We start from the raw sequence: 57,671 nt of genomic DNA, 5'->3' as shown, positions 1-57,671 counted from the left end.
AAAATTTGCTGTCATGTAACCGCCAAAATAAGCCGGGTCATCAGAATTTATCGTCACTTTCAGACCTGCCTCCATCATTTCTTTGAGCGGATGTTCTTTCATATCCGTAACGCCACAGAGCTTAAGATTGGAAAGCGGACAAACAGTAAAAGCAATGCCTGACTGTGCCAACTTTTGAGTTAAGTCAGCATCTTCGATTGTTCTGTTACCGTGATCCAATCGATCAATCTTTAAAAGCTCAATAGCCTCCCGCACATATTCTGCTGGCCCCTCTTCCCCTGCATGTGCCACAAGTTTGAGGTCCAAATCACGAGCTGCCTCAAAAACCCGCTCAAATTTTGACGGAGGATGTCCCATCTCGCTTGAATCCAGTCCGACAGCAACAATACGTCCATCAAACCATGGTTTTGCTTCTTCAAGTGTTGCAAAGGCCTCTTCTTCACTCAAGTGGCGCAGGAATGACATGATAAGTTCTGAGCTTACGCCCAGCTTTTCCAACCCATCATCCAGAGCGCGTAGGATACCATTCGTAACAGTAGAGAATGCAACCCCCCTGCTTGTATGCCCTTGAGGGTCATAAAAAACTTCAACGTGAACCACACCCTCATCGGCGACTTTCTTAAGGTAAGCAAAAGTCAGATCGTAGAAATCCTGTTCCGCCTGAAGAACATTCATCCCCTGATAATAGATATCTAGAAAATCCTGTAAGTTTGAAAAATTATAAGCGTCTTTGATTTCATCAACGGACTGATAGGGCAGTTCAATGTTATTTCTGGTCGCCAAATGCATCATCATTTCTGGCTCCAAAGAACCTTCAAGATGAAGGTGTAATTCAGCTTTTGGCAATGTGTTGATAAAATTTCGGAGGTCACTCATATATTTTGCCCAATTAATTCTTTATATTATGCGCTAATTCTACCCCGTTATCCCTTTTATGAAAATAGACCGATAGGGATTTCTTTCTCTTATCCTTGAAGTCGCTTATCCCCCTTTTGAAAAGGTGAAGCCTTTTATGGAAACACAAACGACTATCTGTGAGTGGGCCGAAAAAACTTTTGGCCCCGTCAATAACCCAAATGACCTGCTTAAAAGAGCATTGTAAGAAACAATCGAATTATCTGAAGCTATTGCGAAAAATAATACCATCGAAATAGGAAAAGAGACTGCAGACATTGTTATTTTACTACACCGCTTATTAGATCAATACGGATTAGATTTGAACAAAGAAGTAAACGAAAAGATGACTATAAATCGCGCTCGGAAGTGGGAATTAAGAGGTGATGGCACCGGGAGCCACATTAAATAATTCTATGTCCCTGATAAGCCTCTTTTCTGTAAACTTATTTCAGGACGGGACAGACATACCATAAAAAAAGGGAGCCCAAAGGCTCCCTTTCTTGATAGCTAAACGGTTGTTTGGCTGGCTTAAAAGCCCATGCCGCCCATGCCGCCCATGCCACCCATGCCGCCCATGTCAGGCATTGCAGGAGCAGCAGACTTGTCTTCAGGCTGATCAGCAACCATTGCTTCAGTTGTGATCATCAGACCGGATACAGAACCTGCATCCTGAAGAGCTGTACGAACAACTTTAACTGGATCAATGATACCAGCAGCAAATAGATCTTTGTATTCGCCAGTCTGAGCATCGAAACCAAAGCCAGCTTCGTTTTTCTCAGTGATTTTACCAACAACGATGGAGCCTTCGTAACCAGCGTTTTCAGCGATCTGACGGATAGGAGCTTCCAGTGCACGACGAACAACGTTGATACCAACGTCTTGATCGTTGTTGTCACCAGTAAGATCCTTAAGAGCAGCAACAGCAGAAAGAAGTGCAGTACCACCACCGGATACGATGCCTTCTTCAACAGCAGCACGTGTTGCGTTCATAGCATCTTCAACACGGTCTTTACGCTCTTTAACTTCGATTTCTGTAGAACCGCCAACGCGAAGAACAGCTACACCGCCTGCAAGTTTAGCAAGACGCTCTTGTAGTTTTTCGCGATCGTAATCAGAAGAAGTTTCTTCAGCTTGTGCGCGGATCTGAGCGCAACGGCCTTCGATCTGTTCGCGTTCACCAGCACCGTCAACAACAACAGTCTCTTCTTTAGAGATGTTAACGCGTTTAGCAGTACCAAGCATATCAAGAGTAACGTTCTCAAGCTTGATGCCAAGATCTTCAGAAACAACTGTACCACCAGTCAGGATCGCGATGTCTTCAAGCATAGCTTTACGACGATCACCAAAACCAGGGGCTTTAACAGCTGCGATTTTCAGACCACCACGAAGTTTGTTCACAACGAGAGTTGCAAGCGCTTCGCCTTCAACGTCTTCAGCAATGATCAGAAGCGGACGACCGGACTGAACAGCAGCTTCAAGAAGAGGAAGCATTGGCTGAAGGTTTGTTAGTTTAGCTTCGTGAAGAAGAATGTATGGCGCTTCAAGATCAGCAACCATTTTCTCTGCGTTTGTTACGAAGTATGGAGACAGGTATCCACGGTCGAACTGCATGCCTTCAACAACGTCAAGTTCAGTTGCAAGAGACTTAGCTTCTTCAACAGTGATAACGCCTTCTTTACCAACGCGTTCCATTGCTTCAGCAATCATGTTGCCGATTTCAGCTTCGCCGTTCGCAGAAATTGTACCAACCTGAGCAACTTCTTCAGATGTTTTGATCTGTTTAGCAGAAGCTTTAAGAGCTTCAACAGCTGTAGAAACAGCAAGATCCATACCGCGTTTAACGTCCATTGGGTTCATGCCTGCAGCAACAGCTTTTGCGCCTTCACGAACAAGACCCTGTGTCAGAACAGTCGCAGTTGTTGTACCATCACCAGCAACATCGTTGGTTTTGGAAGCAACTTCGCGAACCATCTGTGCGCCCATGTTCTCAAACTTGTCAGAAAGTTCGATTTCTTTTGCAACAGAAACACCATCTTTGGTGATACGTGGAGCACCAAATGATTTGTCGAGAACAACGTTACGACCTTTAGGGCCGAGAGTAACTTTTACAGCGTTTGCAAGTACATCTACGCCACGCAGCATTTTATCGCGAGCGTCAGTACCAAATTTTACGTCTTTAGCAGCCATAATTCATAATTTCCTTTAATTTAGGGGCCAGTAATCCAGTAATATTGATGCTTATTTAAAGCCAATATTATTGAAGAATGCCCATAATGTCGGACTCGCGCATGATCAGCAGAGTTTTGCCGTCAAGCTTCACTTCAGTGCCGGACCACTTACCATAAAGAACAGTGTCGCCTTCTTTAACGTCGAGAGGAACAACTTTGCCATCATCGGAACGAGCGCCACTGCCTACAGCAGTAACTTTACCCTGCATTGGTTTTTCTTTAGCAGTGTCGGGAATGATGATACCACCGGCAGTTTTTTCTTCCTGGTCAAGCGGCTCAATAACAACACGATCGTGAAGAGGTTTGAAGCTCATAGATCAACTCCATCAGAGTATATTAATACAAAAAATATCGGGCACTAACGGTGAGAGAGTTTTCGATTATTAGCACTCCCACCAATTGAGTGCTAAAAGCCATATAGATTGCAGGTAGGAGGATGTCAACCAATGGAGAAAAAAATAATTGAAATGATTTCTTATTCTTCCAGTTCATCTTCTATCGGATTTATACCGAACTTACTGATAAACTTATCTGCATCAGCCTGAAGAATAGAAAGAGAAACCCAGACACCTTCTTCATGATGGTCTTGTTCCAGAACTTTGGCATTATCATGTAACCACGATAACGCGGCGCCATTCTCATAAGGAATTTCAAACTCATATACAAGGTTTTGCGCATCGAGCAGTCGCTCAACCGTATGCAGAAATTCAGAACACCCCTCGCCCGTTATCGCAGAACAAAGAAGGGTCGTTTCCTGATGACCAGATTGGATCTCCAAAGAGGCTTTTATATCTTCAGAAAGCAAGTCTGATTTATTCCAGACCTCTATCATGTTACTTTGTATATCCGGATCTAATTCCAGATCATTTAAAACAGCCTTTACATCGTCTTTTTGAGCTTCAGTATCTTCGTGTGAAACATCTCTAACATGAACCAGTACATTTGCTTCTCTGACCTCTTCCAAAGTGGCACGAAACGATGCAATCAGATCTGTTGGCAATTCAGAAATAAATCCAACAGTATCCGATAAAATAATCTCGCGCCCGGATGGCAAATTAACCCGACGCATGGTTGGGTCCAAGGTGGCAAACAAAAGATTTTCGGCAAAAACCTTTGATTCAGTCAGTCGATTAAAGAGTGTCGATTTTCCTGCATTTGTATAGCCGACCAACGAAACAATCGGAAAAGGTACTTTCCGACGCGCTGAACGATGTAGCTCGCGCGTTTTCTTTACCATTTCAAGATCACTTTTCAAACGGACGATTTTCTCGTCAATCAAACGTCTGTCAATCTCAATCTGTCGCTCGCCCGGACCGCCCATAAAGCCTGCACCACCACGCTGACGTTCAAGGTGTGTCCAAGACCGCACCAACCTTGAACGTTGATAGCTTAGCTGGGCCAAATCAACTTGCAGTTTTCCTTCTTTGGTACGCGCGCGTTCTCCAAAAATCTCAAGAATAAGACCGGTTCGATCAATGACTTTGGCTTCCCATCCCTTTTCAAGATTGCGCTGCTGCACGGGCGTCAAAGCTGTATCCACGATAACGACTTCAACCTCATTAGCGTGTATGTAGTCATGGTATTTTTCAATGATACCAGAACCAAACAGAGTTGAAGGCTTTGGTCGCGCAACAGTAATGACTTCATGACGGATAATCTCTAGATCAATTGCCAAGGCCAAGCCATAAGCTTCTTCCAACCGAGCTTCGGAAGAACGCGTTGACTGAGAAGATTTTTTTAATTCCGGATGAAGTACAATGGCGCGGACCTGCTTTTTACGATCCACGCCATCATCAATAAATTTTGAGCCCATATATATCAGAAAAACCTATTAAGGTTATGATTCTGCTCCGCCTTCGTCATCTTTGCCCGGATCAAATAATTGAACTGGTGACGCAGGCATAATTGTAGAAATTGCGTGTTTGTATACGAGTTGTGCATGTGCATCACGACGAAGCAATACAGAGAAATTATCAAACCAGGAGATAATACCTTGTAACTTTACGCCATTTACCAAAAAGACCGTTACCGGGACTTTATTTTTGCGAATCGTATTCAGGAATACATCCTGTACGTTCTGTGATTTTTCCGCGGCCATCGCGTTTAATCCCCTTATTAGTTTTTATTGCGTGTTTTTATTGGTTGGTATTGTTAGCTTTTGGGGTTGTGTCCAAAAATCAGACAAGTGAGATTCTTTATCATTATGCTGAGGAAATACAACCCCTCATCAACAAAGGACTTAAAAATCTTCATTTTTTTTAAGATAAAAAGGTCTTCATTTCTCCGCAGGATTTAAAATGAAGTGCGGGCTTACATTCAATAAACTCTTCCACTTTAGGCCGCTCTGGACGAATCAAGACCGGATAACAGGCACAGTTACACGCACACTGAAGATCAACATCGGTATCACCAACAAACCATACATGTTCATCCAAAGGAATATCACTGCCCCTTAGCGCAAGATCCATTACTACAGGGTCTGGCTTATCTTTTTCTGCATCATTAGCGCCGATAATGTTCTGAAAAAATTTATCCCAGCCTAATTTCGATACTTCTTTACGCAGAATATATCCCTTTTTATTACTCACAATAGAAAGATAAATACCTTTGGACACCAAAAACTCCAAGAGTTCCTTTGCATGAGGCAAAGGTGTTAAAACATCTAGGTGGCTAGCTTCGTAGGTATCATAAAAAATTTTGGTCGCTGCATCGACTTTATCACCAAAGATCAAAGGGAAACTCTCACGTGCAGAAGCGCGAACCCTATCTTTAGCCTCTTCAAGTGTCCAGGGAACCATACCCATCTCTTCGAAAGTGACAGAAAGAGCGTGATGGATCGAAACCCAGCTGTCAATTAATGTATTGTCCCAATCAAAAACGACAGCTTTGGGGGAAGAAAATGTCATAAGTATTCTATATCTCTAATTTCATAAAAATGAATATTGCAAAAAATGATTATTGGAGGTTTCCTAGAAAAACTCAAGCTTAACAGCAAACAGCTTTTCTATCTTTTTAACGGCTTCGGCAGCGGAGAAAATCACAACAAGATCATGTGATCTGACAATAGTGCTGCCTCGTGGGATGATAACCTCACCATCCCTGACAATGGCGCCAACGATTACACCCGGCGGCAGCTTTGCTTCTCGAATTGGCACCCCCACTAAGCTTGATGTTTCGAGAGCTTCAGCCTCAATAACTTCACCAAGCCCGTCAGCAATTGTATGCACTGAACGGATACGTCCCCTTCTAACATGTTGTAATATGTTAGACACCGTAATGCTACGGGGATTAACAACAGTATCAATACCCAGAGTACTGATAAGTGGCGCATAGGACGTTGTGTTGATCAGTGTCACCGCACGTTTACAGCCATGCCGTTTTGCCAATAGAGAGGTAAGGATATTCACCTCGTCATCATTTGTAACTGCGACGATGGTTTCAGTCGTGGAGATATTAGCTTCGTTCAGAATTTCTGCATCAAGAGAATCCCCATGAATAACAACAGTCCGCTTCAATGACTTGGCAACAAACTCAGCACGTTTTTTGTCCAACTCAATCAATTTAAGCTTCACTTGAGGGTGATTTTCCTCCACAGACTTCGCGAGATATAGCCCGATGTTACCGCCGCCAATAATCACAACTCTTCTTGCTTCTGATTCAGCATGACCAAAGGCATCCATTGCCCTGCTGAGGTGACCATGATCAAGCACAAGATACACATCATCATCAGGACGCAATTCGTCATCAGGTGTCGGAACAAAGCCCTTCCCTTGGCGAAAAATACCTACAACAACGACATTCAAAGTAGGGAAAAGCTCTGTTAATTGTCGAAGAGGTGTATGAATAATCGGTGTATTTTCTGTACAATGCACACCAATCAAGCTGACCTTGCCATCTGCTAACGGATAAACATCAAATGCGCCCGGTATTTGAAGTCGTTTTTCAATGGCTGCAGCAACCTCGATTTCCGGCGAAATGATTACATCAATAGGCATATGGTCGCGCGTAAAGAGATCTGACCACATCGGATCCAGATAATTTTGTTCGCGGATACGGGCTATCTTTGTTGGCACGTCGAACATCGAATGACAAATCTGACACGCGACCATGTTGACTTCGTCAGCATGAGTAACCGCGATAATCATATCCGCTTCAGAAGCACCAGCTTTTTCAAGGACATTTGGGTGCGAGGCAAAACCAACAACACCTTTTACATCCAGAGAGTCCGTAATCTTGTTTACCAGACCAGGATCACGATCAATCACAGTGATATCGGCATTCTCACTTGCAAGATAGCGGGCAATATTAAAACCCACCTGACCAGCACCACAAATAACTACTTTCATAACAGGATCCTAAATCCGTAATTTATTCAGCTTCGGTCTGTCGAAATACCAAGAGTTCTCAACTTACGATGCAAAGCAGATCGTTCCATACCAATAAATGTAGAAGTTTTCGAGATATTTCCACCAAAGCGCATAATTTGTGCCTCAAGATACCTTTTTTCAAAAAGCTCACGCGCATCTCTCAAGGATAATGACATAAGGTCTTCTTGCCCTGAAGCACCAGATGAAACAGACGGAGATATTGAACCAATGTCAGGTGGCATCATCTCTGCAGAAATAACTTCATCCCCCTCACCCGGCGCCATTATTAACAACCAATCAATAACGTTCCTGAGCTGCCGAACATTACCTGGCCATTCATAAGCCTGAAGGGATGCCAGTGCATCCTGAGCCAAGGGACGCGCGGGGATACCATTCGTTTTGGCAGACAGGTCCATAAAGTATTCTATCAAATCAGGTATATCATCCCGTCGGTCGACTAAGGCAGGCACGACCAATGGCACAACATTCAAGCGATAATAAAGATCTTCTCTAAACTCACCGGCAGCTATCAAAGCCTGTAAGTCTTTGTTTGTAGAAGCGATAACCCGAACATCAACGTCAACTTCGACATCTCCACCGACCCTAGTAAAGGACTGTTCTTGCAAAACACGGACAATTTTCCCCTGTGTTTCAAGGGGCATGTCCGCAACTTCATCAAGCAAGAGAGTTCCCCCATGAGCCTGCTCAAAAGTACCAAGCCTTATAGAGGTTTCCCCGTCTTCATCTTTGCTTTCTGTGCCGAATAATTCACTTTCCAACCTATCGGGATGCATTGTGGCACAATTCAAAGCCACAAAAGATCCGTTACTCCGCGCAGATTGCTGGTGTAATTGACGGGCAACAACCTCTTTACCTGCACCTGCAGGCCCGGTTATTAAAACACGGCTGCCCGTGGGCGCAACTTTATCCAACGCCTGCTGAAGCTGAACTACTGGGGCCGAAGAACCAATTAATGACGACTGTACAGCTGCACTAACCTTCAAACGCTCATTCTCACGCCGCAATTCAGAAAGTTCTATTGCCCTATTGATTATTAGAAGCAATCGATCCGATTTAAATGGTTTCTCAACAAAATCAAACGCACCAATTTTTATGGCACTTACCGCAGTCTCAATTGTGCCGTGACCTGACATCATAACAACAGGTAAATCACTATAATCGTGTTTGATTGCTTCTAGAATGCCAATACCATCCAGCTCAGAATTATTTAGCCATATATCCAGTACAACCAAGCTAGGGCGACGGGCATGAATTGTCGCAAGAGCTTCCTGACTATTGGCAGCCTCTCTGACAACATAGCCTTCATCTTCCAGAATACCACTTAGTGCCATCCTGATATCGGCTTCATCATCAACAATGAGAATTTCGCGGGTCATCTAATCAATCTACTTAAATTTGTTAAAGTATTTATTTGCTGGTAATTGGGAAAACCAAGTGCACTTGCGCACCAATTATTTCACCAGTTTGATCCAAATTATCTTCAAGGACAAGAGAGCCACCATGATCTTCCATAATTTTCTTAACAATAGCCAACCCTAAACCTGTCCCCTTCTCTCTATTCGTTACATATGGTTCAGTCAGCTTTTCACGATCTCCAGAAGGCAATCCCTTCCCTGTATCCTTAATAATGACAGAAATTTCAGTATCTGACTTTTCCAAAAATACTTTAATTGTTGCCTCTGTGCCCCTATTTCCTTCTTCCAGCTTCCCTTCGATAGACTCTCCTGCGTTCAACAATAAATTCGTTAAGACACGATTGATTTGCTCCGGATCACAGGAAAGAAGAATATTTTCGTCAGGAACAATCGTTTCAAAGTGAATTCCTTGTTGCGCGGTATCCTGTAGAAAAACAGATTCTTTAATAAGCTTAGTCAAATCGGTTTCTTTCATTTTGGGGACAGGCATCCTCGCAAATGAAGAAAACTCGTTTACCATTGTGCCGATGTCAGTAACATGACGAATAATGGTATCAATACAAAGTTCAAAAGTCTTTGCGTCACTCTCTATCTCTTTGAGATACTTCCGCTTTAGCCGCTCAGCAGAAAGCTGAATTGGTGTAAGTGGATTTTTTATTTCATGGGCAATACGTCTGGCAACATCAGACCAGGCCGCTTTGCGTTGAGCAGAAACCAGTTCAGTAATATCATCAAAAGTAATTACGAAACCGATAATTTCAAAATCATCTCCAAGCTCTGCAACGGTACGCAACAACAAGGTACGTTGCACACCATTTTCTTGGGTATAGGGGATGTGTTTTTCTACCGGACGCAGAGGTCTGGATTTGGCTTCCTCTACAAATTCAGCAACTTCCGGCATCACCACGGAAATGTGCTGCCCACGAAGTTCGGCAAATTGATCGACAAAAAATGCTGACGCAGATCTATTAGGTAGAGTGATTTCCGCTTTTGCATTCAAACCAATCACACCAGCAGTAACCCCGCCCAGGACAGCCTCAATAAACCTTGTACGTTCATCCAATTGAGCATTGGTACTCATCAATTCCTGTTGTTGGCGCTGCAATTCCCCCGTCATCAAATTAAAGGTACGAGATAAACGTCCGATTTCATCATCAGATTTATTCGAAATAACTCGTGTCTCGAGATCACCTTCGCGTACCTTTTCAGCCGCAGCAATCAGGTTTCCGATAGGTCCCGTCAGGTTATTGGAAAAGGTTAGACCAACCCACACAGAGGCCAAAAGGATCATCAATGCAACAATCGCAAAAATCATCGCAAAGGTAAGAACAAAGCCCGAGCGTTGTCCTTCAAGATCAGTATAGAGAGCAACAGCACTTTTTGCGCGATCAATATGTTTTAAAATGTTTGGATCAATCGGGCGACCAACGATCAGGAATGATCCATCAAATCCACCAAGATAAACAAGCGCACGAACGCGATCATTATTTTCGGTATTGAGAATAACAACCTCACCATTAATAGCATTATTTATCGCAAAATCAGGTATTTCTGGTGCAAAATTAAGTAAAAAACTAAACGCAGCTTTCCCCTGAACCTGACCCGATTGATCAAAAACAACCGCTTCGGTTAAATTAAGGCGATTAGCGCGATCGGTCAAAAAAGCATCAAATTGATCTTCATTCTGTATCAACAGATTCAAAGACTGGCCAAGGTCGAATGAAATGGACAAGGCATCCGCGACAATACCCTGCTGATGCTCGTTAAGATAAGATTCAGCAACTGCGTATGACTCCTTTACCGCAGTACTCACTTTTTCGTTGAACCAACCCTTTAATCCAAATTCAAAAAAACCAACAGAAACCACGGCAACAATGATGGTCGGCGTTACAGCAACCAGGCTAAATAATCCAACCAAACGAGAATGCAGTTTTGCACCAGCAAGTCCCCGCTTTCTCTCAAGCCACAAAAGGACAAGCCGCCTGACAACGATTGCCAGCAAAGCCATCAACAGGATAAAATCTGCCGTCAGCAAAAGAAGAATAAATTGCGGATCGTTTGCCTGAGAAAGATCACCAGAAAGCGCAGAAAAGGTTGTAATCCCACTAATACTGGTGGCGATAAACAAAATAATCGCAAGCTTCCTCTCCAGGCCAACACGTTTTGCCCAAAGAGATGCATTTAACCAAAAGCCGTTATTTTCCACACCTGAATCACTATCAGATACAGAACTCTCATCATCTTGTGTCTGATCAATCATTACTTAGCACCCTTGATCACTGACACTTCCAACTCTTTAATTTTTTTCCGCAAGGTATTTCTATTTAATCCCAAAAGCTTAGAGGCTTGTATTTGATTGCCGTTTGTCGAAGCCAATGTAAGCTCAATCAAGGGTTTTTCAATTTCTTTTAAAATTCTATCGTATAATCCAGTTGCCGGTAGGTCAGGAAAATGGGCCGCAAAATATTCACTGAGGTGTCGCTCCACAGCCTCACCAAGAGATTCATTTAATGCAGGCGCAACAGCCGGACTTGCCTGATTTTCTTCAGAACTTGCTCCTTTGGAAATAAGACTAAGCTCATGTTCGACGATATCGTGTGAAATAACATCCTGACTGTAGAGAACAGTTAAGCGTCGAACGACATTTTCCAGTTCACGAATATTACCGGACCAATAATTATTTCTTAAAGACGCCATAGCGCCTTGATCAATCACCTTACTAGGCAAACCTTCCTGCTCGCATAACCGTAAAAAATGCGATACCAGCTCGGGTATGTCTTCAGCGCGCTCCCTTAGTGGCGGCAACCTCAACGGCACCACACTCAGTCGATAGTACAAATCTTCCCTAAAGTTTCCCTGCTCGACCATTTGCGCAAGGTCTCTATGCGTAGCAGTGATAATACGGACATCTGCTTTTATGGGTACACGTCCGCCAACTGTCGTAAATTCATTTTCCTGTAAAACACGCAAAAGCCTTGTTTGAGCTTCCAGCGGCATATCACCGATTTCATCCAGAAACAAAGTCCCACCAGCGGCCTGCTCAAAACGCCCAGAGTATCGCGCTGTTGCACCTGTAAAAGCCCCTTTTTCATGCCCAAAAAGCTCACTTTCAATCAACTCTTTAGGAATGGCTGCCATATTTACAGCCACAAAAGGCCCCTCTTTTCTTTTCCCATAATCATGAAGAGCACGCGAAATCAACTCCTTACCGGTGCCAGATTCTCCTGTCACCATCACGGTCAGATCCGTCGCCATCAACCGGGCCATAACTCGATAGATTTCTTGCATAGCAACAGAGCGCCCGATCAAAGGCAGCTGTTCTTCCGGGTTGCTATCAACTTCTTCAACGATTTCGGCAGGCTCAGAAAGTGCCCGCTTAACAGTTAAAGATAACTCCTTGAGATCAAATGGTTTTGGCAAGTACTCAAACGCGCCACGCTCTGTTGCTTTTACGGCTGTTAACAATGTATTTTGCGCAGACATCACAATAATACGTAACTCAGGTCTAATCTTTTTTATTCGCGGAATAAGGTCCAACCCATTTTCATCCGGCATCACAACATCAGTGATTACCAGGTCGCCCTCACCTTTAGCTACCCATTGCCATAATGACGCCGCACTACTTGCTGCTTGCACACGATACCCCTCTCGTCCTAATGCGTGTGTCAGAACAGTTCTTATCGCCTGATCATCGTCAGCAATCAAGATAGTCGCATCACTCATGACGGGTCCCTTAATTCACTATCTGTGTAGTTTATTTTTTTATTTCTTAAATCTTTAGGCACCAGCGGCAGGCTAACTGAGAATTTAGTGGACCTTGGTACACTTTGCAGTTCAATAACCCCACCATGTTCTTCAACAACCTTGGAAACCAGCGCCAAACCAAGCCCTTTACCACCAGATTTTGTTGTAACGAAAGGATCAAAAAGATGCTCATGAAGGTCAGCCGAAATACCCGGCCCGTTATCTTCAACCGTCACCAACAAAGGAAGATCCATACGCTCATTCCCCCCCTGTAATCTCATCCTTACACCTTGCTGATAACTTGTTGTTAAGGTGACATCGCCCCCCTCTTTACCAAGTGCTTCGACAGCATTTTTAATTAGATTGAGAAAAGCCTGTATCAGAAGATCCCTGTTCCCATATACCTCTGGAAGCGAAGGGTCATATTTCTCGGTAAACTTGACGTTCTGCCCAAACCCGGTTTCAGCAAGAAGCCTCACATGAGCTAAAACCTCGTGAATGTTAACGGCCTCCCGCTGCATTGGGCGGGTATCTGAGAACATCTCAATACGGTCAACCAAGGTAACGATGCGGTCTGCCTCATCACATATCAGCTTGGTGAGTTGCCGATCATCCTCACCTGCGCTTAGCTCTAATAACTGGGCTGCGCCCCTAATACCAGATAGCGGGTTTTTTACTTCGTGGGCAAGCATAGCCCCCATAGCCGTAATTGACCTTGCTGCATTACGATGTACAAGTTGATGGTCAATTTTTCGCGCGATAGACTGCTGTTGAAGCGTGACAACACTAAACCCCGGCCTGTCATGCATCGGAGAGATAACAACGGCAACTAAATGCGTTCCAATTCTTGGTGTTTCAAGTCGCACGCCATATTCAGCAACAGAGCTCTCTTCTCTTTGGGTCTGTTCAATCAAATGAACTATCTGAGAATCTTCCGAAAAGTGAGCACTTAAAAGGCTACCAACCAAAACCACCTTACTCGATTGCAAGAACTGTTCAGCAGACTGATTAACAAATACAATCGCCTTATCCGGCCCAACAACAAACACTGGATCCGTTAAAGAATTCAATACGCTTAGAGATTCTGAATTTTCATCAAGAGACAAAGGTCCATATCTATCTGACGTTATCGCCAGCTTTTTCCTGGAATTACCGCTTACAGAGCTTTTGGTCATGCTGCTTTATCAATGTGCGGTTGGAAATATTCTCCCAACATTTTGATTACGACGTCTGGTTCATTAACTTTATTTATTTCAGCCCGAAAAGAAGCTGAGTCAGGAAGCCCTTTACAATACCAAGCCAAATGTTTTCGCGCGATAGCAACACCCTTGCGTTCACCGTAATGGGATAACATCGCATCATAATGCTCACAAATAAGCTCGTATATTTCTTTTAAGTCCGGCTCATCAACATGCGTTCCATCGCGCAGATACTGACTGACTTCTCGCAAAAGCCATGGCTTGCCATAACATCCCCGACCAATCATAACACCATCAGCACCCGAAACTTTCATTGCCTGTTTAGCATCTTCTGGGGTTAAAATATCACCGTTAATTACAACGGGGACTTTAACTGCATCTTTGACAGCACGCACAGCTTCCCAATCCGCTTCCCCTTTATACATCTGGTTTCTTGTACGGCCATGAACGGTAATCATTTGAATACCGACGCTCTCTGCACGCTTTGCCAGCTCAGGAGCGTTTCGATTGGTGTCATCCCAGCCCAAGCGCATCTTAACTGTAACAGGCACATCCACAGCCTTAACCGTTGCATCCATTATATCTTCGGCCAGCACCTCATCTTTCATAAGCGCGGAACCTGCATATTTGGAAACGATCTTTTTAACCGGGCAACCAAAGTTAATATCGATAATAGCTGCCCCACGATCGACGTTCATCTTTGCAGCTTCAGCCATTATGCTAGGGTCACACCCCGCCAATTGCACAGCCATAGGAAATTCCTCGGCACAATTCGTACTTAATTTGAGTGATTCTCGACTCTCTTGAAGCATCGCCTTGCTGGCTATCATTTCTGAAATCACGAGCCCTGCACCATAGCGTTTGACCAAACGGCGATAAGGCATGTCTGTTACGCCAGACATCGGAGCGAGTAAAACCGGGTCCTCGATCAATATCGGACCAATTGAAATGCTCATTCGTTGTGCACCATTCACAATCGCCTAAGATTTAGGCAAACAAGAAAAGCTGGTTATACAGCCTTTGCCCGCTCTTGCGAAGAGGAATGTGTAAAAAACGAGTGAAAATTTTGATTTATCAAGCCAGCAAAACGTCTGTTACTAACTTCACACCGGGATAAGCAAGGGTCAACAATAGATAAACCGCCAGAACAAAACGAACGGCACTCTGCCCGCGTATACCAATAAATTTGTGCAATATTAAAAGAATGGCAATAACCACAAAGGCGATCAGCGCAAGCAGTGATTTATGATCAAAACCCAAGAAATGACCCGATGCTGAATACTGACGGGCAAATCCTGTCAATATCCCCAAACCGAGAACCACCTCGGCCATCGTCAATAAACTTACCTGGAATCGATCAGCATCATACACCGAAGGTAACTTGATTAAAAACGGGCTTTCGACCTTCTTTAATTTCAAAGCACGCTCTCGTAACTGTACTGATACAGCAGAAATAGCAGCCAATGTACAAAGAGCGTATGTCAAGATAGATGCCAAAATGTGCAGCACCAGCCAGTTGTCCATACTTTCGATAGGATTTGCAGTTGCTGATTGCCCCTCCCAAACAACTGCGAATACACCAAGCACAAACAGATAGGGCGCAAGTAAGAGAGCGAGTTTTTCAAACTCTTTAACAAGAAGAGAGAAACACAAAAACAACAATAGGCTAAATGATATCGTAATCCAAAGGGATATACTCACACCACCATCCCAATGCCCCATAAGATGGATCATGGTGGTGAAGCTAGATCCAACCAGAGCGATAAACAATGCGCCCCTCATCAGAAAGGTTGAACTGTCCGTCTTTGATATCCAGGGTATTAATATCGCTGGCAACATCAAAATAAGTGCAAGCATTCCCCAAAAAACGGTCATAATCGTACCTTCTTACTAGACATCTGATTAGCCTTTGTTACATATCATTTTGTTACTACTGTAAATTAGCCTAAATTGGCAAGAATCGAAATCAGGAGAATACGCCTATGTCCGAAACCTGGGCAATCATTGTCGCCGCAGGCAGGGGCCGCCGTGTAGGAACTGACCTTCCAAAGCAGTATCTCAAGTTAGGTGATACCAGTATTCTTGCCCTGACACTCGATAATTTTTTTAAACACCCAGACATTGATGGGGTTCTTGTTGTCATTCATCCTGATGACGAAGAGCTTTTTAAGCACGAGTGCCCTGAGTTTATTAACAAGGCCCGTATTGCCTTTGGGGGTGCTACACGTCAGGAATCAGTATTAAACGGCTTACAAGCCCTAGCAAAAACAAATCCCAACGTTGTCCTTGTCCATGATGCTGCTCGTCCCTTTACCAACCATGATGTTATCACTAACCTCGTTCACGCAGGCATCTCTGGAAAAGCAGCCATTGCCGCCTCTCCGGTTGTGGATAGCCTTAAGCAGGTTATTAATAATAAAATCACAAAAAATATTTCCAGAGACGAACTTTGGCATGCACAAACCCCCCAGGCATTTCCCTTTGACTTAATACGTGATGCGCATATAGCCACCAACAATCTGGAAAATTACACAGATGATGCCGCTGTTGCAGAAGCATTCGGCCATCAGATATCAATTGTAAAATCTGGCAAAGATAATTTTAAAATCACGACACCGGAAGATTTGATTCAGGCAACCATGGTCCACAACAACAAGCAAACTAAAGAGCTAAATATGGAAAGCAGAACTGGCTTTGGATACGACGTACACTGCTTTGAAGAAGGTGACCACGTCACACTTTGCGGTGTTGATATCCCGCATTCAAAAAAACTCAAAGGTCATTCCGATGCCGATGTTGGTTTGCATGCACTAACCGATGCTATACTTGGTGCGTTGTGTGAAGGCGACATTGGGACCCATTTTCCACCTAGCGATCCACAATGGAAAGGTGCATTGTCGGACCAGTTTCTTATTTTTGCGCGTGACCGGGTTCTAGCCCGAGACGGCAAAATCATACATGTCGATGTAACGATTGTTTGTGAAAGACCTAAAATAGGTCCGAACAGAGACCTTATGGTTGCAAAGATGGCCGAAATACTGGACATCGCCCCCAGCCGTGTCAGTATTAAAGCCACCACATCTGAAAAACTCGGTTTTACAGGCCGGGAAGAAGGTATTGCTGCTCAGGCAGTTGCAACAATTCAACTTCCTTCAACCGATTAAACCAAATCAAACAAATTAACATTGTAAAGACGCACATATGTCTCAAAAACAACTCTCATTTTTTCACCCTGCCGCCTTGATTTCAACTTGGTTCGGCGCTGGTCTTATAAAATTCGCCCCCGGCACGTGGGGTTCGCTAGCAGCACTTCCTTTTGCTTGGGTGATATCTGATTGTATAGGCCCTATCGGCTTGATCATTGCCTCCCTCATCGTTTATGGCGTTGGGATTTGGGCAAGCGGCCAATATTCAACAGCACTTGGCAAAGAAGACCCCGGCGCCGTTGTTATTGACGAAGTTGCAGGCCAATGGCTTGCGCTAGCTTTTGTACCTCTGAACCCTATTCTTTTTCTTATCAGCTTTTTGATCTTCCGCTTTTTCGACATCGTGAAAGTTTTTCCGGCCAACTGGTTAGATCAAAATGTCAAAGGCGGCCTAGGCATTATGTCTGACGATATGGTCGCTGGATTATACGCCCTGATAACATTTTACCTTCTTTATGAATTTATCCCCTATACTAGTGAGCTTCTAGAACGCTTTTAGGAAGCCATCATGTCCCTAACGTCGGAGATTAATACCCTTGCTACGGAAATACTTGAACTCTGTCGCGCTAAGGGCTTTCAAATTGCCACCGCAGAATCATGCACCGGAGGATTAATTGCAGGCGCCTTAACCGAGATTGCAGGATCTTCAGATGTCGTGGATAGAGGTTTTGTTACCTACTCAAATGAAGCAAAACATGAAATGCTTGGCGTCAGGACAGAACAAATATCTATGCACGGTGCTGTCAGTTCACCAGTAGCATCGTCAATGGCCGAAGGGGCAATGAAACACTCTAATGCTCAGCTAACAGTATCTGTAACAGGCGTTGCAGGTCCCGGCGGCGGAACGTTACAAAAACCTGTTGGTACTGTATTTATCGGAACTGCATTAGAAAATGATCGTACCCTCTATCAAAGTTATCGATTTGAAGGTGATCGGACATCTGTTCGACAACAAACTGTTCATGCGGCCCTCTCTTTCTTAAAAAACAGACTTTTATGAACACACATATTGACGAACAACCATCTCCAAGGGATCGCATTGCATCTCTTGCAGATATTCCATTTAGCCAACTTGTCTTGGCATTTATAATATTTTTAGTATCAATAAAAGGCATCTCCTTTTTCTTATCTGCCTTTCTCTCACCAGCTGAAAATGGCGCATCTGTTACCTTTCCACTTATACTATTGGTTCTAGTTCAGAATTTACTCATCCTGATTATTGTTCGACACTTCTTGTTAAAAAAATATTTTTTGAATTGGTGGAATCTGGGGTTAATTCCAACGTCTGCGAACTGGTGTTTCCACGCTGTAATTTTAACGCTCCCCCTCGTTATTATTGTTGGCATTGTAAATTTAACTGTTACACAACTGATTAGTGATGACTTTGTTAATCCACAACTTGAAATGTTGGCACCTCAAGGATTTAAGTGGAATTCCTATATATTTACCATGATAGCAACAGGCATTATCGCCCCCTTCACAGAAGAAGTTGTATTCAGGGGCGTTATTCTGGGATGGCTTGACCAAAAATTTGGCAAATATCTCGCAATTTTGATCAGCTCGTTGCTTTTTGCATCAACCCACGGCATTCCTCATTTAATTCCGGCCCTTACCGTTGCTGGAATTGCCTTTTCCCTCATCGTTTACAAAAGTGAATCTCTTTGGCCTGCTATTATTTTGCATTCAGGATTTAACATGTTTATGACAACGTCGCTTTTTTACGCTCTGTCTCAAGGCGTAAATCTTCCCGGGACGCATTAAGGGTTCTTTTCTGACCTTTTTGATCCCTGTTTCTCAAAGATAAAATTCAAAACGATACTTTGTCGCTTTTAAGCTGATGCGCAGCCTTCGCCATCATACGGCTCATACAAAGTCTCAGCTCTGCTTTCAAATGCATGAACCATACGTCTGACTGCTTCATGGAAAAATGGCTCCATGATCAGTTGCAGCATTTTTGATTTAAATTCAAAATCCACATGAAAATCGACAAGGCATCCTTCCGGGTGTTCTTCAAAGATCCATGTATTGGTCAGGTACTTAAAGGGACCATCAACATAAGCAACATCTATACGTAACTGTTCACAATGAAGATCAACGCGACTGGTAAACTTCTCTCTGACCATCTTAAAACCGATGATTAGATCAGCAAATATCCTTGTATCCTGCCGGCTCTTTATCCTAGCCCCCACGCACCAGGGCAAGAAATCTGGATAGCGCTCAACGTCGGCAACCATTTCGAAAACTTGCTCTGGTTTGAATTTCAGTACTTTTTTTTCAGCGTGAATAGGCATTTGTAGTGTCCAAAATCAAGAACGAGACAGCTTTTCTTCTCTGGCTTTTCTCAATTCCTGAAAATCTTCGTCAGCATGATAGGATGAACGCGTCAAAGGTGTCGATGCAACATGCAAGAACCCTTTGTTATAGGCCATCTTTTCATAAAGCTTGAATTCTTCCGGATCTACAAACCTATCAACAGGATGATGCTTTGGCGTTGGCTGAAGATACTGACCGATTGTTAGAAAATCCACATCAGCTGAACGCATATCATCCATAACCTGTAGCACTTCATCTTTACTTTCACCCAGTCCAACCATCAGTCCAGATTTTGTAAAGAGTGTTGGGTCAAGTTCTTTGGCGCGATCTAGAATTTTTAGACTGTGATAATAACGAGCACCAGGGCGCACTGTGGTATACAGACGCGGAACCGTTTCCAGATTGTGGTTAAACACATCTGGTTTTGCCTTTACCACCACTTCCAACGCACCATCTTTATGTCTAAAATCAGGTGTCAGAATTTCGATTGTTGTATCTGGTGCATCTTTACGTGTCGCAGCAATCACCTTTGAGAAATGCTCAGCACCACCGTCATCCAGATCGTCACGATCCACCGATGTAATCACCACATGACGCAACTGTAACTTAGCAACAGCCGCTGCAACGCTATAAGGTTCAAGCGGACTTAACGGATTAGGTTTACCCGTCGCGATATTACAGAATGAACAAGCACGGGTACAAATCCCGCCCATGATCATCATTGTGGCGTGTTTCTTTGACCAGCACTCACCAATATTGGGACATGCAGCTTCTTCACACACAGTATGAAGATTGTTATCACGCATTAGCTTGCGTGTTTCCTGATATCCTTTGGATACCGGTGCTTTTACTCTTATCCAAGAAGGCTTTCGCTGGATAGGAGAGTCGGGGCGTTTGGCCTTTTCAGGGTGCCGCATCTTCGCACGGTCATCCTTTGTGGAAATAATACGCTCTGCGCGTTCTTTTCCCTCTAGCTGGGATGTTGTTTGTTCTGAAACCATGGTTTCTGTCATCAACTAACTCCGACCATTTCGCGAACCAAATACTACAATAGAAGAGGTTTACGCGCCGTTACTAACAGGAAGGCAGAAAACGCCTTCCTGTCACATGCTGCAATACATATGGAATTACAGCAAAATCTCAAGCTTTAAGATTGCCTGCGGCAAAATCACACCTAGAAGTGAATTGCCCGATCATAGGCATCCAGCACAGATTCATGCATCATCTCTGACAAGGTTGGATGCGGGAAGACAGTGTGCATAAGCTCTTCTTCCGTTGTCTCAAGCCCCATTGCAACGACAAACCCCTGAATAAGCTCAGTGACTTCCGCGCCAATCATATGTGCCCCGAGTAGTTCACCTGTCTTGGCGTCAAAGATCGTTTTGACCAGACCTTCTGCCTCACCAAGTGCAATGGCCTTTCCGTTACCAGCAAAAGGGAAGCGACCGATTTTAACATCTCGACCTTCTGCTTTGGCCGTCTGTTCGTTCAGACCAACAGATGCAATCTGTGGATGGCAATAGGTACAACCAGGGATCTTTGACTTATCAATCGGATGTGCAGACAAACCCGCAATTTTTTCAATACAAACAACACCTTCGTGTTCAGCCTTGTGCGCCAACATTGGCGGACCAGCCACATCACCGATCGCAAAAACACCCGGTACATTGGTGCGCGAAAACCCATCCGTAACAATACAGCCACGATCAGTTTTGATACCAAGAGCTTCCAAACCAAGGTTTTCTATATTCCCAACAACACCAACAGCGGAAATCACACGATCAACGGTGATCTGCTCAGTCTTGCCATTTTTCTCAAGTGTCGCAGTGACCTGATTGGATTTTTTATCCAGCTTGCTGACTTTGGTTCCTGTACGGAACTTCAAACCATGTTTGCCCAACTGCTTTTGGGCTAGCTTTGAAATCTCATCATCTTCCACGGGCAAGATTTTATCAAAAATTTCAACCACGGTAACGTCGGCACCGAGAGTGCTGTAGAAATCGGCAAATTCAATGCCAATAGCGCCAGATCCGACAACCAACAATGATTTAGGCATCGTATCAGGACGCAAAGCTTCACGATACGTCCAAACAAGGTTACCATCAGGCTCTAATCCCGGAAGAGTTCGGGCACGAGCCCCCGTTGCAATGATAATATTTTTGGCTGTTAAAGCCGTTTTTTTCTTATCTTTGCCCTCGACGGTCATTTTGCCCGCAGCCGTTAAGGTACCTGCACCATCAAAAACTGTTACCTTGTTCTTCTTTAGAAGGTGACCAACACCGCCATTTAGCTGCTTTGACACCCCCTTGGAACGCTCAACGATTTTTTGCAAATCAAAACTGATATTTGATGCGGACAAACCATAGTCTTCAGCATGTTTCATGTTACGGTAAATTTCGGCAGATCGCAGCAATGCCTTTGTCGGGATACATCCCCAGTTAAGGCAAATCCCGCCAAGGAGATCTTTTTCCACCACTGCCGTTTTCAGGCCCAGCTGGGCCGAACGGATCGCCGCCACATAACCACCAGGGCCACCACCAAGAACGATAACATCAAAGTTAGTATCACTCATAATTTCATCCCCCTAAAGAAGCATGGAGAGAGGTTCTTGGATCAAGGCTTTGAAGGCAGCCATGTACTCTGCACCAACGGCTCCATCAACCACACGGTGGTCAACAGATAGGGTACAGGTCATCACTGTCGCAATTGCCAAGGCACCATCTTTAACGACAGGACGCTGCTCACCAGCACCAACAGCAAGAATACACCCCTGTGGTGGATTGATAATGGCAGAGAAGTCTTTAATACCAAACATACCAAGGTTAGAGATCGAGAATGTTCCCCCCTGATATTCTTCGGGTTTCAGCTTCCCATCACGTGCACGCCCGGCCAGATCTTTCATCTCGCTAGAGATAACACCAAGACCTTTATTCTGAGCGGCTTTAATGATTGGCGTGATCAGACCTGATGGTGTTGCAACAGCCACAGATATATCAGCGTTTTTGTAGCTAAGAATGCCTTCATCACTAAATGAGGCGTTTGCAGCAGGTACTTTTTTCAACGCCAGAGCCGCCGCACGAATAACAAAGTCATTCACGGAAATCTTCACATCACCACTTGCATTCAATTCTTTACGGAATGCGAGTAGCTTATCCATTTCACAATCAACAGATAGATAGAAATGCGGAACCGTTTGTTTGGACTCACTCAAACGGTTGGCAATCACACGACGCATAGAGCTCAATGGCTCCAAATCGTATTCCATACCAAGCATATCTGCGAGTTCACGCGCATTTGGTCCCGATGCATCCGACGCTGCTTTGGCCGGTGCCGCAGCAGATGTTTCAGTCGAAGCACCCGCTTTGCCAATCCCCTGCTCCACAGCGGACAGGATATCAGCCTTCACAATACGCCCATGAGGTCCTGACCCTTTAAGGGCAGAAAGCTCAAGGTTTTCTTGCGAAGCCATCCGTCTGGCAAGAGGACTTGCAAAAATACGGTCACCACTTGCAGAAACGGGTGCTGGTGCAGCTGGCGTTGACGGGGGTGTTGATGCTGGCGTTTTCTCTGCTATTGGCGCAGCGGGAGCTTCTTCTTGCTTCGGCTCAGCCTTAGCGACAGATGCTTCAGCTTCAGATGAAAAATTCTCTAATGCACTGGCATCTTCGTCTTCTTCCAGCAAAACAGCAATCGTCTGATTAACCGCTACACCTTCTGTTCCCCCGGGAACAAGAATCTTGGCAATTTTACCTTCCTCAACCGCCTCTACTTCCATTGTCGCTTTATCAGTTTCAATTTCCGCAAGAACATCACCGGAATTGACAGTATCACCTTCATTCACCAGCCAACGGGATAATGTACCTTCTGTCATTGTAGGCGACAGGGCGGGCATAAGAATATTTATAGGCATCGTATTTCTCCCCTGCTCTACTTATGAGCGATAGCAGACTTCTTTGGCCGAAGTAACAATATGAGAACTCTGTGGTAGCGCAAGCTGCTCAAGGTTCGCGGCGTAAGGCAACGGAACATCAACACCCGCAACACGTTGAACAGGAGCATCAAGGTAATCAAACGCCTGTTCCATAACCATTGCTGAAATCTCGGATCCAACGCCAGAGAAAGCCCAGCCCTCTTCAACCGTCACAAGACGATTAGTCTTACGCACGGAATTAAGAATGGTCTCGGTATCCAGTGGGCGGATTGTTCTCAAATCGATAACTTCTGCAGAAATGCCTTCTTTTGCCAGCTCTTCTGCCGCTTCCAACGCTTTTCCAACCATAATAGAGAACGTCACGATAGTAACGTCAGTACCCGGGCGAACAATCTTGGCTTTACCAATTGGCACGGTCCAATCATCCGTATCCGGCACGTCAAAACTCTGTCCGTAGAGAAGTTCATTTTCGAGGAAGATCACCGGGTTCGGATCACGAATGGCAGACTTAAGCAGTCCCTTGGCATCTGCAGCAGAATAAGGGGACACAACTTTAAGCCCCGGACAATGCGCATACCAACTTGCATAACATTGAGAATGCTGAGCACCAACACGGGATGCCGCACCGTTTGGTCCACGGAAAACAATCGGACTGCTAACTTGACCACCAGACATGTAACGTGTTTTTGCTGCTGAGTTAATAATGTGGTCAATCGCCTGCATCGCAAAGTTGAACGTCATAAATTCAACAATCGGGTTTAGACCATAAAACGCGGCACCAACACCCAACCCGGCAAAACCATGCTCTGTAATGGGTGTATCAATAACGCGCTTGGCACCAAACTCATCAAGCAGCCCCTGACTGATTTTGTAAGCCCCTTGGTATTGAGCGACTTCTTCACCCATGAGGAATACTTTTTCATTACGGCGCATTTCTTCTGCCATTGCATCACGCAACGCTTCGCGAACTGTCGTGCTGATAACAGGTCCGTCCCATTCACTCTCTGGCGCCACAGATTCTGCTTTTGGTGCAGCCACATTGGCAGCCTCGGATGATACAGCGGCTGGCTGGGATTCAGCTTGAGCTACAGGTGCCGCAGCTGAATAATTACTCAGGTCCGCATCACTTTCGTCTTCTTCAAGAAGAAGGGCGATTGGGGTATTTACAGCAACATTATCCGTATCACCATCAACAAGGATCTTACCAAGAACCCCGTCGTCAACAGCTTCTACTTCCATCGTCGCTTTATCTGTTTCAATTTCGGCCAGAATATCACCTGATGATACACTGTCGCCTTCGTTTTTCATCCAACGCGCAAGTTTCCCCTCTGTCATAGTGGGGGAAAGCGCAGGCATAAGAATTTCTATTGGCATATTTTCTTCTCCGGAATGACGGACAGCTTACGCGTCAGCGTACACATCGGTGTAAAGTTCAGAAGGATCTGGCTCGGGGCTAGACTGTGCAAATTCAGCAGATTTGGAAACAATCGCTTTAACATCCTTATCGATTTGCTTCATACCTGCTTCGTCTATCACATTCTTTTTATCCATGACCGCGCGGAGACGTTCAATTGGATCGCGTTCTTCACGCACTTTTTGAACTTCTTCTTTTGAACGGTATTTAGCTGGATCAGACATGGAATGCCCACGATAACGATAGGTCATCATCTCCATGATGTACGGGCCCTTGCCACTTCTGGCATGTTCCACAGCAATCTTAGCCGCTTCACGCACAGCAACAACGTCCATACCATCAACTTGCATACCGGGAATTCCATAGGCACTGCCACGATGATAAAGTTCAGTGCTATTCGCAGAAGAACGTTCAGTTGACGTCCCCATGCCATAACGGTTGTTTTCAATGACATAAACAACAGGCAGATCCCATAAGGAAGCCATGTTGAATGATTCATAAACCTGCCCCTGATTCAATGCGCCATCACCCAAATAGGCAACATTGACTGCATTTTCGTCCAGATACTTATGAGCAAAGGCAATGCCTGTTCCAATAGGAACCTGAGCACCAACAATACCATGCCCACCATAGAAGCCTTTTTCTTCGCTAAACATGTGCATAGAACCGCCCTTACCTTTGGAGTATCCACCGATACGCCCGGTAAGTTCAGCCATCACACCATCAGGATCCATACCACAAGCAAGCATGTGTCCGTGGTCACGATAAGATGTCAGAATCGTATCACGATCTTCTAACACAGACTGGATGCCAACAACGACAGCTTCCTGCCCGATGTAAAGGTGACAAAATCCACCGATCAAGCCCATGCCATACAATTGTCCCGCTTTTTCTTCAAAGCGGCGGATCAAAAGCATTTCACGATAAAAATCAAGGATCATTTCATTGTTAACGTCGGATGGAAGCGCAGAAGAGGCTGTCCGTTTCTTAGGGGCCCGTTTGGTGGGCGTTTTTTTAGTCGCCATGCGAGGTTTCCCGTTCAAGTTAGTGTTACGCACTAAGGGGTTTATGTCTCGCACCTAAAATAAGGGAAAAGTAATTTTATTACAATAGATTTTATACCCTTGATTTATAAAGATTTTTTCTACATTAACTGAAAATAAGTTAACTCAAGAAAAAATGCTGCATTGCACAATATTTAGTTAATTATTTTAGCGCTGTTTTATAACCAGATATTCGTTTTCGCGACCGTAATTAAGAACATCCCGCGCCCGTTCTTCCAAAAGGTCAGGATCCAGGTTATCAGGACGCAAAAGGGCAACCCTTGATTCCAGTTCTTGGCGATCACTTTGAACACCAACCATTTCAATTTGTTTGGTTTGCAGATTTTGGGTGAGATGGATCCACGCCCAAACCCCGCGATCACCTTCAATTGTGTGATACGCGAAATAAGCAACCAGTGACGCGCCCAAGACCTGCGGGATCACGACACGGGATCGTTTATGAATCTCTCTAAATAAAGACATTTACTCTAAATCAATTTTATTTGCATGCAGCCTAACTAATCTAACAGATAAAATAGTTATTGGGAATAAACAAAGCATTAATGCTCAATACAGAACACAAAAACACAATTGACATACCTTATGTTATAACATAACAATCGTTCAAACGTCTGATTTGAGGTGATAATTATGAACAAACTAAGTGTAACAGTCCTTTCTGGTTTTCTTGGGGCAGGCAAAACAACCCTTTTAAACCAAATTCTCAACAATACGGAACTCGAAAGAGTTGCTGTTATCGTAAACGACATGAGCGAAGTGAATATCGACGCTGATGTTCTTCAATACAAAAATTCATCTCTTTCTCAAACGGATGAAAACCTTGTTGAAATGACGAACGGTTGCATTTGTTGCACATTAAGAGAAGATTTACTTCAAGAAGTCAGTAACTTGGCAGGTTCTAATAAATTCGACCACTTAATTATCGAATCATCTGGAATTTCAGAACCCCTTCCTGTTGCAAGTACTTTTGAATTCAGAGACGAAAATGGCTTTAGCCTCTCAGATGTGACCACCCTAGACAACATGGTCACGGTTATTGATGCAGGAAATTTATTAAATGACTTCTCCTCTTCTGACCTGCTATGTGACACCGAAGAATCACTCGGTCCAGAAGACAAACGCTCCCTCGTTAACTTGCATGTCGATCAGATTGAATTCTCAAGTACTATTATTCTGAACAAAACTGACCTGGCATCGGAAGAAACATTAAAAGAAGTCAGAAAAGTAATTAAGGCTCTAAACCCTGATGCAACTGTTTTTGAAACAGAACAAGCAAAAGTACCCCTAACAGAACTTCTTGATACCCATCGTTTTAGCTTTGAAAAAGCCCATGAACATCCTCTTTGGGCAAAAGAACTTTATGGATATGAAAATCATGTTCCTGAAACAGAAGAATATGACATCCACAGCTTTGTTTATAGATCAAAAAAACCGTTCGTTCCCGAAAAAATTGCACACTTCTTTAATCAAAAACAAAACGGTGTCCTCAGATCAAAGGGTCATTTCTGGCTATCAAATCGACCAGATCAAGTTGGCGAAATGTCCCAAGCAGGAAAATACACTACGACGGAATTGATTGGTAAATGGTGGTCTTCTGTCCCCAAAAACAGGTGGCCAGACGATCAAGAATTCATCACACAAATTAAAAAAAATTGGGATCCCGCATTTGGCGACCGTCGGAACGAAATCGTTTTCATTGGTTCTCAAATGAATACGGAAGAAATAATTAACCGACTTAATGACTGCTTAGTCAAAGAAGACGAATTTCTTCCTGAAACTTGGCAATCGCAACATAAAGATTGCTTCAATCACTGGGCTCAGCAGGCCTGACGACAATAACATTCAAAAAACAAAGATATTTTTACAATGAGAAAACTTCTCCCTGCCCTATTACTTACCCTCCTCCCCACAGCCAGCTTTGCGCACGGCATATGGATTACTGATCGTTTTGGCGAGCCATCTATCGTCTATGGTCATGGTGCGTCAGATGACTCCTATCAGGATAAAAAGCTGAAATCAGTCCAAATACACATGCCAGATGGCACAGTGAACATGGGGAAAACGCGTAAGACTGAAAGTTATATCAACATTAAAATTCCAAAGAAAACACAAGCTGTAACAGCCGTTTTCGATAATGGATATTGGACAAAAGACACAAAAGGGAAATGGCATAATCTAAAAAAATCACAGGTAGAAAATCCAGTATCTGCAGGACATTATTTTAAATACACCACACACATTCCTCTTGGTGCAGGTGCCTTAGAAAAACCTCTGGGCCTACCATTAGAAATTTTCCCCCTGCAAAACCCGCATGATCTAGAGCAAGGAGACAAGTTGTCTCTTCGGGTTCTTTTGAATAAAAAACCTGTGGAAGGATTGAAGGTAATCGCTGATTACATCAATGACGAAGCAGCTAAGAAATTGATCACTGACGAAAACGGTGAAGTAACAATTACAATAAGGAATCAGGAATTAAACGTGATTGCAGTCTCGACAACCAAAGAACTCGAAGACAAAACTGATGCAGATAAAGAGGGTTATTTCTCTACCCTTTCATTTGCCTTGGAGCATAAACACCATTAAATCCGTTGCTCTGATAGTATTCATCGGATCAAATATTATACCATAATAAAACAGGGGCCTCGGTTCATTCCGAGGCCCCTGTCGATCTTTTATATGAAACGGTTCCGAATAAATCCAGTACCGCTTTTAATATACCTAACTACTTACGCAGAACGCTACGTCCAGCGTAATGGGCCATTGACCCTAACTCTTCTTCGATACGGATAAGCTGGTTATATTTCGCGATCCGGTCAGAACGGGAAAGAGATCCCGTTTTAATCTGCCCACAGTTCGTGGCCACAGCCAAATCAGCGATTGTGCTATCTTCTGTCTCGCCGGAACGATGCGACATAACGGCTGTATAGCCAGCTTTATGTGCCATATCGACAGCTTCAAGAGTTTCAGAAAGCGTACCAATCTGATTGACCTTAATCAGGATAGAGTTCGCAGTATCCGTTTCCAGACCACGCAGGAGACGTTTTGGGTTGGTCACGAAGAGATCATCACCGACCAGCTGTACTTTATTACCAATTGCTTGTGTCAAAGACTTCCAGCCATCCCAGTCATCTTCGGCCATGCCGTCTTCGATAGAAAGGATTGGATAGCGGTTAACAAGATCTTCGAGGTAACGAACCATTTCGTCCGCGCCCAGAGATTTTCCTTCACCAGACAGTTCGTATTTGCCGTCTTTGAAGTACTCGGAAGAAGCACAATCAAGCGCCAACATCACGTCATCACCCAAGTTGTAACCTGCGTTACCAACAGCTTTTGTAATAAAGTTCAATGCTTCATCTGTAGAGGCAAGACTTGGCGCAAAACCACCCTCGTCCCCAACATTGGTGTTATGACCTGCATCGCTAAGTGATTTTTTCAGTGAGTGAAAAATCTCTGCGCCCATCCGGATAGCATCAGAACCAGAAGCTGCACCAACAGGCATCACCATAAATTCCTGAATATCAATAGGATTGTCAGCATGCGCACCGCCATTGATGATATTCATCATCGGTACAGGAAGCGTTCTGGCAAAAGCACCACCAACATAACGATACAAAGGCAGACCAGCATCTTCTGCAGATGCTTTCGCAACAGCCAAACTTGCGCCCAGAATAGCATTTGCACCTAAACGAGATTTGTTCTCAGTACCATCAAGATCAATCATAACCTGATCGATCAAAAGCTGGTCTTCAGCATCCAAACCAATAAGGGCTTCAAGAATTTCTTCGTTTACAGATTCAACAGCCTTAAGAACCCCTTTACCAAGATAGCGTCCTTTATCCTGATCGCGAAGCTCAACAGCCTCATAAATCCCTGTTGAAGCGCCAGAAGGCACTGCTGCACGCCCAAAGGCGCCACTTTCCAAAAGAACGTCAACTTCTACGGTAGGGTTGCCACGAGAATCGAGGATCTCACGACCTTGTATGTCGATGATCGCCGTCATTTTATTCTATCTCCGTTAAGAAAGTTGAGGCGCAGAGAGGGGCAGGCCTCGGTATCATAATTAAGCAATAGACACAGGATGTGCTTTTGCCAGTTTGTCGAGCTCAACCAGAAGCGAAAGAAGCTCTGGAAGCTCTTGTACCCGGATCATGTTTGGCCCATCACAAGGGGCATTATCAGGATCCTGATGAGTTTCCATAAAGAGGCCAGCAACGCCGACAGACACGGCAGCGCGAGCCAATACAGAAATGAATTCTCTCTGACCGCCAGAGGTCGCACCCTGGCCACCAGGCTGAGCCACAGAATGCGTTGCATCAAACACAACAGGACATCCTGTTCCCATCGCCATTATTGGTAGAGAACGCATATCAGATACAAGCGTATTATATCCAAACGATGCGCCGCGCTCACACACCATTACCTTGTCATTACCTGAATCGATAATTTTCTGTGAGACGTTTGCCATATCCCAAGGGGCTAGAAATTGCCCTTTTTTGACATTGATTGCCCGACCTGTTTTAGCAGCAGCAACCAATAGATCAGTCTGACGGCACAGAAAGGCTGGAATTTGCAAGACATCAACGACCTGCGCAACAGGTTCACACTGATGTGCCGCATGTACATCAGTAATAACCGGACATCCAAACTTAGATTTGATTTCTTCAAAAATAGATAAAGCTTCATCCATCCCAATGCCCCGAGAAGAACTAAGGCTAGTACGGTTGGCTTTATCAAAAGAAGATTTGTAAATAAGGGGAACAGAAAGCTTTTCACAGGCTTTGGTTAAAACCTCTGCCATTTCCAGTGCATGCGCCCTGCCTTCCATTTGGCAAGGACCTGCAATCAATACGAATGGTAAGTCATTACCAAAAGTAACATTACCAACTTTAACGTGTCGCGATTGAAGGTCTGCATGCACTGCCATAAAAATTACTTCCTATTCTTCCCTATAAATTACACCACCTAGTTCATTGAACCCAAGTTTTATCAACCCGAGACTTAAACGAGGCGAGACTGTTCTATCGCGGCTTTCACAAAAGAAGTGAAAAGCGGATGTGGCTCAAAAGGCCGAGATTTCAGCTCTGGATGGAACTGAACGCCAATAAACCAGGGATGATCTTCCAACTCAACAATTTCAGGAAGTTTACCATCTGGTGACAATCCAGAGAATTTAAGCCCAGAAGCTTCGAGTTTTTCACGATAGTTAATGTTCACCTCATAACGGTGACGGTGACGCTCTTCAACAAGTTCTGTGCCATAGGCTTCACGGACCCTTGATCCTTCGGCAAGTGCGCAAGGGTAACTACCCAGGCGCATTGTTCCACCGAGATCGCTACCATACGAACGTTGTTCCATCTCGTTGCCGCGCGCCCACTCTGTCATGATACCTACAAGAGGTTCTTCACAAGGTCCAAACTCGGAAGAGCTTGCGTCTGTTAGACCAGCAAGGTTACGTGCCGCATCAAGAACGGCCATCTGCATACCAAAACAAATACCAAAGTACGGTACATTGGTTTTGCGTGCAAAGCCAGCAGCCGCAATTTTACCTTCAGAGCCGCGCTCGCCAAAACCGCCAGGAACAAGAATGCCATGAACGTTTTCCAGGGCTTCGATGGCCCCTTCACTTTCAAAGATCTGTGAATCCAGCCAGTTGATTTTAACTTTGACGTTATTGGCGATACCACCGTGAACCAAAGCTTCAGCAAGTGATTTATACGCATCTAATAAAGATGTATATTTACCCACAACCCCAATCGTCACTTCACCATCAGGTTCACGAATAGTATTCGTCACCTGATCCCAACGCGATAGGTCGAGATCTTTCTTCGGCTCAATACCGAAATGACGGCAAACTTCTTCGTCCAGACCTTGCTCATGGTATGCCCGAGGCACAGCATAAATCGTATCAACATCAAGAGCCGGAATAACAGCTGTTTCGCGAACATTACAGAACTGAGCAATCTTACGAAGAGAACTTTCCGGGATTTCCTGTTCACAACGACACAAAAGCATGTCTGGCTGAATACCTACGGATTGCAATTCTTTTACAGAGTGCTGTGTAGGCTTTGTTTTCAGCTCACCCGCTGCTTTCAAATAAGGAATAAGAGTCAGATGAATAAACAGGCTGCGTTCACGCCCAAGCTCATTCCCAAGTTGACGAATTGCTTCCAAGAACGGAAGTCCCTCAATATCCCCAACGGTTCCCCCGATCTCACAAAGGATGAAATCTTCATCCCCCAGATCAGACATTACAAACTCTTTAATCGCATTTGTAATGTGCGGGATAACCTGAATAGTTGCGCCCAGATAATCGCCACGACGTTCTTTCGCCAAAACCTCGGAATAGATTTTCCCGGTTGTTACGTTGTCACTTTTACGGGCTGATACCCCCGTATAGCGCTCGTAGTGCCCAAGATCCAAATCTGTTTCTGCACCGTCGTCGGTCACAAAAACTTCACCATGTTGATAAGGGCTCATCGTGCCGGGATCAACATTGAGATAGGGGTCAAGTTTACGGAGGCGGACCTTGTAGCCACGCGCTTGAAGCAGCGCACCAACAGCCGCGGAGGTCAACCCCTTCCCTAAAGAAGAAGTCACACCACCGGTAATAAATATAAAGCGCGTCATGAAACTCGTTGTCACTTAATTCAGTTTCAACAAAACCGGGACCTTACTGGTCCCGGTCAATGATAGTACGTAACGGAAATAATCCGAAACTTATTCTGAAACCGGAGGAGCAACTGGTTGCTCTGTCTCGGTTTGAATTGCAGGAACAGTAATATCATCCGTAATAGAACTTGTTGTACGTCCTGTATCTGCAAGGATTGTCAGCAACAAGCTAGAAGCAATAAAAGCTGCCGCCAAGATTGCTGTTGTACGGGTTAGCAGGTTTGCAGTGCCTTGCCCGGTGAGAAAACCACCAAAGCCGCCTGAACCACCACCGGAACCGCTTCCTCCCATTCCAAGGGCACCGCCTTCGCTTTTCTGCACAAGGACGACGCCAATAAGGGACAAAGTAATCAACAAATGAATGACCAAAAGGACGTTGTTCATCGTTAGTAGTCTCTCAAACTTTCCGGGATATAACTATCCCTATTCAACACTAAACCACACACTCTAAATCTACCCAGAGTGTGTAGTTATCATGCACCTATTCAAAACTTAACAGGCTATTTAGCCTTTTCAGATCGATATGACCAGTGTCATCTAACACCAATCGCCCAAAAATCTTCTACTTTCAAACTCGCGCCACCAACCAAAGCACCGTCAACATTAGACACAGCAAGCAGTTCAGCCGCATTTTCTGGCTTTACGGATCCACCATAAAGTATCCGAATCTTTTTTGCCGCATCTTCACCAAAACGATCGTTTAGCAGACTGCGAATAAAATTATGTACGTCAGCAACATCTTCCGGCGTTGCCGTTTTGCCTGTTCCAATGGCCCATACAGGCTCGTATGCAAGCACAATGTTATCCGGATCACAATCATCAGGCAGTGATTCTGTTACCTGCAACTTGATCACATTTAAAGTACCACCTGATACACGTTCTTCTTCTGTTTCGCCAATGCAGATTATTGGGGTCAGACCTGCTTTGATGGCAGCAGCGCTCTTAGCGTTTACATCTACATTGGTCTCGCCGTGATCCGTGCGCCTTTCAGAGTGTCCTGTTATGACATATCCGCAGCCAATATCTTTGAGTAATTCGGCAGATGTATCACCCGTATGGGCCCCAGATACATTGGCATGACAATCCTGTCCACCTACAGCAAGATCTGTGTCTTTTGTCAACGAGAGAACAGTACCAAGCAAAGCCGCTGGTGGACACACAACAAAATCAGACGATACGGAACCTTCGTTTAGCTTCCCCAAAAGCCCTTCGACTAACTCGGTAGCAAAGGTTACAGATCCGTTCATCTTCCAGTTACCAGCAATAAGTTTGCCTGCCATATTCGATTCTCTCTGATTAGTAATGTGTAAATTATGGGCACATCTATACAGTGTCATTCACAACAATCCAAGACTACAGGCCAAGACTGCAGGATTTTTTAATGCGAACAGGTCGCTTGATCACGACAAAGAGGTCAAAAACTTCGCAACATTGTAATATGGTGCATATTCTTGAAAAACCCTGTTGCCCAGCCTTTGCTCCATCCCTAAGATGCCCGGCACGATTATGTATACGAAATTAACTTTATAAAAATTTCACGGGTAAGTTATGGCTCATAAAAAACCAGGCCTTTTTAAACGTATTGTTGTTTTGGCTTTATTCTGTTTGTTGATCCTTAGTTTTGCGGCTTGGGGTATCCAGGATATTTTCCTAAACCTCGGCAACAATCAAACAGTTGCAAAAGTTGGTGACATTGAAATCGCCCAAGAAGAGTTCGTAAGCGATTTTTCCCGTGAGACCAATGCTCTTTCGCAACAGTTGGGGCGCGCCCTTGATGCACAGGAAGCTCAGCAGCTCGGCCTCGACAATCGCGTGATTTCACGATTGGTTGCCAGAGCGCTTTCACAAGTGCAATCGGACGAGATGGGACTAACCGTTTCGCGTGAGCAACAGCAAAAAGAGATCCAGAAGATTGATGCCTTTAAAAATGAGGCCGGACTTTTTGATGCCGCACGCTTTCAATCCACGCTCTATCAGGCTGGTCTTTCAGAAACCGCTTTTCTTGCTGATCTCAGCAAAGATATACAAAGACAGCAAATCAACAATGCCATCACAGGGGCAATTCCTGTACCGCAGAAAATGGCCGAACGTCTTTACAGCTATCAAACTGAAAAACGTATCGTTGACTATATCGAAATTCTCTACAGCAGATTCTCTCAGCTAGCGGACCCGACAGATGCAGAACTTGCATCGTACTATGAAGAAGAAAAGCAAAACTACCTGGCACCTGAATATAAATCAGTCAGCTACATCTTTCTTGATCCATCAAAATCCGCCCAGAATGTTGTTCTAACAGATGATCAAATTCAAGAAGAATTCTTAGCACAAAAAGACAGCCTTTCTCTTCCCGATCGTCGTAAACTTGTTCAAATGCTGCTCAGTGACGAGACTAAAGCAAAAGAAGCTTATGAAAAAATCCTCAATGGTGCTGACTTTAATGAAATCGCCACAGAAGTAACAGGTTCTGCAGGTATTGATCTTGGGGTGATGGAACAAGCAGATCTATTACCAGAACTACAAGACTCTGTTTTTGGTATGGAAAACGCAGGTGTTGTTGCCCCGGTTAAATCCCCCTTGGGCTGGCATATTGTTTCGGTTCTTGAAGTTTCTCCAGCACGGGAAGCTCTGTTCGAAGAAGTAGAAGAGCAAATCAAAAAAGATGCCGCATTACGCATCGCAACTGATGAAATCATTTCTATCGCCAACCAGCTTGATGATGAAATTGCATCAGGTGCAACACTAGAAGAGTCTGCGAACAAGCTTGGACAAGAGATACTAAGTTACGACGCAATTGACGCAGAAGGACTTGATCGTAGCGGCTTGCCACAGCTTGGCTTAGCAGAAAATATCCGATTCCGTGACGTTATTGCGCAGACTGAATCTGGTTCAGATAGCTTGCTCACTGAACTCGAAAATGGTGGCTATTTCCTTCTAAAAGTAAATTCAATTACACCTCCAGCACCTCGCCCGTTAGCAGAGGTAAAATCTCAACTGGTGACTTCTTGGCTTGAAAACAAACGAAACGAAGAAGCTAAGGCTGTCGCAGAAAATCTTGCTGAAGAAGCTAAAAATGGCTCACCTTTGCAAGCAGTGACAGATGAAGCAGCTGAGTTAATCAAATTTGGTGTTGAGATGAACCGCTTTTCAGCAAGTATCGGCGAAGCACTAGCCCCTGCATTGGTAGGGGATATCTACAAGGCAGAAAAAGGTGATGTTATTACTGGCCAAGCCGACAACGGGTATCTGGTTGTAAGGCTAACAGAAATTGAACAACCAGATTTATCAGCTGTTGCCGAGGAAATTGAGAGCACAAAGGGGGCAATCGAAAACTCCTACAAAAACGATATTTACGCACAGTATATATCTGCTCTTGAAAAAGACTTTGTTGTTGAGATCAATCAAAACTCAATCAATCAAGTTATCAACCCTTATAGCAATTAAAACTAACAATGAAGAATCCAGTTACATTCGAGGCGTTTTTAGAAACCTACAATCAACAGAAACCACAAGTCGTGTGGACAACCTTGATTGCGGATCTGGAAACGCCCGTTTCTGCCTTTTTGAAACTGGCAGAACGACGCGCCAATAGTTTCCTTTTCGAGTCAGTCGAAGGTGGCAACACAATTGGACGCTACTCCTTTATCGGGTTTGATCCTGATTTGGTGTGGCGATGCAACGGATCAAAAGCTGAAATTAATCGTCAATACCAAACATCGCCAGATGCTTTTGTTGATGAGAATGACAAAGCTTTGGAAAGTCTGCGCAAACTGGTTGCAGAATGCAGGTTTGACTTACCCGAAGATTTCCCACCTATGGCAGCCGGTATTGTTGGCTACATGGGGTATGAAACGGTTCGTCAAATGGAACACTTACCAACGGATAACCCCGATAACTTGGGGCTGCCCGAAGGAATGTACCTACGCCCGACCGTAACAGCCATCTTTGATCGCGTAGAAGATCAGATTTTGGTCACAACTACTGTCTGGCCAAACGATACCATCAGTGCCCGCGATGCTTTTGAGGCGGCGCATAATCGATTGTCCGCCGTAACAGCAGATTTCAACGCGCCTTTGCAGCACAAACCAGAGGCATTTGAAGGCGATTTGGAGTTACCTGAAACCGCATCCAATCTTACCCGCGAAGAATTTCACGGTATTGTTGAACGCGCAAAAGAATACATTCTTGCCGGAGATATTTTCCAGGTTGTTCTATCACAGCGTTTCTCTGTACCCTTTACCCTCCCTCCCTTTGCGCTCTATCGGGCCTTACGGAGATTGAACCCCTCGCCTTTCCTGTTCTTTCTGAACTTTGGTGATTTTTCTGTTGTTGGGTCCAGTCCTGAAATCCTTGTTCGTGTCAGGGATGGTAAAGTCACGATCCGCCCAATTGCCGGTACACGTAAACGCGGCGCCAACTCAGCCGAAGACAAAGAGCTTGCTGCGGACCTGCTTTCTGATCCAAAAGAACTTGCTGAACATTTAATGTTACTTGATTTGGGCCGTAACGATGTCGGGCGCGTTGCAGAGGTCGGTAGTATCGAAGTGACCGAGCGCATGATTATTGAGCTCTACAGTCACGTTATGCATATCGTCTCTAACGTAGAGGGTACGCTCGATACCAAACGCGCTGATATGATTGATGCTCTCGCCGCAGGTTTCCCTGCTGGTACTGTATCCGGTGCGCCCAAGGTACGTGCGATGGAAATAATCGACGAGCTGGAACCGGAACGTCGTGGTATCTATGGCGGTGCTGTTGGGTATTTCGGTGCTGGTGGTGGTATGGATACCTGTATTGCTTTGCGTACGGCGATCGTCAAAGACCAAACAATGTATATTCAAGCTGGTGCCGGAGTGGTTGCGGACTCTGTACCTGAATCAGAATATCAGGAATGTCATAACAAAGCCCGCGCCCTTATCCGTTCTGCTGAAGAGGCCGTTCGTTTCGCAGCTCAAAAAAACAATATCTAAAAAGTTAAAAACACACATTATAAAGCCATTTGAGACCTTTACTCTTTTGGCTTTTTTAATGCCATAATCCGAGAGATCGGTACAATATCAAACCCGCGATCTTCGGCTTCCTCGATCCATTTATGTAAAACTTCAACCGTTGATTTATGCGGGTGACCGATTGCAATTGCATGACCATTCTTTATTGCGATGCGTTCGGCTTGTTTTAGCTGTTTCAAAATTTCCAGTGTATTTTTATAGTCATTATCAATGAAAACATCCCGTCTAAGAACAGGAACCCCCATAGAGACAGCAACAGAAGCAGCAACACTGCTTGGAGAAGTCCTTGAATCCATAAAGAAATAATTTGTCCGCTCTATTCTGGACAACACAACTTCCATGCCACGTCTCCACCCTGTGAATTTGCTGCCCATATGATTATTGATGCCGATATAGCCATCAAACTGAGACATACCCCATTCCAGACGAGCGAGGATTTCCTCATCACTTAATCCGGTCAACAGTGCTTTCGGACCAGGATCTGCAGAACCAAGTGGTTCCATAGGAACATGTAACATTAACTCGTGCCCTCGCCGACTTGCCTCCGCAGCCATCGCTTTGACATCAGGCGCATAGGTCATAAAAGCTAGGGTGATTGCTCCGGGTAACTCTATGGCGAGTTCAGCCCCTCTTTTATTTACCCCCACATCATCCAGCACAATAGCAATCATGGGGCGCTCTGGTTTTATCCATTCGGTTTGCACACCAGGATCAACCAAAGGCTTTTTCTGTGGAGGCAAGGCAGCGACTTGATCATTCCCCACCTCAGATTGATCTCCCGATGCCGTTACAGATACATTATTTGTTTTCTTTGACGATTTTACAGGCTCTTTAGTCTCTTTGATTGCATAATTTTGAGTTATTGATTTTTGGACTAAAGCTTTTTCTGTCGACGCGGGATCCTTATCTTCAGAAACCGTAACGTTTGGGGGAAGATTAGACTGTTCGTTGGTGTGCCCATCTTCCAAAACAGTATCACCAATAGAAATATCGCCAAGATTAATAGGATGCGGCTTGTTTGAAGGTGCCGCGGCCAGAGCTTCCTGCTTGGCCTGTTCTTCTGTTAACTGAGGTCGAGGTTCAGGTGATACAGAGCTAACTTTGTCCTTTTGGAGAATAAGGACGGAAGAAACAGCCAAAGCAATAAAAAAAAGAAACCCAGCGACAATAAACAGACTTCCACGACGGGAACGTCTGCTTTTATTCAACTTCTTTGGCAAAGGGCCTGTTTTTTTTGTCTTACGTTTTAAAGCCATGAATCCACTCTGTTTCGAGGGATTATATGTATATCAGCCTTACAGGAGTGAACAGTATAAACTCATAAAACTTGTCATCGGCCCTGATCGTGGCGTATCGGCATAATTAACGATCAGTTTGGGCGAAATCGTTCAAAATAGGACAATCAGGCCGATGATCCCCCTGACATTTTTCGATCAAGTTGCTCAAGGTATCTTTCATACTTTGCAGTTCTGCGATTTTACGATCCATGTCCGCAACATGCTGCTTCGCCAGTTCTTTCACCTGTGCACTTGCTCTGTTGCGGTCATTCCAAAGCATAAGAAGGGCAGAAACCTCATTGATGGAAAAACCTAAACTTCTGGCGCGCTGGATAAACTTGAGGGTTTCAATATCCTTTTCCTGATAGGCACGATAGCCAGAAGATGTTCTTCCCGCAGGTTCGATCAAACCAATGGATTCATAATATCTGATCGTTTTTGCTGGTAATCCAGAAACTTCAGCAACTTGACCAATTTTCATCATCAATCAATCCGTTTTAAAGAAGAATAAAGCGATAAAGAGCTAACCATGACAGTAACTGAACTCAATGCCATCGCCAATCCCGCCAGCAAAGGACTTAATAAACCGGAAGCAGCAAGTGGCAACCCAATAACATTATACATAAAAGCCCCAATAAGATTATGCGCTATTTTGCTGTGTATAACCTGCCCTGCCCTAATCGTTTTATACACCAGATAGGGATTGCTCTGAATAAGCGATGCATCTGCAGTATTAATCGCAACATCACTGCCATCGCCCATAGCTAGGCCAACATCCGCCCCCGCCAACGCAGGGGCATCGTTAATACCATCCCCAACCATAACGACGACTTCATTCTGTTGATGTAATTTTTTCAAGTATGCCAGCTTATCTTCTGGAAGAAGATTTCCCTCTACCTTTTCAATAGACAATTTCTCGGCAACCTTTTGAGCTGCCAGTTGCTGATCCCCACTGAGCATAACAACAGAAATTCCCTTACCTTTCAGGGCTTGAACAGTTTTAAGGGATTCAGATTTTATTTTATCCTGTAATGCAAAACCGCCAATAACCGTCATAGCATCATCGACTTCTTTTCTCGCAACCCAAACCATTGATGCTCCACGTGCATTATTGTCTTCGATAAAATCATAACAACGATCAAGCGCCACTCCAACTTGTTGCATATAGCGCTCACTTCCCAGTAAATAGGTGGCACCAGAAAGCACCGCGGAAAGGCCAAGCCCTGGAACGGCTGTTATTTCCTCAAATTCCTTCGGTTTAATTTCATCATCAATGTACTCAACAATTGCCTTCGATAGTGGATGCGCACTATCTTTCGTAAGTCCAAGAACCACAGCTAAGGTTTCTGCATTATCTTTATCAGCGGGATAGGTAGTTGCAATAACTTCCGGGCGCCCTTCGGTCAGAGTTCCCGTTTTATCAAAAACCACTGTGGTTGCTTTTGATAATTTCTCAATCACATCGGCATTTTTAACCAAGATCCCCATTCGTGCGGCCTGACCACTCCCGACCATGATTGCCGTAGGTGTTGCAAGCCCCAACGCACAAGGGCAGGCTATAACAAGAACAGTTACTGCGTTGATAATCGCAATCTCTATACCAATACCACCAAAGGTCCACCACCCCAGAAAAGTCAGCAATGAGAGTAACAATACCCCGGGAACAAAGACGGCGCTTACCTTGTCGACCAGCTTCTGTATTCTGGGTTTGGTACTACGCGCTGTTTTAACCTGCTCAATAATCTGAGACAGACGAGAGCTTGTCCCAAGAGTTGTCGGAACTAGATGCAACACGCCTTCGCCATTCACCGTACCCCCGATAACCGAGTCACCGATATTTTTGGAAACGGGCATTGCTTCACCCGTGATCATAGCCTCGTCAACCTGACTCGTTCCCTTGCGTATTTCGCCATCGACAGGAACAACATCACCCGGCCTGACAATAACAATATCATTGGCCAAAACCTTTACAGCGGGAACGGTCAGTTGTTTTTCATCACGAAGAACTGTTGCATTCAACGGCTGAAGTCGAATGAGAGCGTCCAAGGCTTTATTGGTTTTACCTTTGGCTTTTTCTTCAAGTACCTTACCCAGAAGAACAAGCGTAATGACGGCGGCCGATGCTTCGAAATAAAGCGCGTGTGCCAAATGTGATGACCAGGACATCCATTCAGAATAATCGCCCAGCATAATAAAAACAGATAATCCAAAAGCAGCAGAAGTACCAATAGCGACAAGAGTATCCATATTGCTCTGTCCATACCTTACGGCCTGCCAGATTCCTTTATAAAAACGCCCACCTGCAAAAATTTGTACTGGTAGAGCCAAGAGAAACTGTATCAAAGGCGGAATGGAAAAGTTAATGCCAAATGGCAAGAAAGCCATTTGCCCCACCAATGGAAATGTTAAAAGCAACGCCAAGAGGAATAAGCGCATATCTGAAGTTTCAGGATCAATCGCTTCGCCACCAACTTCATCATATGAGTTTACTTCTGGCACAAGAGAAGCTTGATAGCCTTTATCTGCTAAGCTTTTTAACAATAAATTTTGATCAACATTGCCCGCCAAGGTCACGGTTGCTGTGTTACTCATCAAATCCGGGGACGCACTAATTACCCCCTCAACAGCGGTTAGTGCCTTTTCGACAGAGCGAACGCACCCAGCACAGGACATTCCCTTAACAGTTAACTCAATGGATTTTGACATAAAAATACACGCTTCTGGTTTGCTAATAAGGCAAATATGAGGCTTACAGTTACAGGAAGGTCAAGCCATGAGTTATAAAAGAGTTATAAAAAAATCAAATCTTAAAATAAATCAGGCTTTTCCTTATTTCTTCGGCATAATCTTGCTGCTATAACTTTTGCAATCTAACTTTAGAAATCAGCGAAAGCCCGTGTACCGAAATGTTATTACTGATCGATAATTACGACAGCTTCACTTATAATCTCTACCATTTCCTTGGGGAGTTGGGCGCGACGATCTCTGTCGAACGCAACGATCAGATTTCTGTTGATCAGGTATTGGAGCTTAACCCGGAACGTATTGTTATCTCTCCCGGCCCCTGTGATCCCTCTTCAGCTGGTATATGCCTTGAGCTTATTGAAAGGGTCGCGGGCAAAATTCCTGTATTGGGGGTATGTCTAGGACATCAATCAATTGGTCAAGCCTTCGGGGCAAATGTTGTTCGTGCCCCAAGCCCAATGCACGGTAAAACCAGCCCAGTTAAGCACAACGGGAAAAGTGTTTTCAAAGGCTTACCAGATCCGCTAACGGTCACGCGCTATCACTCATTGACAATTGAACCAGCCAGCATGCCTGATTGCCTGGAAGTTACGGCTTGGACCGAAGATGGCGTCATTATGGGGCTTCAACACAAAGAACTCCCGCTACATGGTGTTCAATTTCACCCCGAAAGCATTGCCTCTGAAAAAGGCCATGATCTCTTGAAAAATTTTCTGACGGTTTAACAAAGCCAAGCTTTGATTAAGTCTCATCGACTTGAGCCATTAGAATAAACAATAAGGAGGCTTGTTCCATGTCAGGGGAACTAAGCGACATAAAATCATTTATCGCCTACGTGGCTGACGGCAACAATCTAACTGCCCAGCAATCGGAAACTGCCTTTGATCTGCTAATGACAGGTGAAGCCACTTCTGCACAGGTTGCCGGGTTATTGATGAGCTTGCGAGTCAAAGGTGAGACTGTTGATGAAATAACGGGCGCAGCGCGCTCTATGCGCAGTAAGATGCTTACCATCAAAACACCAAAAGGTGCCATTGATGTCTGTGGTACAGGCGGTGATGCAAAAGGCACGCTTAACGTTTCAACAGCAACAGCTTTTGTTGTTGCGGGCGCGGGTGCCATCGTCGCAAAACATGGTAACAGAGCCGCTTCATCAAAAAGTGGCGCTTCCGATGTTTTGGGGGCGCTGGGTATTGGTCTTGAAGCAAGTGTTGATGCCGTTGAAAAAGCTTTAGCAGAAAATGGCACCTCTTTTCTCGCCGCCCCTTTATATCACTCTGCCATGCGCAACGTTGGTCCAACACGGGCAGAACTTGGCACCCGGACAATCTTCAACCTTCTGGGTCCCCTCTCTAATCCCGGAAAAGTAACTCGCCAAATCACAGGTGTTTTCGCCCGGGAATGGGTTGAACCGCTCGCACAGGTACTACAGGCTATCGGTCATGAAAAAGCCTGGGTTGTCCATGGTGCCGAAGGGCTTGATGAACTATCAATTTCCGGCCTCAGTTATATTTCTGAGCTGGATCAAGGACAAATCAAAAACTTTGAGATAATCCCTGAAATGGCCGGGTTGGAAAGATCCCCCATAGAAGAGATTATTGGTGGCGATGCAGCCTTTAATGCCGCTGCAATGCGGGAAATGCTCAGCGGAACCAAGAATGCTTATCGTGATGCTGTAGTCTTGAACTCAGCCGGGGCATTAATCGTTGCAGGGATGACTAATGATCTCAAAGAAGGCGCTGCAATGGCAGCAAAATCAATTGATAGCGGTGCCGCCCTCGCAAAGCTTGACGGTTTGGCTTCATATACGAACAAGGAAACAACTAAGTGAGTGATGTTCTAAAACGCATTTGTGATGATAAGCTCGAATTTGTGCGGGCTAGAAAAGAAAAAACCTCTCTTTCTCAGTTAGAAGCTAAAGCCGCATCCCAAGATACTCCGCGTGGATTTTACCAAGCTCTAAAAACCAAATACGAGCAAGGCAAGTATGGCCTGATCTGTGAAATCAAAAAAGCATCGCCAAGCAAAGGCCTCATTCGAGCAGACTTCGACCCCTCATCATTGGCTAAAGCATACAAAGCTGGTGGTGCAACATGCCTTTCAGTCCTAACGGATGAACCTTACTTTCAAGGTGCCGATCAATATTTGCTCGACGCACGTGCCGCTGTCGACCTTCCGGCTCTGCGCAAGGATTTCATGCTTGAACCCTACCAGATTGTTGAATCCCGAGCTCTTGGGGCAGATTGTATTCTCTTGATTATGGCAGCATTAGAGGATCAACAGGCAAGCGAACTTGAAAACCTAGCCTTTGACCTTGGAATGGACGTGCTGGTAGAGGTTCATAATGCAGAAGAACTGACCAGAGCGTTAAATACACTAAAGTCACCTCTTCTTGGGGTGAACAACAGAAACCTGAAAACACTTGAGGTTGATATTGCGACAACAGAAGAACTGTCTACAATGGTTCCGCAGGACAAACTTCTTGTTGCTGAAAGCGGTTTATATAACCCAACAGATTTAAAACGGATGCAAGCAATTGGCGCGACAACCTTTTTAATTGGGGAATCATTAATGCGTCAGGAAGATGTTACGGCAGCCACCACTAACCTTCTAAAGCAATAGGCTCCGCTAATTCCCCGGAAACTGTTATGCGATCAATAAATTAGCAAAACTATAAAATGACTGAAATCGCAGACTAAAGTTGGATAAAGAGATGTCATCAGGAAACGAACTCACTCACTTCGATCAAGAGGGTAAAGCTGTCATGGTTGATGTTTCGGATAAAACCGAGACCACTAGAACAGCAACAGCCAAAGGGCGGGTATTGGTTCAACCTGAAACAATGCAACTTATCCAACAAGGCGGCTTCAAAAAGGGTGACGTTCTCGCCATCGCACGTCTTGCCGGTATCATGGGGGCAAAAAAAACCCCTGACCTCATCCCCCTATGTCACCCTCTGATGCTAACCTCAGTGAAGGTAAATTTCACTCTGGACCCAGACAATAACGCGATTGAAGTTATTGGAACGTGTAAGTTAACGGGACAGACTGGCGTCGAGATGGAAGCACTGACCGCTGTATCAATTGCCTCTTTGACTATCTACGATATGTGCAAAGCAGTTGATAAAGGTATTCAGATCACTGACATACGACTTATAAAAAAAACTGGTGGTAAATCAGGAGCTTACGAGGCTAGTTAATGATACAGGTTGAAGAAGCTTTAAAACGGGTTCTCGCGGGCTTTACCGAACTGTCCCCCGAAACGGTTTCCCTCCACGATGGCTTAGGACGGGTTCTCGCAAAAGATATCAAAGCCAGATTAACACAACCTCCGACAGATGTTTCTGCCATGGATGGTTTTGCCGTTAAATCCTCTGACATTCAATCTGTTCCTGTAACACTTAAAATTAGGGGCGAAGCCCCGGCTGGTGGAAGCTACGAGGCTCAACTCCAAGACGGCGAGGCCGTTCGTATCTTTACTGGTGGGCCCGTCCCACTTGGGGCTGATTGTATTGTTATTCAGGAAAACACCGATCATGACGATAAAAAGGTAACCGTTAAACAAAGCGAAGAACCTGGTCGCTTCATTCGCCCCGCCGGACTGGACTTTAGCGAGGGGCAAATCGGCCTTGAAAAAGGTACGCTACTTTCGGCACGAGACCTCGCACTTGCAGCAGCAATGAACCACCCCTGGCTAGAGGTATATCGGAAGCCTAAAGTTGCAATACTGGCAACTGGCAATGAAGTTGTCTTACCCGGCGTAACGCCCGGGCCAAATCAAATTATCAGCTCGAACACAACTGCTCTTATGTCATTTGTCAGAGAGTGTGGGGGCGATCCAATATCGCTTGGCATCGCACCTGACGATAAAGGGGCCCTTTCAGCTATGGCCAAAGGAGCTGAAGGTGCAGATCTTTTGTTAACAACAGGTGGGGCCTCTGTTGGCGATCACGATCTTGTTCGTTCCGTACTTGGTGAGCAAGGTTTGGAAATTGATTTTTGGCGTATTGCCATGCGCCCGGGAAAGCCTCTTATCTTTGGTAAGCTCGGGAAAACACCGATGATAGGTCTTCCCGGAAACCCGGTTTCAACGCTTGTATGCGCCTACATTTTTGCCCGCCCGGCCCTGTGGAAAATGACTGGTAGAGATCCTGATAACTTACAGGTAGAAAAAGCTATACTCACCCAAGATCTAGGTGAAAATGATAAGCGCCAGGATTATTTAAGAGCAAAGTTATCAACAAACTCATCAGGACAACTAGAAGCCACGCCTTTTGAACGGCAGGACAGCGCGATGTTAAACCTACTTCGCAAGGCTGACTGCCTTGTGATTCGCGCCCCCTTCGCTTCGTCTGTAGCCAAAGGTACAGAAGTAGAGATAATTCGGCTTTAACGGTAAGAAAAGACGCAAAACAGCTTGACCTGAAACGAGAACCAAAGTAGAACAAATGTTATGTTTTTGTTTTGTTCTACAGAAATCCAGTTCTGTATTTCGGGGGAATTTTAATGCTGACCAAGAAACAACGTGAGCTATTGCTTTACATTCGGGATCACTTATCTCGAACAGGTGTTTCGCCTTCATTCGATGAAATGAAGGACGCACTTGCATTAAAATCAAAATCAGGTATTCACCGCCTAATAACAGCCCTGGAAGAACGAGGCTTTATTCGACGGCTTGCACATAGAGCGCGAGCAGTTGAAATTCTGAGACTACCAGAAGATTTAGGGCCTGTACCGCAAGCTCAGGAATTTAATGCCCTAAAACAGCAAAACAATCGCCTGCTTAATGAAAACATCGAAGCGGCCAATCAATCATCCGAAGACACTGTACAGCTCCCTCTTTATGGGAAAATTGCAGCAGGTACACCGATTGAAGCACTAAATGATCCCGATAATTACGTTGACGTTCCTTTGAACCTTCTAAGCGGCGGTGATCACTATGCCCTGACTGTTGAGGGGGATTCAATGATCGAAGCAGGCATTCTTGATGGTGATACCGTTTTGATCAAAAGATGCGATACGATAGAAAATGGTCAGATCGGTGTGGCTTTTGTTGATAATGCAGAAGCAACTCTTAAGCATGTCAGACGCCAAAGTGGCAAAATAGAGCTAGAACCAGCTAATGCTGCCTATGAAACTAAAACCTATGAATCTGACAGAGTTCAAGTACAAGGCAAGCTTGTTGGCCTACTAAGAACATATCATTAACAATACCTTATTAGACGTTCTCAATACTTTAAATTAAAAAATTATTCACTTCTACTCCAAGGGCGATCACCGGTAATTTTATTAACCTTTTGTATGTTCGGGGTGCCCTGCATAATTGATATGCTATGCACTCCACCATTCCTCAAGGTCCATTTATCCAAAGAAAAGGAACTATGGTCTGCGCCATTTTCCCGACACCATCGTGGAATTTTCAGCCCAGGCACCACAAGTAGTTGCCCTTGATTACACTCCTCCAGAAAAGCTGTACCGTTCTTTACAAAAGAGATTTTCACACCTTTTAACCTTATGCGGCAAGCTTCTTCGTCACATTTCAAATAGGTACGAGGTAACTCTTCCCAAGGCTTAACGCTTTTTAGGGCAAGGTCCTGTTTCCAGATCCGAGCGACAAACCTCGACCGTCTCGTGTTGTTGAGATAAAGCGTATCATTGATAGCAATACCTATTAATTGTCCTTTGGGGTCAACTAAGATATCAGGATCAGAAGAAAACATATTGATAAAAATAACAAAAAATACGACAGGAATAATCCCGAACCACCTAAGTCTAGTTTTAAAAAGACAAAGCCAAATGCCACCTAATGTTACAATAACCAATGCAAAGACTGGAAAAGCACTTAACCTCCATTCTCCATAAGGAATTTGAGAAATGGCACGGGAAATCCATAACAAAAATTCGAAAGCCTGCCCTAATAATTGAATTACCCATCCTTCCAATCCAAAAGGAAACGACACATAACATATCAAAACCAATGGCATGAGGATGAAAGCCGTGAAGGGGACGGCCACCAAATTAGCAAGGATCCCGTATAAAGGCAGGCTATGAAAGTGATAGAGAACAAAAGGTGCCGTCGCGATCGAGGCTACAAGGGAACAATAACAAGTTAGCTTTATCCCGTTTAACATTTTCCCGACAAAATGCTGTTCAACATTTTTATAAGAATACCATTCAAAAAAAGCGACAAGCGCCAGAACCGCAGAAAACGACATCTGAAAACTGGCTGAGATCAAAACTTCAGGGTAAATCAGAAGCAAGAATAACGCCGCGACGGAAACCGTTCTGATGGAAAGGGCTTTACGATCGAACACCACAGCACCCAAACTTACTGCTATCATAATAAAAGCACGTTGGGCTGACAGAGGATGATTAATGAGTAACAAATAAAAGAAACAGAAAACGATTGCAGCGACCGCCGCGATCTTTTTGATGGGATAATTTAATGCAAGACTTGGAAATAAAGCTAAGACAAAGCGAATGACAAAGAAAACAATGCCGGCCATCAACCCCATATGTAATCCAGAAATTGCCAATAAGTGAGCTAGCCCCGCATTACGGATTTCTTCTTTTGTTTCCTTAGAGAGTCCACCTTTTTGCCCCGTTAAAAAAGTTACAACAAGATCTCTTTGATCACCTTCTATATATTTCCCCACATCTCGGACGATTGAATTACGAGTTTCTGCTATCACCATACTCAGGTATTCAAGCAAATGCGGACTTTCCTTCACACTTCGATCTTCGAGTATCTCTGCCTTGCCAAGAACATAACCAACGGCACCGATCTGTTGATAATAAGCATGTCTTGCATAATTAAATCCACCCGGGATACTGGGTCGTGCCGGAGGCTGGATAACGGCCAGAACCCTCACACGCATTCCGATATGGATGTCTTCCTGAAGAAGATTTGACTTTAATCGCATGGTATGAGGCGTACTAAGCCATTTGAAAGCTTTTCCCGATAGATTATCCAACAGGTACCTCTGCCCTGGGGAGCTTGGCTCTATCTGAACAACCCGCCCTTCGAAGTAACTGGGACCGAATTGCCGCTCAACTATCGGCGCAGCTATTCGATCAGTTCGATAGGTTGCAGCAACAACCCCCAATGAAACGAGAGAGGCAGCAATTAAAATATATCTGGTCAGTAAATAAGTTGCCCCTTTGGCATTATTCCTATCAGGAGTAGGAATAATATAAAACAGGGCAGCTATCGCGCTCAACAAAATCAGAAAAATAATGAGAGATAACAGTAAACTTGGCTCAAAAGGAAGCGAGAAATAAAGACCAATTCCTGTCCCAATAAAAACAGGTAACCAATTGGCAAACGCCCCCTGCTCTTTGGCAAACAACTCTGACAGCACGAAAATTATCCCCCTCTCCCCAGTGTATTACAATAAAAGGGAAAAACATCATATTTCTTCAACTCAAACTAATTATGATATGTCTTTATTTTTGTGCATGAATAACTCATCAGTGGTATACTAAAGTTATACAAATTAAACCTGCCTATTTGCGAGATAGGCAACAATGTGTTAAACCTCGGCGAAACCCAGTCTTTGTTATCCAGGTCGAGAGTTTAACAGAACTTCGCAAACACCGGATAACCCTCACTAAGACTAGCACCCAAAACCTCTGGATTATCGGAAGATCTTCATGAGCCATCCCACGAAACAGGTCGTGACCCGTTTTGCACCTTCACCTACTGGATTTCTTCATATTGGTGGCGCACGCACAGCGCTCTTTAACTGGCTCTTCGCCAAACATCATGGCGGAAAATATTTGTTGCGTATCGAAGATACTGATCGCAAACGTTCAACTCCAGAAGCTATAGAGGCCATAATAGACGGTCTGAACTGGCTGGGGCTTAACCATGACGATGAGATTACATACCAGTTTTCTCGCGCTGAACGACACCAGCAGGTCGCTCAACAGCTTTTGTCAGAAGGCAAAGCCTATCATTGTTATTGCAGCCCTGAAGAGCTGACTGAAATGCGTGAAACCGCACGTGCCGAAGGTCGTCCAATGAAGTATGATGGCCGCTGGCGTGATCGCCCTGCATCTGAAGCACCTGAAGGCGTTAAACCAGTCGTACGCCTGAAAATGCCACAAGAAGGCGAAACCCTTATCAAGGATCTAGTCCAAGGTGACGTTACAGTCGCCAACAGCCAACTTGATGATATGGTATTGCTAAGAGCAGATGGTACACCAACTTACATGCTATCTGTCGTCGTTGATGATTACGACATGGGGATCACGCACATTATCCGTGGCGATGATCACCTGACAAATGCTTTCAGACAGACACAGCTGTTTAAGGCAATGGGGTGGGAACTCCCATATTTTGCTCACATACCTCTTATCCACGGCGCAGATGGGGCTAAACTATCAAAGCGTCATGGAGCTTTGGGTGTTGAGGCCTATCGCGATGAAATGGGGTATCTGCCAGAAGCCCTACGCAACTACTTATTACGTTTAGGTTGGGGGCACGGCGACGAAGAAGTCATTTCTACCGAACAAGCAATTAAATGGTTTGATATTGATGGCGTAGGTAAATCACCTTCTCGCTTTGACTTTGCAAAGCTTGAAAACCTGAATGGCATCTATATCCGTAACGCGGATGATAGCTATCTCGCTGATATTATCTCTCCTCTCATTTCCGCAAAAGAAGAGATTGTTATATCTGCAGACCAGAAAGCTGTTCTTGTCAAAGGAATGTCTGGCCTGAAAGAACGCGCAAAAACGATTATCGATCTCGCCGAAAGTGCTGGCTTTTACGTTAAAAGTCGTCCCTTGCAACTAAACGATAAAGCCAAGAAACTTTTATCAGTTGAAGGCAAAGAGAATTTAAGCAACCTGCTACCAATTCTTCAGAACCTTCCAACTTGGGAAGAAGAACCCTTGGAAGCTACGGTAAAAGGCTTTGCCGAAGAGGCTGAGTTAAAACTCGGAAAAATTGCCCAGCCTTTACGCGCTGCACTAAGTGGTTCCAATGTATCTCCGGGAATATTCGAAGTCATGGAGATATTGGGAAAAGACGAGTCAATTAACAGAATTACAGATCAAATTTGAGGTTATAAATAATTAAAAATATTGCAGCGCACAATTTGATCTTAAGTAGTAAAAGCATTATGCTGCTGCGCAACAAACCAGAATAATAACAAAGAGCAGAGGTTCCAAATATGTCAGATACCGACAACAAAAATAGCGTTACCGTTACGGACAACCGCACCGGACACAGTTGGGATATGCCGATCCTTCAGGGAACTTGTGGACCAAATGTTATCGATGTTAGGAAACTTTACAGCGAATCTGGTTGTTTTACATATGATCCAGGGTTCACTTCAACGGGTAGTTGTGATTCCTCTATTACCTACATTGACGGTGACAAGGGGATATTGCGACACAGAGGATATTCTATTGAAGATTTAGCCTCTGGAAGTGACTACATGGAAACATGTTATCTTCTGCTGAATGGTGAACTACCGACGAAAGCAGAATCTGACGAGTTCAAAAATCAAATCACCTACCACACAATGCTCCATGAACAGATGCTGAATTTCTACCGCGGTTTCCGCCGTGATTCGCATCCGATGTCAATTATGGTTGGTGTTGTAGGGGCTCTTTCTGCGTTTTATCATGATTCAACTGATATTCGCGACCCACAACAGCGTTTGATAGCATCACATCGTCTTATTGCGAAGATGCCAACAATTGCTGCTTATGCCTATAAATATTCTATCGGTCAGCCCTTCGTCTATCCAAAGAATGATCTTAGCTATGCCGAAAACTTCCTTCACATGACTTTTTCTGTTCCATGTGAAGAATACAAGGCAAGCCCCGCGCTTGTTCGTGCAATGGATCGTATTTTCATTCTACATGCAGATCACGAACAAAATGCATCAACCTCCACAGTGCGTATCGCAGGGTCAAGTGGTGCAAATCCATTCGCTTGCATTGCGGCTGGCATTGCATCTCTTTGGGGACCTGCTCACGGCGGGGCAAACGAAGCTGTTCTCAACATGCTTCAACAAATTGGGCATAAAGACAATATTCCAAAATTCATCGAACGGGCAAAAGACAAAAATGATCCATTCCGTCTGATGGGCTTTGGGCACCGTGTTTATAAAAATTACGATCCACGTGCATCTGTGATGCGTGAATCCTGTCACGAAGTCCTTGAAGAGCTCGGTATCAACGATCCGCTTCTTGAACTTGCAATGGAACTTGAAAAAGTTGCGGTTTCTGATCCGTATTTCGCCGAGAAAAAACTATTCCCGAATGTTGATTTCTATTCAGGTATTATTCTCCGAGCGATGAACTTCCCAACATCTATGTTTACAGTTCTCTTTGCCTTGGCAAGAACCGTTGGGTGGGTCGCGCAGTGGAAAGAAATGATCGAAGATCCAAGCCATAAAATCAGCAGACCTCGTCAGCTTTATCTTGGTTCTGATGAACGTGATTTTATCCCTGTAGAAAAGCGTTAAGCTTCATAACGCGACATTACAACTGTCAAAGCATCTAGATAGTTACAATAAAAAAACCAGCTGTGTTTCACTGCTGGTTTTTTTAATCTTTCTTTTAAGGGCCATATTTATCTGTTGTCAGAAAAGAAAAGCCAAGATCAAGCCCCCTCAATCCCAATCACATTGTACAAGAAAATAACGGCATCAAAAAAGCGGCCCCAAATCTGAGGCCGCTTTTCCTGAGAAAACAGAAATTATTAATGTGCCAAAATTTGGCTCAGGAATTTCTGTGTTCTCTCCGATTGAGGATTATTAAAGAACTCTTCTGGTTCATTTTGCTCAATAATCTCACCGCCATCCATAAAGATAACTCTATCCGCAACTTTACGTGCAAATCCCATTTCGTGGGTTACGCAAAGCATTGTCATACCTGTATCAGCAAGCTCAATCATTGTATCAAGAACCTCAGCAATCATCTCAGGATCAAGAGCCGATGTTGGCTCATCAAACAACATGATGCGTGGGTTCATACAAAGAGAACGTGCAATAGCAACACGTTGCTGCTGACCACCAGAAAGCTGTCCTGGGAATTTACTTGCCTGATCTGGAATTTTAACACGTTCCAGATAGTGCATCGCAATTTCTTCGGCTTCTTTCTTCGGCATCTTACGGACCCAAATAGGTGCAAGAGTACAGTTTTCAAGAACACTTAGATGCGGAAAGAGGTTAAAGTGCTGGAAGCACATACCAACTTCACGACGGATCGCATCAATGTTTTTGAGATTTCCTGTCAGTTCAATATTATCAACGATAATATCGCCCTGCTGATGCTCTTCCAAGCGGTTGATGCATCGAATCAATGTGGATTTACCTGAACCGGAAGGACCACAGATAACGATCCGCTCCCCCCGTTGAACGTTCAGATTGATATCTTTCAACACATGAAACTGGCCATACCATTTGTGAACACCGTTCAGCTGGATAGCCACCTCATCTGTTTTTTTCGAGGTATTGGTACTTGCATTACTCATAATACCACGGGCTCCTTATCTTTTATGACCAGTGTGAAGTTTATTTTCAAGCCATAGGCTGTAACGCGACATTGCAAAACAGGATATGAAGAACAACAGCGCAATAAAGGCATACGTTTCCGGTGCCAAACCACGCCACTTAACATCTGCAACAGCCACCAGACCAATACCGATCAGATCAAACAAACCGATAATTGAAACAAGTGTTGTATCTTTGTACAGACCTATAAATGTGTTCACAATTCCTGGAATAACAATGCGAAGTGCCTGTGGAAGAATGATTAAACGCATGGATTGCCAATAGCTTAGCCCCATAGCATCTGCACCTTCATACTGACCTTTCGGAATAGCCTGAAGACCGCCACGAATGACCTCTGCCATATAAGCGGAAGAGAACAAAGCAACACCGATCAAAGCACGAAGCAACTTGTCAAAGTTCACGCCCTCAGGCAGAAACAATGGCAACATATTCGACGCCATGAAAAGAATGGTGATCAAAGGTACACCGCGAATAAACTCGATAAAGCAAACACACAGTGTCCTAACAATCGGCATATTGGATCGACGCCCAAGCGCCAACACAATACCAATCGGCAAAGAGGCAACAATACCAGTAACCCCCAAGACAAGGGTTAGTAACAACCCACCCCATTCATCAGTATCAACAGTTTCCAGTCCCCAACCACCACTCAGGAGGTAAAAAGCAATAAAAGGAAATATTGCTGAGAACAGAAGAAACTTCCCACGATGCGGTATGTTATCAAATAACACCGGAACAATGGCAACAACCATCAAGATAAAGGTAAGGTTTGGCCGCCAGTATTGATCAGTTGGATAAAGCCCATACATAAATTGATGGAAACGATCTCCAATTACAAGCCAGCACGCGCCACCTAAATCACAATCTGCTTTCGTTTCCCCCGTAAAGGTTGCCCCTGTTAAGGTCCAGAAAATAATAGCAGATAATACGTGGTAAAGGAAAAAGACAGCAACCAATGTCAGAATGGTATTACCAACACTTGAAAATAATCTTTTCTTAAACCATGCAATTAATCCGGCTTCGCCCAAAGGTGGAGGAAGATCAGGATGCTCACCTGGAGCATATTGTTGTTCAGTTACACTCATCTGCCCCTCCTACCTTTCTACCAAACTAACGCGGTTATTATACCAGTTCATAAATGCTGAAATTAGCAAGCTAATTGTCAGATATACGAGCATGGTAATAAAAATCACTTCGATCGCCTGCCCTGTCTGGTTCAATGTCACACCGCCAAAAGACTGCACAATATCCGGGTACCCAATGGCAACCGCAAGTGATGAGTTTTTGGTCAAGTTAAGATATTGACTGGTCATCGGAGGAATAATCACCCGAAGAGCCTGGGGCAGAATAATCAGGCGCATTGTCCAACTTGGACGTAAGCCCAATGCCTCAGATGCCTCTGTTTGTCCGTGAGAAACAGATTGAATTCCCGCACGAACGGTTTCAGAGATAAAGGCTGCTGTATAAAGACTTAGCGCGAACCAAAGAGCAGTGAATTCAGGCTTGATAACCACACCACCTTTGAAGTTAAAGCCTTTTAATTCAGCATATGCAAAATCAAGAGGAAACCCCGTCACAGCAAAAGCAAGAAGCGGCAAGCCGATAATCATCGCTGTATTTGTCATAAATACAGGATATATCTTACCAGTAGCAGCCTGAGTTTTCTTTGCCCAACGCGCAAAAAAGATACTTGCAAAAAGAGCAAAAATCAAAGCGATGGGCACAAGCATAAACCCATCACCAGGTAGCGGTTCCGGTAAAACAAGACCACGTTTGTTCAAGATTATAATATCATTAAACATTGTAATACTTTGCTTTACGGAAGGCAAAGCGAGGAAAATCGCATACCAGAGAAGAATTTGCAGCAACAGAGGAACGTTACGAGTAAATTCGACATAACAATAAACAATTCTACTCACCAACCAGTTTGGTGATAGACGCAAAACACCCAGGAAAACACCTAAAAATGTTGCTGCAATAATTCCCAAGAAGGAAACCAGAAGTGTATTGAACAACCCAACAAGGAATACCCGTCCATGTGAGTGTGTTGCTGTATATTCCATAAAGGGAGAAATGGCGATATCGTATCCAGCGGCAGCATCAAGAAAAGCAAAACCGGTTTGAATACCGCGTTTTTCAATATTATGCGCTGTGTTATAAACGATGAATACGAGGAATGCGCCTAGCAGGCCTATTACAAGAGCCTGAAAGAAAAGCGATCTAAACCGCTGATCCGAAAAGAGCGATGCTCCACCCGACCCACGGGCATTTTGTGCAGTTTCAGCCGACATACTGCCTCCTAAATGCTTATTTTTATTAAAATTAAAGCCTGTTTAGCTAAGGTAGGGCCACCAATTCTGGCAGCCCCACTCAAAGTAAATCAGGCTTTAATGTCTCGACTTAGCGCATTGGAGGAGCGTAAAGAAGACCACCATCTTTCCATTGAGCGTTGATACCGCGCTCGATGTTCAGAGTATCAGTAAGGTTTCTTTTGAAAGACTCACCATAGTTACCAACGTTTTTAACTACGTTGTATGCCCATTTAGCATCCAGACCAAGCTGTTCGCCCATGTTGCCTTCAGCACCAATAAGACGAAGAACAGATGGGTTTGTAGAAGAAGCCATCTCGTCAATGTTCTCAGAAGTCACACCAAGTTCTTCAGCAATGATCATCGCGTTAAGAGTCCAGCGGGCAATATCGCCCCACTGTTGGTCGCCGTGACGTACGAGAGGACCTAGTGGCTCTTTGGAAATGATTTCTGGAAGAACAATCTGCTCATCAGGAGCGGAAAGTGTGGAGCGAAGAGAATACAGACCGGAAGCATCTGTTGTGTAAACGTCACAACGACCTTCGTCATATACTTTCCCGCCTTCTTCGGCAGTTGCAACTGGAACTGTTTCGTATTGCATGCCCTGGGCACGGAAATAGTCAGCCAAGTTAAGCTCGGTTGTTGTACCAGTCTGAACACAAACAGAAGCACCGTCTAGCTCAGTCGCGCTGGAAACACCTAGTGATTTGTTTACGAGGAAACCTTGACCATCGTAGTAGTTAACGCCTACAAACTCAAAACCAAGATTAACATCACGGGAAAGTGTCCACGTGGTGTTACGCGCAAGCAAATCGATCTCACCAGACTGAAGAACGGTGAAACGTTCTTTAGAAGTCGTAGGAGTGATTTTCACTTTCATTGGGTCGCCCAATACGGCTGCTGCAACTGCGCGACATACATCAACGTCAAGACCTTCCCAAACGTTTTCTGCGTTAGGAGCAGCAAAACCAGGTAGAGGTGTTGCGACGCCACAATTAAGCTCGCCGCGAGCTTTGATGTCGTCAAGAGTACCAGCCTGAGCTGCTGTTGTCATTGCTGTGGCCGCTGCGGCCGCAAACAGGACTTTTCCGAATTTCATTTTTTGTGTCTTCCCTGCTGTTTAACACGTTTATTGTTTGTTTAAGACGCCGCAAACAGGACATCCCGATTAATTTTTCATCGGCATACAAATTGTTCACCAACGCAATAAACATATATAACCAGTAACCTATCTAAGCCTCTCAGAAAACAGCATTTTTTACTTTGTTAGGGGACAATTTTCCTTGCTATTGAAAAAAATCTTATAAATCAATAAATTAGACACACATTACTTTTTCAAACTTTCTTCGTTTTCTGTTAAAAATTTGTACATACAGATTTTTAATATGGTTAATTTGTCTTTTTTTTTGATTTTTTATCCTTAAAACGGCGTATAACCTCTTAAAAAAGAATCCTTTTGAATTGTTACACACCAAAACCTAACCTTTCCGGCCCTCACAGAATTACTTGCAATCGTCTGCTTCTATCGTGATGCTGCCATTCACAAAATAACGTCCAACAAAAATATCGTAATAGAGAATTCCTAATGTCGAACAATAAATATGCCGCAGAAACTAAAGTTACCCAACTTGGTCGGGATCCTATGGCAAACTTTGGGGTCGTTAACCCACCAGTGTATCATGCCTCTACCATTCTCTTTAAAGATACGGCAGAGATGGAACAAAGGGCTGCGACAAAGTTCGACAAAGGAACAATGAATTATGGTCGTCAGGGCACGCCGACAGTCTTTGCCTTGGAGAATGCGATTGCTGAACTAGAAGGTGGGTATGGTGCGTTTTCTGTCTCTTCCGGTCTTGCTGCCATTACGACAGCAATTTTGAGTGTTGTAGAATCCGGTGACCACATTCTGGTAACTGATTCAGTTTACGCCCCTACTCGTTTTTTCTGCAAAGACGTTCTTAAACGCATGGGCGTAGAAACAACTTATTACGACCCGCTCATTGGTAAAGATATTGAACAGTTAATTCGCCCGAACACACGCCTTGTTTTCACAGAATCACCCGGTTCGCACACATTTGAGATGCAGGATATCCCAGCGATCACCAAAGCTGCGCACAATAAAGGCGTCTTGGTGATCATGGATAATACGTGGGCGACCCCCCTGCTTTGCAAATCCTTTGAACTTGGTGTGGATATTTCTGTGCACGCTGGTACGAAGTATATCGTCGGGCACTCTGACGCCATGTTAGGGCTGATTATTACAACAGAAGAACTCTATCAAAAAGTCAAAGAAACCACTTTCCACTTAGGACAATGTTCTGGCCCCGATGATG

The 57,671-nt window shown here is 44.4% G+C and carries 50 protein-coding genes (2 of these 50 running past the window's edge); 17 read left to right on the top strand and 33 right to left on the bottom strand.

The features are described 5' to 3' along the window. The 13 genes from ACN0QW_RS05360 to ccsA form a co-directional block, all read right to left on the bottom strand. A protein-coding gene (locus tag ACN0QW_RS05360; protein ID WP_417429421.1) for an adenosine deaminase crosses the window boundary here: on the bottom strand, positions 1 to 876 show its 5' portion. 144 nt of this gene lie to the left of the window's left edge; 876 of the gene's 1,020 nt are visible here — the first part of the coding sequence; its start codon is at positions 874 to 876; the stop codon falls past the left edge of the window. A gap of 549 nt (positions 877 to 1,425) precedes the next feature. After that, the gene (gene groL, locus ACN0QW_RS05355) at positions 1,426 to 3,084 is read right to left on the bottom strand and encodes a chaperonin GroEL (protein WP_417429419.1); all 1,659 of its coding nucleotides are present in this window, start codon (positions 3,082 to 3,084) and stop codon (positions 1,426 to 1,428) included. A gap of 67 nt (positions 3,085 to 3,151) precedes the next feature. Continuing rightward, positions 3,152 to 3,439 carry a co-chaperone GroES gene (gene groES / locus ACN0QW_RS05350; protein WP_046509756.1) on the bottom strand — a complete coding sequence of 96 codons (288 nt, stop codon included), beginning with the start codon at positions 3,437 to 3,439 and terminating at the stop codon, positions 3,152 to 3,154. 161 nt (positions 3,440 to 3,600) lie between these two features. Then, positions 3,601 to 4,938 (bottom strand): GTPase HflX, encoded by a 1,338-nt coding sequence (hflX, locus tag ACN0QW_RS05345; RefSeq protein WP_299375342.1) that lies wholly within the window; start codon positions 4,936 to 4,938, stop codon positions 3,601 to 3,603. A gap of 24 nt (positions 4,939 to 4,962) precedes the next feature. Then, the gene (hfq, locus tag ACN0QW_RS05340) at positions 4,963 to 5,223 is read right to left on the bottom strand and encodes an RNA chaperone Hfq (RefSeq protein WP_299375345.1); all 261 of its coding nucleotides are present in this window, start codon (positions 5,221 to 5,223) and stop codon (positions 4,963 to 4,965) included. A 160-nt stretch (positions 5,224 to 5,383) separates the two neighbouring features. After that, positions 5,384 to 6,031 carry an HAD family hydrolase gene (locus ACN0QW_RS05335; protein WP_417429416.1) on the bottom strand — a complete coding sequence of 216 codons (648 nt, stop codon included), beginning with the start codon at positions 6,029 to 6,031 and terminating at the stop codon, positions 5,384 to 5,386. Positions 6,032 to 6,094: 63 nt separating this feature from the next. Further along, on the bottom strand, positions 6,095 to 7,471 hold the full coding sequence (trkA, locus tag ACN0QW_RS05330; RefSeq protein WP_417429414.1) for a Trk system potassium transporter TrkA: 1,377 nt from the start codon (positions 7,469 to 7,471) through the stop codon (positions 6,095 to 6,097). 26 nt (positions 7,472 to 7,497) lie between these two features. Next, positions 7,498 to 8,889 (bottom strand): sigma-54-dependent transcriptional regulator, encoded by a 1,392-nt coding sequence (locus ACN0QW_RS05325; RefSeq protein WP_299375354.1) that lies wholly within the window; start codon positions 8,887 to 8,889, stop codon positions 7,498 to 7,500. 31 nt (positions 8,890 to 8,920) lie between these two features. Continuing rightward, on the bottom strand, positions 8,921 to 11,188 hold the full coding sequence (locus ACN0QW_RS05320) for an ATP-binding protein (RefSeq protein ID WP_417429411.1): 2,268 nt from the start codon (positions 11,186 to 11,188) through the stop codon (positions 8,921 to 8,923). Continuing rightward, positions 11,188 to 12,651 (bottom strand): nitrogen regulation protein NR(I), encoded by a 1,464-nt coding sequence (ntrC, locus tag ACN0QW_RS05315; RefSeq protein WP_417429409.1) that lies wholly within the window; start codon positions 12,649 to 12,651, stop codon positions 11,188 to 11,190. Before ntrC ends, ACN0QW_RS05320 begins: the two co-directional genes overlap by 1 nt. Beyond that, positions 12,648 to 13,847, bottom strand: a complete 1,200-nt coding sequence (locus ACN0QW_RS05310) for a two-component system sensor histidine kinase NtrB (RefSeq protein ID WP_417429407.1) — start codon at positions 13,845 to 13,847, stop codon at positions 12,648 to 12,650. Before ACN0QW_RS05310 ends, ntrC begins: the two co-directional genes overlap by 4 nt. Further along, positions 13,844 to 14,827 carry a tRNA dihydrouridine synthase DusB gene (gene dusB, locus ACN0QW_RS05305; protein WP_417429405.1) on the bottom strand — a complete coding sequence of 328 codons (984 nt, stop codon included), beginning with the start codon at positions 14,825 to 14,827 and terminating at the stop codon, positions 13,844 to 13,846. The genes ACN0QW_RS05310 and dusB overlap by 4 nt, the downstream gene beginning before the upstream one ends. A 118-nt stretch (positions 14,828 to 14,945) precedes the next feature. Beyond that, the gene (ccsA, locus tag ACN0QW_RS05300; RefSeq protein ID WP_417429403.1) at positions 14,946 to 15,746 is read right to left on the bottom strand and encodes a cytochrome c biogenesis protein CcsA; all 801 of its coding nucleotides are present in this window, start codon (positions 15,744 to 15,746) and stop codon (positions 14,946 to 14,948) included. 107 nt (positions 15,747 to 15,853) lie between these two features. On the opposite strand from ccsA, the gene ACN0QW_RS05295 reads away from it, so the two are divergent. The 4 genes from ACN0QW_RS05295 to ACN0QW_RS05280 are packed head-to-tail and all read left to right on the top strand — an operon-like array spanning position 15,854 to position 18,838. After that, complete coding sequence (locus ACN0QW_RS05295) at positions 15,854 to 17,035, top strand: bifunctional 2-C-methyl-D-erythritol 4-phosphate cytidylyltransferase/2-C-methyl-D-erythritol 2,4-cyclodiphosphate synthase (RefSeq protein WP_417429401.1); 1,182 nt, start codon at positions 15,854 to 15,856, stop codon at positions 17,033 to 17,035. 37 nt (positions 17,036 to 17,072) lie between these two features. Continuing rightward, the gene (locus ACN0QW_RS05290; protein WP_417429399.1) at positions 17,073 to 17,576 is read left to right on the top strand and encodes a phosphatidylglycerophosphatase A; all 504 of its coding nucleotides are present in this window, start codon (positions 17,073 to 17,075) and stop codon (positions 17,574 to 17,576) included. Positions 17,577 to 17,585: 9 nt separating this feature from the next. Beyond that, positions 17,586 to 18,077 carry a CinA family protein gene (locus ACN0QW_RS05285; RefSeq protein ID WP_417429397.1) on the top strand — a complete coding sequence of 164 codons (492 nt, stop codon included), beginning with the start codon at positions 17,586 to 17,588 and terminating at the stop codon, positions 18,075 to 18,077. Then, positions 18,074 to 18,838: a CPBP family intramembrane glutamic endopeptidase gene (locus ACN0QW_RS05280; protein WP_417429395.1), complete on the top strand. Its 765-nt coding sequence runs from the start codon at positions 18,074 to 18,076 to the stop codon at positions 18,836 to 18,838. Before ACN0QW_RS05285 ends, ACN0QW_RS05280 begins: the two co-directional genes overlap by 4 nt. Positions 18,839 to 18,906: 68 nt before the next feature. Here the strand turns inward: ACN0QW_RS05280 and ACN0QW_RS05275 are convergent, their stop codons facing one another. The 7 genes from ACN0QW_RS05275 to ACN0QW_RS05245 all read right to left on the bottom strand — a co-directional run bounded on the left by ACN0QW_RS05275 (position 18,907) and on the right by ACN0QW_RS05245 (position 26,261). Continuing rightward, entirely contained in the window at positions 18,907 to 19,368 is a 462-nt protein-coding gene (locus tag ACN0QW_RS05275) for a type II toxin-antitoxin system RatA family toxin (RefSeq protein ID WP_417429393.1), read from the bottom strand. Between the two features lie 15 nt (positions 19,369 to 19,383). Continuing rightward, a complete protein-coding gene (gene lipA, locus ACN0QW_RS05270) occupies positions 19,384 to 20,403 on the bottom strand; it encodes a lipoyl synthase (RefSeq protein ID WP_417429391.1) in 1,020 nt (339 codons plus the stop codon). A gap of 161 nt (positions 20,404 to 20,564) precedes the next feature. Next, a complete protein-coding gene (lpdA, locus tag ACN0QW_RS05265) occupies positions 20,565 to 21,962 on the bottom strand; it encodes a dihydrolipoyl dehydrogenase (RefSeq protein ID WP_417429389.1) in 1,398 nt (465 codons plus the stop codon). A 12-nt stretch (positions 21,963 to 21,974) separates the two neighbouring features. After that, a complete protein-coding gene (locus tag ACN0QW_RS05260) occupies positions 21,975 to 23,300 on the bottom strand; it encodes a pyruvate dehydrogenase complex dihydrolipoamide acetyltransferase (RefSeq protein WP_417429387.1) in 1,326 nt (441 codons plus the stop codon). Between the two features lie 21 nt (positions 23,301 to 23,321). Then, positions 23,322 to 24,695, bottom strand: a complete 1,374-nt coding sequence (locus ACN0QW_RS05255; protein ID WP_417429385.1) for a pyruvate dehydrogenase complex E1 component subunit beta — start codon at positions 24,693 to 24,695, stop codon at positions 23,322 to 23,324. A gap of 27 nt (positions 24,696 to 24,722) precedes the next feature. Beyond that, the gene (gene pdhA, locus ACN0QW_RS05250; RefSeq protein WP_047763434.1) at positions 24,723 to 25,760 is read right to left on the bottom strand and encodes a pyruvate dehydrogenase (acetyl-transferring) E1 component subunit alpha; all 1,038 of its coding nucleotides are present in this window, start codon (positions 25,758 to 25,760) and stop codon (positions 24,723 to 24,725) included. A 186-nt stretch (positions 25,761 to 25,946) separates the two neighbouring features. Then, entirely contained in the window at positions 25,947 to 26,261 is a 315-nt protein-coding gene (locus ACN0QW_RS05245; protein ID WP_417429383.1) for an FtsB family cell division protein, read from the bottom strand. A 168-nt stretch (positions 26,262 to 26,429) separates the two neighbouring features. On the opposite strand from ACN0QW_RS05245, the gene ACN0QW_RS05240 reads away from it, so the two are divergent. Both ACN0QW_RS05240 and ACN0QW_RS05235 read left to right on the top strand, forming a co-directional pair. Beyond that, on the top strand, positions 26,430 to 27,629 hold the full coding sequence (locus tag ACN0QW_RS05240; protein ID WP_417429381.1) for a GTP-binding protein: 1,200 nt from the start codon (positions 26,430 to 26,432) through the stop codon (positions 27,627 to 27,629). Positions 27,630 to 27,665: 36 nt separating this feature from the next. Beyond that, positions 27,666 to 28,382, top strand: a complete 717-nt coding sequence (locus ACN0QW_RS05235) for a DUF4198 domain-containing protein (RefSeq protein WP_417429379.1) — start codon at positions 27,666 to 27,668, stop codon at positions 28,380 to 28,382. 139 nt (positions 28,383 to 28,521) lie between these two features. On the opposite strand, the gene eno is transcribed toward ACN0QW_RS05235, so the two are convergent. The 5 genes from eno to tpiA form a co-directional block, all read right to left on the bottom strand. Further along, positions 28,522 to 29,799: a phosphopyruvate hydratase gene (gene eno / locus ACN0QW_RS05230; protein WP_299371966.1), complete on the bottom strand. Its 1,278-nt coding sequence runs from the start codon at positions 29,797 to 29,799 to the stop codon at positions 28,522 to 28,524. A 60-nt stretch (positions 29,800 to 29,859) separates the two neighbouring features. Further along, positions 29,860 to 30,723, bottom strand: a complete 864-nt coding sequence (gene kdsA / locus ACN0QW_RS05225; protein ID WP_299371969.1) for a 3-deoxy-8-phosphooctulonate synthase — start codon at positions 30,721 to 30,723, stop codon at positions 29,860 to 29,862. A gap of 74 nt (positions 30,724 to 30,797) precedes the next feature. After that, complete coding sequence (locus ACN0QW_RS05220) at positions 30,798 to 32,426, bottom strand: CTP synthase (RefSeq protein WP_417429377.1); 1,629 nt, start codon at positions 32,424 to 32,426, stop codon at positions 30,798 to 30,800. Positions 32,427 to 32,516: 90 nt separating this feature from the next. After that, complete coding sequence (secG, locus tag ACN0QW_RS05215; protein WP_299371975.1) at positions 32,517 to 32,852, bottom strand: preprotein translocase subunit SecG; 336 nt, start codon at positions 32,850 to 32,852, stop codon at positions 32,517 to 32,519. A gap of 149 nt (positions 32,853 to 33,001) precedes the next feature. Further along, positions 33,002 to 33,748, bottom strand: coding sequence for a triose-phosphate isomerase (gene tpiA / locus ACN0QW_RS05210; protein WP_417429374.1), 747 nt, complete (start codon positions 33,746 to 33,748; stop codon positions 33,002 to 33,004). Between the two features lie 268 nt (positions 33,749 to 34,016). Between tpiA and ACN0QW_RS05205 the strand changes: the two genes are divergently transcribed. Both ACN0QW_RS05205 and trpE read left to right on the top strand, forming a co-directional pair. Continuing rightward, positions 34,017 to 35,909 (top strand): SurA N-terminal domain-containing protein, encoded by a 1,893-nt coding sequence (locus tag ACN0QW_RS05205; RefSeq protein WP_417429372.1) that lies wholly within the window; start codon positions 34,017 to 34,019, stop codon positions 35,907 to 35,909. A gap of 8 nt (positions 35,910 to 35,917) precedes the next feature. Continuing rightward, positions 35,918 to 37,435, top strand: coding sequence for an anthranilate synthase component I (gene trpE, locus ACN0QW_RS05200; RefSeq protein ID WP_417429370.1), 1,518 nt, complete (start codon positions 35,918 to 35,920; stop codon positions 37,433 to 37,435). 38 nt (positions 37,436 to 37,473) lie between these two features. Here the strand turns inward: trpE and ACN0QW_RS05195 are convergent, their stop codons facing one another. The 3 genes from ACN0QW_RS05195 to ACN0QW_RS05185 form a co-directional block, all read right to left on the bottom strand. Continuing rightward, positions 37,474 to 38,730 (bottom strand): divergent polysaccharide deacetylase family protein, encoded by a 1,257-nt coding sequence (locus ACN0QW_RS05195; RefSeq protein ID WP_417429368.1) that lies wholly within the window; start codon positions 38,728 to 38,730, stop codon positions 37,474 to 37,476. A 106-nt stretch (positions 38,731 to 38,836) separates the two neighbouring features. After that, positions 38,837 to 39,232: a Cu(I)-responsive transcriptional regulator gene (gene cueR, locus ACN0QW_RS05190; protein ID WP_299372063.1), complete on the bottom strand. Its 396-nt coding sequence runs from the start codon at positions 39,230 to 39,232 to the stop codon at positions 38,837 to 38,839. Positions 39,233 to 39,234: 2 nt separating this feature from the next. Next, positions 39,235 to 41,457 (bottom strand): heavy metal translocating P-type ATPase, encoded by a 2,223-nt coding sequence (locus ACN0QW_RS05185; protein WP_417429366.1) that lies wholly within the window; start codon positions 41,455 to 41,457, stop codon positions 39,235 to 39,237. A 200-nt stretch (positions 41,458 to 41,657) separates the two neighbouring features. On the opposite strand from ACN0QW_RS05185, the gene ACN0QW_RS05180 reads away from it, so the two are divergent. The 6 genes from ACN0QW_RS05180 to lexA all read left to right on the top strand — a co-directional run bounded on the left by ACN0QW_RS05180 (position 41,658) and on the right by lexA (position 46,703). Beyond that, positions 41,658 to 42,221 (top strand): anthranilate synthase component II, encoded by a 564-nt coding sequence (locus ACN0QW_RS05180; protein WP_417429364.1) that lies wholly within the window; start codon positions 41,658 to 41,660, stop codon positions 42,219 to 42,221. 68 nt (positions 42,222 to 42,289) lie between these two features. Then, positions 42,290 to 43,327 carry an anthranilate phosphoribosyltransferase gene (trpD, locus tag ACN0QW_RS05175; RefSeq protein ID WP_417429362.1) on the top strand — a complete coding sequence of 346 codons (1,038 nt, stop codon included), beginning with the start codon at positions 42,290 to 42,292 and terminating at the stop codon, positions 43,325 to 43,327. Then, positions 43,324 to 44,118, top strand: a complete 795-nt coding sequence (gene trpC, locus ACN0QW_RS05170; RefSeq protein WP_417429360.1) for an indole-3-glycerol phosphate synthase TrpC — start codon at positions 43,324 to 43,326, stop codon at positions 44,116 to 44,118. The genes trpD and trpC overlap by 4 nt, the downstream gene beginning before the upstream one ends. 91 nt (positions 44,119 to 44,209) lie before the next feature. Next, the gene (gene moaC, locus ACN0QW_RS05165) at positions 44,210 to 44,695 is read left to right on the top strand and encodes a cyclic pyranopterin monophosphate synthase MoaC (RefSeq protein WP_417429358.1); all 486 of its coding nucleotides are present in this window, start codon (positions 44,210 to 44,212) and stop codon (positions 44,693 to 44,695) included. Next, positions 44,695 to 45,888, top strand: a complete 1,194-nt coding sequence (gene glp, locus ACN0QW_RS05160; protein WP_417429356.1) for a gephyrin-like molybdotransferase Glp — start codon at positions 44,695 to 44,697, stop codon at positions 45,886 to 45,888. The genes moaC and glp overlap by 1 nt, the downstream gene beginning before the upstream one ends. A 113-nt stretch (positions 45,889 to 46,001) precedes the next feature. Continuing rightward, positions 46,002 to 46,703 (top strand): transcriptional repressor LexA, encoded by a 702-nt coding sequence (gene lexA, locus ACN0QW_RS05155; RefSeq protein ID WP_417429354.1) that lies wholly within the window; start codon positions 46,002 to 46,004, stop codon positions 46,701 to 46,703. A gap of 41 nt (positions 46,704 to 46,744) precedes the next feature. Here the strand turns inward: lexA and ACN0QW_RS05150 are convergent, their stop codons facing one another. Continuing rightward, complete coding sequence (locus ACN0QW_RS05150) at positions 46,745 to 48,856, bottom strand: ComEC/Rec2 family competence protein (protein ID WP_417429352.1); 2,112 nt, start codon at positions 48,854 to 48,856, stop codon at positions 46,745 to 46,747. A gap of 292 nt (positions 48,857 to 49,148) precedes the next feature. Between ACN0QW_RS05150 and gltX the strand changes: the two genes are divergently transcribed. Both gltX and ACN0QW_RS05140 read left to right on the top strand, forming a co-directional pair. Beyond that, positions 49,149 to 50,564: a glutamate--tRNA ligase gene (gltX, locus tag ACN0QW_RS05145; protein WP_417429350.1), complete on the top strand. Its 1,416-nt coding sequence runs from the start codon at positions 49,149 to 49,151 to the stop codon at positions 50,562 to 50,564. A gap of 110 nt (positions 50,565 to 50,674) precedes the next feature. Further along, positions 50,675 to 51,979, top strand: coding sequence for a citrate synthase (locus ACN0QW_RS05140; protein ID WP_299372027.1), 1,305 nt, complete (start codon positions 50,675 to 50,677; stop codon positions 51,977 to 51,979). A gap of 236 nt (positions 51,980 to 52,215) precedes the next feature. Here the strand turns inward: ACN0QW_RS05140 and ACN0QW_RS05135 are convergent, their stop codons facing one another. From ACN0QW_RS05135 to ACN0QW_RS05120, 4 genes are all read right to left on the bottom strand, one after another. After that, positions 52,216 to 52,989: an amino acid ABC transporter ATP-binding protein gene (locus ACN0QW_RS05135; protein WP_417429348.1), complete on the bottom strand. Its 774-nt coding sequence runs from the start codon at positions 52,987 to 52,989 to the stop codon at positions 52,216 to 52,218. Between the two features lie 15 nt (positions 52,990 to 53,004). After that, positions 53,005 to 54,114: an amino acid ABC transporter permease gene (locus tag ACN0QW_RS05130; protein WP_047763454.1), complete on the bottom strand. Its 1,110-nt coding sequence runs from the start codon at positions 54,112 to 54,114 to the stop codon at positions 53,005 to 53,007. A 9-nt stretch (positions 54,115 to 54,123) separates the two neighbouring features. Further along, positions 54,124 to 55,320 carry an amino acid ABC transporter permease gene (locus ACN0QW_RS05125; protein WP_417429345.1) on the bottom strand — a complete coding sequence of 399 codons (1,197 nt, stop codon included), beginning with the start codon at positions 55,318 to 55,320 and terminating at the stop codon, positions 54,124 to 54,126. 109 nt (positions 55,321 to 55,429) lie between these two features. Beyond that, positions 55,430 to 56,437, bottom strand: coding sequence for an amino acid ABC transporter substrate-binding protein (locus ACN0QW_RS05120; RefSeq protein WP_417429343.1), 1,008 nt, complete (start codon positions 56,435 to 56,437; stop codon positions 55,430 to 55,432). A 486-nt stretch (positions 56,438 to 56,923) separates the two neighbouring features. On the opposite strand from ACN0QW_RS05120, the gene metC reads away from it, so the two are divergent. Continuing rightward, on the top strand, positions 56,924 to 57,671 hold the 5' portion of the coding sequence (gene metC / locus ACN0QW_RS05115; protein ID WP_417429341.1) for a cystathionine beta-lyase. The gene runs 434 nt beyond the window's last position; 748 of the gene's 1,182 nt are visible here — the first part of the coding sequence; its start codon is at positions 56,924 to 56,926; its stop codon lies off the right edge, out of view.

Source organism: Kiloniella sp. (assembly GCF_048259265.1).
GTDB lineage: Bacteria > Pseudomonadota > Alphaproteobacteria > Kiloniellales > Kiloniellaceae > Kiloniella.
The sequence above is the reverse complement of the archived record's forward strand: the minus strand, read 5'-3'. Positions and strand labels throughout refer to the sequence as shown.

Coding starts and splice junctions, on each gene's coding strand:
- groL (WP_417429419.1), bottom strand. CDS start 3,084: ATGGCTGCTAAAGACGTAAAATTTGGTACTGACGCTCGCGATAAAATG.
- groES (WP_046509756.1), bottom strand. CDS start 3,439: ATGAGCTTCAAACCTCTTCACGATCGTGTTGTTATTGAGCCGCTTGAC.
- hflX (WP_299375342.1), bottom strand. CDS start 4,938: ATGGGCTCAAAATTTATTGATGATGGCGTGGATCGTAAAAAGCAGGTC.
- hfq (WP_299375345.1), bottom strand. CDS start 5,223: ATGGCCGCGGAAAAATCACAGAACGTACAGGATGTATTCCTGAATACG.
- ACN0QW_RS05335 (WP_417429416.1), bottom strand. CDS start 6,031: ATGACATTTTCTTCCCCCAAAGCTGTCGTTTTTGATTGGGACAATACA.
- trkA (WP_417429414.1), bottom strand. CDS start 7,471: ATGAAAGTAGTTATTTGTGGTGCTGGTCAGGTGGGTTTTAATATTGCC.
- ACN0QW_RS05325 (WP_299375354.1), bottom strand. CDS start 8,889: ATGACCCGCGAAATTCTCATTGTTGATGATGAAGCCGATATCAGGATG.
- ACN0QW_RS05320 (WP_417429411.1), bottom strand. CDS start 11,188: ATGATTGATCAGACACAAGATGATGAGAGTTCTGTATCTGATAGTGAT.
- ntrC (WP_417429409.1), bottom strand. CDS start 12,651: ATGAGTGATGCGACTATCTTGATTGCTGACGATGATCAGGCGATAAGA.
- ACN0QW_RS05310 (WP_417429407.1), bottom strand. CDS start 13,847: ATGACCAAAAGCTCTGTAAGCGGTAATTCCAGGAAAAAGCTGGCGATA.
- dusB (WP_417429405.1), bottom strand. CDS start 14,827: ATGAGCATTTCAATTGGTCCGATATTGATCGAGGACCCGGTTTTACTC.
- ccsA (WP_417429403.1), bottom strand. CDS start 15,746: ATGACCGTTTTTTGGGGAATGCTTGCACTTATTTTGATGTTGCCAGCG.
- ACN0QW_RS05295 (WP_417429401.1), top strand. CDS start 15,854: ATGTCCGAAACCTGGGCAATCATTGTCGCCGCAGGCAGGGGCCGCCGT.
- ACN0QW_RS05290 (WP_417429399.1), top strand. CDS start 17,073: ATGTCTCAAAAACAACTCTCATTTTTTCACCCTGCCGCCTTGATTTCA.
- ACN0QW_RS05285 (WP_417429397.1), top strand. CDS start 17,586: ATGTCCCTAACGTCGGAGATTAATACCCTTGCTACGGAAATACTTGAA.
- ACN0QW_RS05280 (WP_417429395.1), top strand. CDS start 18,074: ATGAACACACATATTGACGAACAACCATCTCCAAGGGATCGCATTGCA.
- ACN0QW_RS05275 (WP_417429393.1), bottom strand. CDS start 19,368: ATGCCTATTCACGCTGAAAAAAAAGTACTGAAATTCAAACCAGAGCAA.
- lipA (WP_417429391.1), bottom strand. CDS start 20,403: ATGACAGAAACCATGGTTTCAGAACAAACAACATCCCAGCTAGAGGGA.
- lpdA (WP_417429389.1), bottom strand. CDS start 21,962: ATGAGTGATACTAACTTTGATGTTATCGTTCTTGGTGGTGGCCCTGGT.
- ACN0QW_RS05260 (WP_417429387.1), bottom strand. CDS start 23,300: ATGCCTATAAATATTCTTATGCCCGCCCTGTCGCCTACAATGACAGAA.
- ACN0QW_RS05255 (WP_417429385.1), bottom strand. CDS start 24,695: ATGCCAATAGAAATTCTTATGCCTGCGCTTTCCCCCACTATGACAGAG.
- pdhA (WP_047763434.1), bottom strand. CDS start 25,760: ATGGCGACTAAAAAAACGCCCACCAAACGGGCCCCTAAGAAACGGACA.
- ACN0QW_RS05245 (WP_417429383.1), bottom strand. CDS start 26,261: ATGTCTTTATTTAGAGAGATTCATAAACGATCCCGTGTCGTGATCCCG.
- ACN0QW_RS05240 (WP_417429381.1), top strand. CDS start 26,430: ATGAACAAACTAAGTGTAACAGTCCTTTCTGGTTTTCTTGGGGCAGGC.
- ACN0QW_RS05235 (WP_417429379.1), top strand. CDS start 27,666: ATGAGAAAACTTCTCCCTGCCCTATTACTTACCCTCCTCCCCACAGCC.
- eno (WP_299371966.1), bottom strand. CDS start 29,799: ATGACGGCGATCATCGACATACAAGGTCGTGAGATCCTCGATTCTCGT.
- kdsA (WP_299371969.1), bottom strand. CDS start 30,723: ATGGCAGTGCATGCAGACCTTCAATCGCGACACGTTAAAGTTGGTAAT.
- ACN0QW_RS05220 (WP_417429377.1), bottom strand. CDS start 32,426: ATGACGCGCTTTATATTTATTACCGGTGGTGTGACTTCTTCTTTAGGG.
- secG (WP_299371975.1), bottom strand. CDS start 32,852: ATGAACAACGTCCTTTTGGTCATTCATTTGTTGATTACTTTGTCCCTT.
- tpiA (WP_417429374.1), bottom strand. CDS start 33,748: ATGGCAGGCAAACTTATTGCTGGTAACTGGAAGATGAACGGATCTGTA.
- ACN0QW_RS05205 (WP_417429372.1), top strand. CDS start 34,017: ATGGCTCATAAAAAACCAGGCCTTTTTAAACGTATTGTTGTTTTGGCT.
- trpE (WP_417429370.1), top strand. CDS start 35,918: ATGAAGAATCCAGTTACATTCGAGGCGTTTTTAGAAACCTACAATCAA.
- ACN0QW_RS05195 (WP_417429368.1), bottom strand. CDS start 38,730: ATGGCTTTAAAACGTAAGACAAAAAAAACAGGCCCTTTGCCAAAGAAG.
- cueR (WP_299372063.1), bottom strand. CDS start 39,232: ATGAAAATTGGTCAAGTTGCTGAAGTTTCTGGATTACCAGCAAAAACG.
- ACN0QW_RS05185 (WP_417429366.1), bottom strand. CDS start 41,457: ATGTCAAAATCCATTGAGTTAACTGTTAAGGGAATGTCCTGTGCTGGG.
- ACN0QW_RS05180 (WP_417429364.1), top strand. CDS start 41,658: ATGTTATTACTGATCGATAATTACGACAGCTTCACTTATAATCTCTAC.
- trpD (WP_417429362.1), top strand. CDS start 42,290: ATGTCAGGGGAACTAAGCGACATAAAATCATTTATCGCCTACGTGGCT.
- moaC (WP_417429358.1), top strand. CDS start 44,210: ATGTCATCAGGAAACGAACTCACTCACTTCGATCAAGAGGGTAAAGCT.
- glp (WP_417429356.1), top strand. CDS start 44,695: ATGATACAGGTTGAAGAAGCTTTAAAACGGGTTCTCGCGGGCTTTACC.
- lexA (WP_417429354.1), top strand. CDS start 46,002: ATGCTGACCAAGAAACAACGTGAGCTATTGCTTTACATTCGGGATCAC.
- gltX (WP_417429350.1), top strand. CDS start 49,149: ATGAGCCATCCCACGAAACAGGTCGTGACCCGTTTTGCACCTTCACCT.
- ACN0QW_RS05140 (WP_299372027.1), top strand. CDS start 50,675: ATGTCAGATACCGACAACAAAAATAGCGTTACCGTTACGGACAACCGC.
- ACN0QW_RS05135 (WP_417429348.1), bottom strand. CDS start 52,989: ATGAGTAATGCAAGTACCAATACCTCGAAAAAAACAGATGAGGTGGCT.
- ACN0QW_RS05130 (WP_047763454.1), bottom strand. CDS start 54,114: ATGAGTGTAACTGAACAACAATATGCTCCAGGTGAGCATCCTGATCTT.
- ACN0QW_RS05125 (WP_417429345.1), bottom strand. CDS start 55,320: ATGTCGGCTGAAACTGCACAAAATGCCCGTGGGTCGGGTGGAGCATCG.
- ACN0QW_RS05120 (WP_417429343.1), bottom strand. CDS start 56,437: ATGAAATTCGGAAAAGTCCTGTTTGCGGCCGCAGCGGCCACAGCAATG.